Raw genomic sequence first — 53,934 nt, 5'->3', positions numbered from 1 at the left:
GCAACAGCTCAAGGGCCGCTTTTTGTTTACAGCCCGCCGCGCCTTTGCGCGTTGCGGGCCAGTTCCATGACTTTGAGAATGGCCGTCAGAGCGTCCTGACCGTCCGCGCAGATGCGCGCCAATTCTTCGGCGGTCACCGTACCGTCGTCCAGGGAGCGCGCCACCTGGGCCGCGAAGTCCCCAAACTCTCTGATGCAGGCCACCAGTCCGCGCGTCACCTCATGGCCGGAGACGGAGACCGGCGGCATCTCCACAAACACCCCGCCCAACTCCCGCGCCATCTCGTGCAGAGGCGCGCGGCCTTCGGTGGCTTTCATCAGGGCCATCATTCTTTCCGCGCCCAGCTTGTGGCCGGGCTGCGCCGAAAGCTCGCTCATCATCGTGGCGTAAGGGCAGCCAAGGACATCGGCCACCTGCTCGGCGGAAAGGCCGTTGGGCGCGTTCTTGACCATTGCGTGACAAATGGCGGTGAGTGCGGACATGCGAAAATTTCCTGCTGGTTTGCGTGACGGCTGATCCTGAGACGTGCTAATTTTTCACAACCAGAAAAAATTTTTACGCATGGCTTGCGTCCTGTGCCGCCAAACCGGGGAAAATCGGCATTGAGCGAGGGCGCCCCATTGGCCCGGCAAAGGGCGTCGGCAGAAGTTCTTCGGGCAGTCCAAGAGTTACAAGTTGCTTGTGCCTTTTCGCGGGAATGGTTTCACGTCGGAGCATCACGCTTACGAAGGCGCGTGATACCCCCATCGCATCGGACAGGGCCTGTAAGGTGATCCTCTGCTCTTCCAGCCAGAGAGTGAGGGCCGCTTGCCGTTCCTCGTTTGACATGGGCGATTTCTCCTGTAAGAAATGGTTAACAAAAATGGTTATGTGTTGGGGAATATTTATCAATATAATTGGTAAATGTAAACAAGATTTTTTATTTTATCAAAAAAATATGATGCAGCTATACGAACGAGTCAAGGCAGTCGCCAAAAAATATTGCGGCTCCGACAAGTCACTGTCAGAGCTATTGAGGCTCCGCCAAAACACATTCAGCTATTACCTGTCGCCTAAAAGCCAGAACAATTTGTGGCCTCTCTTACCAAAAATTTTGGAAATTTTTCCAGAGGTAAATAGAAATTGGCTTTATTTTGGAGAAGGTGAAATGTGCGGGATGGGCAGTGCAGCGAAACCAACCGCTTCTCCTTCCGGTGAGATTTGGAAACGTCCCAAGCGTATTGCATCAGAAGTCTCATATCCTGATGACGCTCTCGGCCGTATCGCCCAGATGACCAATGTGCGTACAAGCAGCGCGTTAGAGCTGCAAAGCGTGTTCGGAGCGGACTTCAAGGAAATCAAAAAATTTCTCTCGCGTTACTTCCAGGCGCGGGACGCCCGAGAAGAATGGCTTGTTTCCGGCGGCAAGGAAGAAGAGATACCACCTCCGCTTGAACCAATCCCGGACGAGTGGCTGCACTATTTCTGGACGCATTTTGGGCCCAATCCCGGATGGGTTCAGAATGGCGAACGCGATTCCTCCCATTCCCCACCGCTACGCGAATGGCCGCGTGATGCGGAACTGGAGCGTTTATACAAAGCTCTTCGATTGGCACGGCAGGAATGCACGGAATTGCGTGAAATTCTGGAGAAAAAGGGCGTTGATATGGAAGAGTATGAATTGGGGAAAGAAATGACAAAAAATGCCGGCTCGCCGACGTCTGTCCGTGGCGAGCTGCCGAACGAAAATTAGGGCCGATGCAATAGGAGGCGTCATGCTGAAAACTCCACTGCTGTTTCTTGTAGTGCTGGCCGCCCTGCTGCTGACGGGCTGCCATCACGGTGGTTGGTGTTAGCCGTCCTGGTGACCAATACTAATTTCATGAGAGAGGGATGGCATGAGGATAGTTCTGAAAATATTTCTGCCCGTTCTCTGCGCGGCATTGCTGCTACCGCTCTCCCCCGCCTTGGGGGAAACGCATGATCCGCAACCCTACAACTATTGTTACTCCAGCACCTTCAAACGAAATACCGGACTCAAAGTGGTTATCACGACCACGAAACGCGACATGAGCAAAATGACCCGCCGCCAGCTTGCCGAAACCGCCCTCTCTGCGGCCAGGCACTACGGCGGCAACCATGCTGTGGTAAATGTTTTGCTTTCGAGCAGTTGCACCGGGGGAGGCAGTATGCTGGCCAGGGCTCAAACCGAATGGGGCAAGGTGACTGTGCTGGATGCTATGGACAAAGGCCACGGCCCTGGCGCGATGGCTTTGAAAGTAAGCGACGAAGTGGGGGGCATGACCCAAGGGCTGCGCACGACCACCGATAACGATTATGCTGCGGCCGGGCAAGTTTTAGGTATTAGCGCCAGTAAAGCCAAAAAGCTTCACATGGGACTGATCACTTCATTGGAGCCCTGCCCCCAAGCTGACGGCACCCCGGCGATGCCGCCGAGTCGGTAATCATAAGACAAACAAGCATATTGTCGGGATGGAAGTGGAACTAGCCGAAGAACGCCGCCTGAATCGGCGGCTTACTCAGCGGTTGCTAGATAGTAGGGACGAGGCAAGAACGCAGAATGATAGCGGCAAAACCTAAAGCATAAGCGGAGATATCCGCTTGCCACTGACGGGGGCTGAACGTGGCAAAAGATTTTGACGATCTTGGCATATTGGGCCGGGCGGTCGTTATTTTTGCGATTCTGGCGGCATGGGGAACAGTCTATAACGCTGTCAGCGAAGCCAGCGCGATACAGACTTTTCTCCTTGTTGCCCTTTTTTTTGCTATTGCCGCTTACATCCTTTACATCTGGACACGTCCGCCTACCAAGCCGTGGAAAGGCAAAGCCCACTACCCCATAGAGGGGAAACGCATTTCTGTGCCGAGCGAAACGCAGGAAGGCATCAGCTATATTATCTCACCCCCCAGCGTGACCTGCTCCTGCCCGGATTTCCAGAAAGAACGGGCCAGAGCCCCACAAGACAGCCCTTGTCGCGTCTGTAAGCATTTGATGCACTATTACGTGCAACATCCCGATGACATCCCTAGCTCTTTGACTCCTTTTGCTGATATATTCGTCCATTTTGATGCCAAGGATGCCCGTATTCCATATGCTGAACCGGGTATCTGGTCCGGCGTTATCGGAGAAGCCGGAACACTTATCACTTCATGGAAGGAGTCTCTCCCTTGGGTCAATATTTACGTTGGCGATAAGAAATATGGCTATAATATAGAGGAAAAGCGCTGGTCGTATGGGGAACAACCGTGCAATGCAGATGAAATTTTGCCGTTGCTTCATGCTGTTTTGATATAATAATCTTCCATATGTCTTTAGTACACTCGCATTCGCGACATAAGCAAAGGATGGTCATCATGACAAGTGAAAATATTTTTCATTTTATAAAAAAATATAGCATAATACCAGAAAATAATCTTAACACTTATACAATAAATGGAACGAATGTTCCATTCGACTCTAATATTATTTGCAGATATCCTGAAGGTGCTCGGCACAAATGCTTTGTTAGCGTAGGCGCAGCACAACTTACAATATACAAAAAATCTGGATTACTTTCAGCAGATAGAAAAATTATTGAGAATATATCAAAAAAATTAAATACATTAAAAGAAATCCCGTTAACATCGAGTGAAATAGACAGCATCCTGGCAACAACTCAAATTGAATCAATTTTGCGATGTTTACGTTTTTTTGAGAATTTTCCTTTACCAGAAGAAACATTTGCCTTTCTCATTAAGCATATAAAGGAAATGGAAAAATGGTCAGCGCAAACATATGAAAATCAAGGAATCTGTTTTGGCATTGGCATTACCCCAGAGCATGAAGGTACAGACATTCATATTGATGCACTTTATGCTGATGACATGCTCAAGGTTCTAACATCTGGAGTGGAGACCCTTATTGTCTGCGATACTAATGGGAAAATTGTTTCCTACGACAAACTGCCTGCCCCCGAGCAGAGGGACAGGCTCCCCCAGCCAGAAGGAGAAAGAACAAACGGGAGCATTCACGCTTTCCGTAGGATTGCTGACTGGTCTCGAAAGAAGTTAGCTGTTCTTCTGACTCAGCGAGGCGATATCCTCCTGTTCGCAAATGGTGTCCTGGAATTTGCAAAGCGTCGTTCCAATTGGCATATTGTTCGTGTCTCACCTCTTCTCCATATGATGAATTCAACCTGCGGTTTTGACTCCAGATTGAAGGCAGCCATTGCTGAAACATGCCTTGATGCTTCATTCAGGCGCACTGGAGCTTGTATTGGTATAATCGACGACGAAGCCATTCCGTATGTTCTTCAGAATGATGATATCATACGCATGGCTTCGAAGGCACGTACAAAATTTTTCGAACACATTGTTGGGCAACAACATTTTCAAGATATTCCTCGCGAAGTGCGTCAAGAAATGGTTGCTATTGATGGAGCTACCGTCCTCAAAAAAAATGGCGATATTGTCGCTATTGGAGCTATTCTAAAAATCAACAATACTCCTGTTCATAATCGCACAATGGGAGGGCGAAGTGTAGCGGCTCAACAGCTCGCTTGTCGAGGTTTCGGGATAAAAGTATCTGCTGACGGGGGGATCACAGGCTGGCGCAATCAGCATCCTCGACTTGACCGATGCCCTCGTGAACAAGGCAATGATGATTCAGAGTGTCCTTCCGGGTGCCAGATTGAAAAATACTTTGAATTATTTTAGAGGACGCATTTTACGCTCGAATACTGTTGAGCGGCGGCCGGGCAAGTTTTAGGCATTAGCGCCAGTAAAGCCAAAAAGCTTCACATGGGACTGATCACTTCACTGGAGCCCTGCCCCCAAGCTGCCGGCACCCCGGCGATGCCTCCGAGCCGATAATCACAAAGCAGATGCATTGCCGAGATGGAAGCGATGCGCGCGGCTGGCAAAAAGGCAAGCCCCGGTATACTCTGCCACGGAGAGCGCCTGTGGCTCAGGCATTTGCTCTTGGCAAAGCGGAAAACTCCGACAAAAAACGGAGTTTTTTATCTACTTCTTCAAGAATGTCTCCATAAAATAGAATATGTGGCGTAGAGAGATTGCTTACTTTTTTTCTATAAATCATATCTACATTTAAACCTATAATTGTAGTCGTCATATCTTTTTCATGCGTTGCAATATTAAGTCTATCTTTTCGATTCAGTTGCATCCAATGAACTAAAAAATAAAAACTAATATGACAATCATATTCCTCTTCACATTCTTGTCCAAATATATATTTTCCACGATTTAACTTGTATATATGCTCAAGATTTTTATTTAACTTAATTAAATTGTCTTCAATATCCTTTTGGGCATTTTTGAAATATCCATCAGTTAAAGAGAATATAGCAATGTATGCCAGAAAAATTTCTTCAAACGATGACCCCGCATAAGTCCGCACAAATACGGAAAAAAGCTCTGCACGCTGCGCCAACGTTCTGAGCGACTTGTCAGCAAACAAAAGGGCTTCCGAAGAAAGTATCCCCGCCAAGGAGTATAAAATATAGCCTTCCTTTTTGAACCGTTCTGTCAATGTGCCCAGCATGGGGATTCTGTCAAGCAGAGAGCGTACAAAGATTCTTTTATCAACTTGCGGCAGGGTATAAAAGACGTCAAAAAATTTCCCCAGATAGTCCATGCGGCAGTCGCAAACAGCAGTTTCATCTTCTATGACCCGTTTAAGCCCGAAGGTGTGTTCCACTTGCTGCAAAAGCTGGGAGGAATCCACGGCCAGCAAAAACACCACATGGGGCACATTGAAGAGGTGTTTTATGCGCTCCAGCAGATCAATGGCATAGGAAGGGCGGCAGCGGTCAAGCTCATCAACCATGATGAAGAGCGGGAAGCCGCCTGCCATGCCGGCAGTGGCTGCGGCCAGTTTTGTAAGCTCGGCATTGAACTGCCGCACTGTGGAGTAATACCCGGAAATTCTGTCCGTGAGGCTCCTCAGCCCTTCCGCACCGGCATTAGCCGCCGTTGCCGCTGGGTTGCCGGTAACGCCTAAGCCGAAGGCGGCCCCTTTCATCAGTTGCACGGCAAAGCCAGCCAGCTTTAGTACGGCATCGCGCATGGCGTGAAGCATCTGCGGACAGCTTGTTTGCTGCGCCTGATGGTGGATGGCGGCCATCAGGTTGACGAGCGGATCGCCAGACGCATCCTGCTCCCAGGCATTGAAATAGATGCAGGGTTTCGAGTCAGCCAAAAGCTGCCGACGCCATGCCTGGAGGAAAAAGGTTTTGCCGCTGCCCCAGGGAGAGGCCAGACCAATGACATACGGGCCTAGCGTGTTATGGACGAGCGTCGTCAGCCGATCCGCATACTGCTTACGGCCAAAGAGGTCGTTATCCCAGGTCATGGCCGCGTGGTCGTTGATTTGCAGTCTGGTCAGGCCAAGATCGCCAGGCATGTTAAAACTCCTGCAGGACTGTGTGGATGCGAGGTTTACGCTCGATACTGCTGGGCCGCGGCGGCCAGAAAGCCGCTGCGGGTCATACCCGCAAGTTTGGCCTTGGCGTCAATGCGTTCCAAAACGGTTTCCGGAAAGGATACATTAACGCGCACAAGTTTTGTGTTGGGCACTTCGCATGGAACCATCTGGAACAGCGTGCCTTCAGGCAGATGCATATCCGCTTCCTCGCACCATCGGGCGATATGAGCGCGCGCCTGGACCATATCAGAGGCTTCCGGCAGGGGGTCACCGTCTTCCAGCATACATTTCACGCGCCCGCGCAGGGCCTCCTGGGCGGCGGCAAAGGCTTCTTCAAGCGTGTCCCCCTGCGTGGACAGCTCAAAATCAGTAAACAGGACGGCCCACTGGCCGCCTGACGGGATGAATGCTGCAAAATAAGTTTTCATTTCGTTCTCCTCAATTTCAGGCCGGATTGGCGCTCAATGCTTTTGATGACAAAAATGTTTAGGTCTTTTTTGGGATGCTGGACGGTAGTCTTACCGGGCTTGGTGGGATGTTTGAAGTGCCAATGATCTCCCTCGGTGGAGACATGATACCAGCCATCGTCCTGCAAAATTTTTATGACTTCCCTGCTGTTCATAATTTATATATACACACTTTTTACACATTTTGTCAAGAGAATAACCAAACTACCATGCTCCGTTGTGGAAGAGCCGCTCCGGCTCGCGCTCCAAGGCCTCGGCAAAGGCCCGGTTGCGCCGCGCGGCCATGTCGTCGCCTTCGGTGACATAACGGGCGCGAATGGCATGGGCCAGCGCCGCGAAGCTGTGCGGGGCGCGGGCGGGCAGGAGCCAGGCGTACAGGTTCAGAGCGTTTTGCTGCATCTCGGCCAGGGTCGGTTCCCACCGGCTCGCGCCGGTAATGGGGTTGGGTTCAGTCCAGGGCATGGGGCGCCTCCGGGGCGGTTGTCCGGTGGGCGGCAACGGCCTCAACTTCGTGGATCAGGCGAAAAAGATTCGCGGCCTCCGATACCATAAGACGCTGGCACTCTCGGCCACAGCAGTGCTCCAGAACAACACCGGATCGCTCATAAAGGCGAAAAATGCGTTTGCCGACATCCAGCAGAATGCTGCCGTCCTCGGTGATATGGCGGTGGATATGAAGCGTGAGCGTTGTACCGTGCATGATGGTGGTCCTTTTTTGAGTGTGCGCCCCCGGCCATGTGGCACTGACCGGGGGCCGGAGAATCAGATGATGCCGATGATGTAATCTGGCTCCAGGCCCATGATGTCCGCGAAAATCTCTTCCGGGTCGTCGCCGTTCTCCAGGGCTTCCATGACGGCCTCGCGGGCGTCGCGGATGGTTTCCAGAGCTTCTTCGCGGCTCAGTCCGTCGCGGCGCATGAGGATGGTCAGCAGTTCATTCATTTTCCGGCTCCTTTTTGGCTGGTATGAGGTATGGGCCCCCGGCCCGTGGCATGGCCGGGGGCCTTTCGGCTTAGTGATTCAGAATCCAGTGGGAGAAATCGACCACTGACCGGCAACCTTTGGGCAGGCCGTACTTGAGAGTGTCCTTGTGGATGATCCATCCGGAGTAGCGCCCGCAGTCGCCGCCCAGGTAGTACCCCCCGCCACCGGTGTAGTTTTCGCGGTGCTCCACTCCTCCGGAGCCCGCGAGATGAGCGGTTTGGGGAAAGGTGGCCGCGAACTTGCGCATCTCGGCAAAGTTGTTGCGGTCGGATGTGGAAAAGCCGAGCAACACCCGCTCCGTCACGTCGTAGGCGAAATAGTCAGTCTGCGTATCGGACTTGTCCTCATGGTATTCCGCGATGAGGTAGCCCTTGGCCCATTCGGGCGTGAACTGTTGCCAAAGCTGTTCGCAGCGAGCTTGTTCGATGAGGCGCTCTTCATCGGCCCTGCGGCATTCTTCCAGGCGCTGCTGCTCGGCCGCCGTGGCGGCTTGGTACAACGCTTCGCATTTGGCCGGATCTTCGCGGTACTCCGTTTGGCAATCCCAATGGAGTATTGTGCAATTCGGAGCGGCGACGTGCGCCGCTTCGATCCAGCGGCCTTCGGGGCGGCCGTCATAGCCCTCCTCGCGGGCGATATACAGTCGGGCCGCGCCGGGGATGGCCGTGCCGTCCAGAAAACGGGTGGTCTGCGTGGATGACTCCACACGGACCACGGTATATTCCATGTTGTAGCTGCGCACGAGACGGCCCAGATAGTTGTTGATGTCCTGCGGGGCGTTCTGCCCCTGCCCGGCGCCGATGAGGAGGATGGGTCCGGAAACGGTGACGTTTTGCATGATGGTGGTCCTTTTGGTTGAGGTTATGGCCCCCGGTGGCACGGGGGCCTGGACGGCTTAGAAAGCGTTTTGGTTTCCGACTTCGATGAGCAGTTCAAAGGCGGGAATCAAGTCCTCGCGGTCATATTCCATTTCGAGGTCGGTCATGATGTGGCAAAATTCCGGAAACCTGTCGTTCACATCGTCGCCGCACTGGCCGTTCACCCACCGATCCCCGACTTCCACCACGAAGTCGGATTCGATGTGGTTGTCTTCGGCCCGATTCAGAATGACGTTGGCGAGGCGGATGGCGTTGTAAGCGTTTTTCATGGTTTGTTCCTTTTGTGTAAGTTGTTGATTTTGCATAACTTATTCATACCATAGGGGCGCTTGGCGTCAACAAAAAATCAAACAAAATCGCATAATTATTCAAAAAAAAGCCCCGCCGGAGCGGGGTTTTCGTACCTATACAGCCAGAGGCAGGCCATACTGATCGGCGTATTTGCTGCGGGCTCTGTTCTCCTTCTCGCGGGCCTTGTAGTCGTCAGGGAGCCAGTTCTTGCCCTGAGCGGCGACCATGTTGAACCGCTCCCACAGCGCGTTGTCGTTGAACTTAAAGTGGCAGGTTCCCTTTTTATAGGGACGCATCTCGAAGTAATCACTGACGGTCAGCACCCCGGAAGCCTCACTTCTATAGAGTTGGAAGGTGTTTCGCAGCGCGGCGCTGATAGTCACAGACACATCCTCCAGCCGTTTGCCCTCCAGAAAGGCCATAGCCCGATCCAAATCTCTCAGCCGTTCCTCGGCGTTGTAATTGATATGCCATTCAGGCCACTCGGAATCCACAATATAGGGCAATACAAAACGCTCATTGACCTTCCATGCGTCGTTAGTTTTCCACCCCCCAACAGCCAGGCGGTTTTCTTTATGGTAGCGAGTGAGTTCGTCGAACGCTTCCACCACGCACTGGCGCAAGATGTTGTGCCGGTTGGCGAACAGCGTGTCGAGCAGGGAAAGAATATTCGGCTCGCTGAACGCCATGCACTCGTGTTCCTGGCGAAGCTGGCAGAACTCGCGGCGTACCCCGGCGGACATGAGTTCGCCAGCTTTGGTCAGCCGGAACACCTCATCCCACGCGCATTTTTTCAGGCCGCGCACATAGTTATTATAGGCATGTTCCTGCGTCGCGCGCGAGATGTTGCCCCGCATCAGATCTTTTACAGCCTCGGCCAGAATGTCCGCCGTTTTGCCGTTCGGAGACAGGCTCCCGGCATAGTGGCTTAACTCCTGCACTTTGGAAGCCGCTTCGAGAAAAAGCGAGCGGACCTTGTTGAAGGAGAGCACTAAATTGCTCACAGTATTTCGGGTGGCGATTTCGCCGTCAAAACGATGTTCGTCATCGAACTCCGGCGCGGCGTCTCTCTCCATGCCGGAATTAAGAAAGTCGAACTGCGGTTCCGGAATTTCTTTGTGCAGATGCACCAGGCTAACGCGCACAGATGTGCTACGCTCGGCCCCCTCGAAGCAGGAGCCGAAGTGTTCCACCTCGCCGTGCTCCTTGATGATGACGGCGAGACGTTGCCGGGCCGCCGTGCAGGGGTTGAGGAGGCACTGCTCGTTGAGCAGGCAAAGGATGTCGCCGTGCTCCAAAATTTCCCAGGCGTGCAGAAGGTGTTTTTCCGCCACGCTGAACGGCGGATTCATCAGAATACAGTCGTATATCTCGTCCGGCCAGAAGGACAGAAAGTCGGCGGCAAGCAGCTTGTACCCCTTGCCGCGCAGGGCGGCTTGCAGCTCCGGATGAATTTCACAGCAGTGAATAGCGGAGCGGTATCTATCCCCCCGACTGTGGTAGCCATACTGCCGGGTATCTTGCAGCATGGCGTTTACGGCGGCGTCGGCCAGATCCCCCTTGCCCGCGCTCGGTTCCAGAATGGAGGCTGTGCGCAGGCGTTTCGGCTCCAGATGGGCCAGCATCCGGGCGGCCACGGAGGCCGGGGTGGGATAAAAACTTTCGTTATACATGATGGCGGTCCTTGGGTTGAGGTTAAAGGGGCCGCCCCGGACGTGTGGCACCGTCCGGGGCGGGTTGAGGTTCAGCAGTCCATGAAGGTGCTGTAGACGCGGTTCAGAAGGCGGTCGATTTCCACCGGCTCCAGGCTGCTGTCGTCGAGCACGCTTTCGATGGGGGCGATAAGGTCTTCATACTGCGGAGCCGGAAATTCGGCTCCCTCGCCCCGGTTGCGGACCTTGAGAAGCAGAATGATGATGTCCGCGCTCTCTTCATGCCCTTCCAGCAGGTCCATGACCTCGCTGGCGACTTCGTTCATGTGTTGTACGCCCATACCGTGCTTCTTTTGTGTAAGTTGTTGATTTTGCATAACTTATTCATACCATAGGGGCGCTTGGCGTCAACAAAAAATCAAATAAAATTGCATAATTATTCAAAAAAAAGCCCCGCCGAAGCGGAGCCCTTTTAAAGAGTACGATGTGCCAAGTGGTGTGGCGAAGGATACTACGCTCAAGAACAGCAATCGCTGCCGCCATCCGTAGATCCAGGGACAACGGCTGCCGCTCCAGCGCGGCTAGTCAGGGTCCATATTTTTGTCCAGTCCCAACGACGGAGCGGCATTGATCGCCTTGCGACGCGCGCGGGGATTGGTGTGCCGGTAGAAGCGAACGATCATTTTTTCATTGGCGTGCCCCATAATCTCAGCAACGCACTTGAGTTCAGCTCCATGATCCAGAGATCGGCTGGCAAAGGCATGGCGCAAGTCATAAGGGCGGATGCGGCGGCTGATCCCCGCTCGGCGCAGGGTATTATGCCAAGCCCGGCTGATACTGCGCACAGGCCGCCCCTTGTAGTGGATGACCCACGGGCAACCCAGGGCCGCGTCCTCTTTCTCCCACTGCCGCAGCATGCGCAACAGATCGCTGCGTAACGGCACCTCGCGCGCCTCCAAAGGAGCGCCCTTTGACGCATTGGGCATGCGTAATACCGCCACGCGCGTGTCCACGTCCGTCCAGCGCAGACGAAAAAGCTCTGACGGCCCTATGCGCGCCCCGGTGGCCATGCCGATGGCGATCACCCGTTGCAGATGCGGCGCGGCTGTCGCAAAGAGCATCCGAGCCTCACGGGCTGTGGGCGGGTCCGGCGTCTGCGGCGTCGGGCTGGACAACTGTAGTCCGGCCAGAGGATTGACGGACAGCAGGCCCCAGCGAACGGCCCAAGTATAGGCCGTTCTGACTATGCCCACTCTCCGGCAGGCCGTGCTTTTGCCTACGCCGCGCTTTGCCTGCAGTTCCAAAAAAGCCGCTACATCTTCCATGCTGATGCAGTGTGCCTTGCGGTGTCCGTAGATGCTTAAAAAAAGCCGCAAATGATAGTCGTTGGCCGCCCGCGTGGATGGATTGGACAGAGTATCCATATAGCGCTGCAACAGATCATCCACAGTGATGCCCGCCGGGGCCTGCGCGGCGCGACGGCGCTTTGCCCGGCGAATGATCTCACGCTCCCGTTCGTAGAGATCCGCTTGGGCGCGCTCAAAGGCCCGGGCTTTTTCTTCCTCGTCCTTGCCGAAACTTTTTACGCGGGGCTTGTTGGTCCAGGGTTCACGATACTTCACAATCCACGGTTTCCGTTTATAGGCCAGATAAAATACAGGCATGATGCCCTCCTCTATCCGGCTATATCGGCAATTTTCTTAGCAATAAAAAATTCTATTCACTTGCCCCGACAATGCCTCCGAGGGTATGGCAAGGGGATGTGTCGTTTGTTTGATCCCCTGGCAAAGCTGACCGGGCTGGGCGCGTATGCCCATATGGATATTGGCCCCGATGGACGAAGGACCATCCGTCTGACGTATGCGCGCATGGTGCGCGCCAATGAAGCGCGCAAGGCGCAAACCATCCGGGCGCGCTATGAGCGCTTGCTCCTGCTGCAACTGGACGTGCCCCCAGGGGACCGGCCCAGAACCGTGCAGCAGCTCGTGGCGAGCGGTAAAATCCGCGTGGTGGGTGGCAAGTACAAACGCATGGAATGAGGCTCCGGCAGGGCTCAATAAACCACGCCGGAGCAGTCATACACAGGGCGATACGGCACACCGCCATCAGACGGCATAGCTGATCGCCACGTCGGCCAGGGCGGCGGGAGATTTCGCCGCGACCACGGCGGCCAGCAGCTCGTCGCGGCGGGCCGTATGCAGGGCCAGCAGGGTGTCCGGTCCGTCCGGGTCGATACTGGCCAGCGAGGCAGCGGCCACGGCGACCTCGGCGGAGGACGGCGCGGACGTGGGCATGGTCAGGCTGGCCACAATGGCCGCGTCGCAGGCCGCCTTGACCTCACGCTCTTTTTCGGCCTTCAGCACGGCCAGCGGCTTGGCCGGGCGCTCCGTCACGGCCCCTTTGGGCAGCGGCCCGAGAATCTCCATATAGCGGGGCTGGCTGGTGTAGTCGTCGCCCATAGCGGGCTGCCAGAAGGGCGTGCCGCCGGTTTTGGTGCCTTTGGAATCCATATGCTGGCGGTGATCCTCCACTACCTCCCAGGCGCTGCCCGTCCAGCGGGCCGCGTGTCTGGTCGGGATGTCTGCGGGCGGGGCCACGGGCGTGGCCCCAGCGCAGACGGTCAACTCCTTACCGCCCACAACCTGGGCGGGCCGGGAGCCGGTAAGCGCGCCGGTACGCAAATCGAACGTGTGCATAGTGGTGCTCATAGTATCTCCTTGGATGGTTGAGGGTTATTGTTTCGCACTTCGCCTTTCCGAGCTTGGGTGCTCGGGGCCGATGGGGCGGCGGGAACTTGGGGCCGGGACGAGATTCGGAATATCATGGGTTCGGCGAAGCCTTTTGTTATGGATGCGTTTGAGCCACCAGTATCCGGGGCAATGTCAGTAACACGTATTGCCAACTCTACACAGTCAGGTGACTCGCGTCCCACGTTTGTACTGAATTTTAATGCCTCCAACTTCGTCCCGACCGGCCCGCAGAACGTGCCTCAACACATCTGGCAACCGATCATCCTCTACTTGGGCCGCCCGAGGTAAAGGATCACGGGGACTATGGTGTTTTCTGGGCGGGTGTTGCTTGCAATGCGCGGCGTACCGTGTGCGCCGTCAGATACATATGCCTGTTTCTGGGCGTTGGTCATGCTGACAGTACTGTTGTTATCTATCGGCACGACTGAAAGCATGGTGGGCACGTTTACATAATTCTGGCGTTCTGACGCACCTCCGTATCCGTGTACATGCCCCTGTAACGCGTCTTCTTGCCAGCTCCCGGCCTCCCGATCTGTCCCCAGCACCCAAGCTCGGAAAAACTGGCCGCCATGCAAAGGCAGATATAATCCCGTGGGGTTAGCGGAGTCCGGACGGAATTTGCCGAGGTTGGCCGCCTGGGTCGTTGAATCGGCATTCCAGGGCATGACCAGCCCGGCGAAAGCGCCGGATTTGTACTTTTTATAGAATTCCGGCCACAGATCGAATTCTATAAAGGAGCCGTCCGGCCATGCGTGATTCGGAGGCAGCGTGGTGGAGCAATGGAACTTCGGCGCTCCGATACTGAGCACACGAAGAACTTCAAGTTCTTCAATGGCGCTCTGTACAGTTTCTAGGGCTTCATTTGCCAGACTTTTCCAGAAATTTTCACTGCCGGACGCGCCGGGCTCTTTGACCCCGGCATCGGTGCCAAGGCCGTTTACCGCCAGCCACTTATATGCGGCGCCGTTGTGCAGTACGAGGATGGGCAGCAAGTAGCAGCCCTCCCTACTCCATGTGAGATTCTGATCCAGATAACCATCGGGATTCACGCTCAGCCCTGTGCGCGGCATGACGCCGCCCAGGGACGAAGGCGTGGCCGGAATGGATGTGCCTTCCGGACCGGGTTCGCCCCGCAGATCCACGGGATCGCCCCAAGTGCCGTCCGGGTTCTTGAGTTTAAGGCTGGTACCGGACCACATATAGTCGATGGACGGCCCCTGTAGGTTGACCCAATCCGTCCACGTGCCATCAGTTTTCTTCACGCGCAGACGGGGACCGTTCCATTCGAGATCCGGGGAAGGCCCGGCCGGGCCGGAGCTGTACGGCAGTTCGCTCCACGGCGTGCCCACATCACCCTCGGTCCTGATGCCGAACTTCATGAGTACCAGCCCGTCCGGCGTATACTCCACGCCCATTTCGCGGTACTTGAGCCTGTCGTCGGAGGCCGCCCACTGCGCCGTGGTGCCGCCGAAGACCTTGTAACCACTCGCCACGGGGGTAACTGTCTGGCTCATGTTACTTTCCTCCCTCCGGGGAAGGTTCCCCGGCATCAATATACTGTATGATTGTGCGCCCCGGTTCGCCCGCATCCAGGTAGCCGATAAGAGCGGTTCCCGTGGGCCCTGCCTCGCCTTTGTTCCCGATAGCTCCCTTGGGCAGCCCCAAGGTGATCCGTCCTGTGGCCGGGTCATAATCGGCGCTGGCCTCGGCGTCCGGCGCGAGAGTGGTGGCCGTGACGGTGACGCTTTTTACCTGGTCCAGCAGAGCGGCGGCCTCGTCCACATTGGCCTGCATACGGGCGGCCAGGACGGTGAAGCGCGCGTTGGCCTGCTCCACCACCTGTTCCGCGATGCGGCTGTGGCGCTCGTCTATGTCCGCCACCAGCTTGCGCAGGGTAGGCGTTTCCTTGCCTCCGAGAACCACGGTCTGCAATTCCGTGCCGTGCAGAAAGGTGTGCCAGATCCGGGCGTCAGCCGTGATTTCGTGCACAGCGGCGAGCAGATCTTCAATGCCCTCACAGGCCGTAACCATAAGCAATCTCCTTTTGGCGGCAGGCATGTTGCCAGTAATACGGCAACTCCGAATTCGGGAAGGTGCCGACACAGGCCGCCAGAGCGTCATGCAGACGAAAGATGTCCGGCGGCCCCATTTCGGTCAGCAAGCCGGTGAGTTGCGGGCACATGCGATTGCGCGACTTGAGCCGCAGTTCCATTGTGACGGTGATGTGGCAGCCGTGCAGCTTCCCGAAATGGGGCCGCGAAGCAAAACAGGCCTCGTGCTCCGACACCTGGCCGCTCAAAAGTAAAGGCAGTGAGAACCAGCCTGATCCCTGGGCCAGGATGTCGTGCTCGAAGCTCTCGAAAAAAGCGCATTCCAAGGGAGAAAGCATGACCGAGCACTGCACGACGGTTTCGTCGGTGGCATACTCCGGCCTACGGATCTGCGCGACTTCCGTGTCGGTGGTGACGCGCCGGTCTTCCGGGTCATAGGAATAATCGTCCTTGCGGGGGATCGGCATCCACGCCGGATATACGGGCAATGCATCCCTGGCCATCAGCTCCCTCCCCCGGCCCGTTCTTCCCCGTCGCTCTCCACAGCGGTAGACACATGCAGAACGCCGCTGAAACGCAGGGCCTGCATGTCTCCGGCCAGGTCATAAAAAACGTCGCGCGCGGCAATGCGGAAATAATAGGTTGTACCCGGCGACAAGCCGCTCCAGGTGAACGGCAGGGCATCGACGCTGCGCATCTCGGCCACCTGGGCCGCGGTAAAATCCGGCGACAGGCCGCGCAGGATGATGTATCCCGTCAGATCTTCCGGACCATCGGAAGCGTCGCCGCTTTCAGCGGGCAGGGTTACGGCGTTGAGCGTCACGCTGTCCGTTGTCACGGTCACATCCGCGTCGATGGGCGCGGGCGGCGCAGGGTCATTCGCCGCCACTGTTGCGGCGGCGGACACGCCGGACGCATTGCGCGCGACCACTGCGCACCACAGGCGGCGGTATGGCCCTCCGCGCTTGCGCTGGGCCTCCACGCCCCAGGTCCAGGAAGTCCCGGAAACGGTGGTGACCGCCAGGGCTTCGCCCCCCTCGTTCAATGCCACTGACACCAGATAATCCTTTGCCACTTCGGCGGAGGGCCAGGAAACGGCCAGCGACGCGCCGCTGTACGGCGTGGCCAGCACGGGCGTAACGGACTGCGGGGGTTGGGCATCCGTATCCCCGCTCCAGTGGGCCCAGGGGGATTGCAGGGAATCGGTTGCGGCGCGCACGCGTATCCGTACCGGCCCGCGCGCAACGGATACAGGGGCCTCAGTCATGTTGAAGCGGCCCCGGTTCGACCACTCCCCTTTCCCGCAAGCCACATGCAGCTCATACCACAGGGCTCCGGGCACAGCCGCCCAGCTCACCGCGAGAAGGGGTCCGGCCTGGTCCGTCACCCAGGCCGCAAGGCCCGCAGGAGCCTCAAGACTTTCGGTCTCGGGGAGCTGCCCCCGTCCCTGCCACGGCGGCGTGGGCAGATTGTACTGCCAGACCTGCGGCGCGTCGTTGCAGAGCTTGAGAGCGGAATGCCAAGAATCCTGCGGCGTCACGCCCAACACGATCATGCGGCGCTCGAACAAACGCGTGCGGTGCAGTGCCCAGGTGGTGGGAATGGAATCACCGCCCCGCGTCAGCCACTGGAAAGGATTTTCCATGCCCTGTGAAAGAACATGGATATAGTCGGGCAGATCCAGGGTCGCGACATAGGCGTCGCTTTTTTCCGCAAGACCTTTCAGCAGAACAGGCCCCCAAGCCGTGCCGTCCGGACGTGTCAGGGAAAGATACAGCTCCGGCGCGTCCTCGCGCCATTCGGGCAGGCCGCGCGCCATATCGCAAACGAGCGTGAGCGTCAGACCCTTTTCATCCCAGTTTTCCAGCACGCCGGAAGCTGTTTCCTTAAAACGCGGGTGTGCCACGGAAACAATATCGCCCTGGTTCAGCAGATGCCCCACGCCCTCCACCGTGCAGTCCACAAGGATGCGCCGCCAGCGATTGCGCGCCGACATCCCCTCTGCCACGGCATAGGCATGGTCGCGGTTCACAATGCCGATCATGGTCAGATTATAGGGCTCCCTGCTCTCGCTCTCCGGCAGCTTGGCCCGCACGTCGCGGGTCTGGAAGCCCGCATCCGCGTCTTTATAGGAAAGGACCACGTCATCGGGCGTGTCGTCGCTCCATGTGCCGTAGGTCACCTTGAAGGAATCACGCACAATATGCCTGGGCGTCAGCTTATAGCGCACCGGTCTGTCCGGGCCGTCCTCCATGAAAGACAGGATGGTCCCGGTCAGGCGCGGGATAACCAACATGGCGCGGCAAATTTCGGCAATCAGCTCCCAGACCAGATATGGGCCGTCGATATAGGCGTCGTAAAACCAGCCTTTGGCCGCCAGACGCGCGTCAATCTCCCACAGGGTGTCAAGGTCGATCTGGCTGTCGTCCAGACAACCGCCCCACTCCACCTTGGCAACCCAGCTTACGGCCGCCGCCCAGGAGCGGGTGGTGACGGGATCGCTCCAGGTCTTCGTCGTGAGATCATAGAGCGGCAGTTTGCGCGTGGCCACAACCGCGAATCTGTTGCTGGCGTTTTGGCTCAGCGAATTTGTTCCCCGGACGCGAAAAGAAAGCACTGATTGCTTGTATGTAAGAGTGCCGGGCAGCATGCCGCGCAAGGCCGCCCACTGCGTCATATCCAGAGAGCGCCCGTCCCCGGTGGTGTTGGAAGCGCGCCTGCCCCGCACCTGGTAGCGTCCCGGCGTCACATCGCAGACATGGGTCAGACGCTGGGCCGTGCGCGTGCCGCGCGCGTCGGAATAGGATTTGAGCGTAACCCACTCACTGACCGGTTTGCCCGCGTCATCTATGGCCTGATACTCGAATTCCCAGGCGATGCCGAAAGATTCTATGCCGCCTTGGTCGGTAAAATGGCCCCAGCCCTGCTGCATAACCATATCCAGCAGGATTCGGTAAACCTGCGTGCCGGGCGGGTTGACGGCATAAGGCCCAATCCAGCCTTCATAGGACTCGTCGTTGGGCGCGAACAGCGTCTGGCCGGAAACTTCCGAAGACGTGACCACGTTGTCCGGGAATTTGGTGACGGGATGACCCGGCTCCACCAGCTCAATGTCGCGCACGTCATAACCCGTGCCTTCCACCATCTCGCCGTTACGCCAGAACACGGTCTCCCCGAACTGGAGGCTTTCAAGCTCGTACAGGCCTCGTCCCAGGGACACGACATAGTAGCCCCATTGCTCGTTATCCACATACTGCATCCACGGCTTGGTCACGTAGTCATTGGTGATCTTCATGCGGCCAAAGCCTTCCGGCTCCACGTCCCACAGGCGGGCCTGATTGCCGCTGCTGTTGACGTTGTAAGTGGGCGAGGCCTGGGCCGCGTCCAGTGCTCCTCCCAGGCCGGAGGGCATGCGCTGCTGCCCCGCGATCTGTCCCATGAGAAGCATACTGCCCATGAATACGGCAAGGCCCGCCGCCGCGCCGGCCACGCTGCCGTAGCCCAGAGCTGAAATGCCGAGGAAAGCCCCTGTCCCGCCGACGTACCAGGTGGCGGCGGCAGCCACCAGAATGACGGCCACCTGGAGGATGGTGCTCAGAGGATTGGAACCGCCTCCGCCCCCTCCGCTTCGTGGAAGTTCGTTGAAGCAGACCACGTCCCCGCTGCCCAGCGCCATATCCCACTCATCACGCAGGCGCACCTTCCCGTTGATGATGGCGATAGTCGGCGCCGGGAAGTTGCCCGCGTCGGGGAACAGGGCCAGCATGGCCTGCCTGGGGGTGAGGCCTTCGGCTATCTCAAAGCTGTCCACCACTTTGCCAAGGCGCAGATAAAAGACGTCAGCCACGGGCCGCCTCCTTCGCGCGGCGAGCCGCTGCGGCGTCCAACCCAGGATGACGGTACCAGAGTACGCGGTAAAAATGGGCGCGCAGCTCGACCAGGGGGCTCAGGATCACCCCGGCCTGCTGCTGACAGTGCAACACCCAAAGGCCGTTCGCGGTGCGCACGGCAATGCCGCAATGGTCGCGCAGACGAGCCTTGACGAAAAAGAGCACATCCATCTCGCGCGGGGACAGCCCCGGGGCGAGCGGCTGCAAACCATATCGCTCCGGGCGCATGGCCTTGACGCAGGCCTTGAGGTCGCCCGCGTCAGCCACGGGGATGGGCGGACTGTCGATGCCGAAAAAATCCCGGTGCACGGCGCGCACGAGTTCGCCGCAGGTATAGCTTTGCGGCGGCTGCGGAACGGCCGCCCACGGTCTGCCCAGATAGGCTTCGTGCCAGCGGGGAGGAAGGATGCGCATTATTTGTCCACCAGTCCCGGATAGTCCTCGGGCGTATATTTGCGTCCGTACTTGCGGTTGATCCAGTTCAGCACGGCTCCGGTGGCCGTCATATTGTCCGCGCCGTCGCTGCTCGGCCCGTTCAGGGTGATACCCGGCCAGACTTCCGCCGGTCCTTTCAATTCCTCGCCGTGGATAAAGCTGCGATAAATGCAGGCGATGGCCGAGCCGCCCAGGGCAGCCGCCTCCAGGTCGTCGTCCAGCTCGTAGCCGATGCCGCTGACCCGCAGGGAAATTTCGCCCGGCGTGGTTTCGGATTTTTCCGGCGGGACCAGATCAAAGGGCAGACCGATAAACTCGACTGTTTCTCCCGGATTGTAGGGAGCATTATCCTCCAGACGGCAGCGAAACACCTCGGCTTCCGGCCCCACGCCGGACCAGCGCGCCACGCGCGCGGGCTGGCTGAAGGTTTTATGGTTGATTTCCAGCGTGTGCAGGATAAGCACATCCTGCGGGGCGCTGGCGTAGGCCTCTGCAATGGCCTGCTGCAGCTTTGGATCAAGAAGCATGAAGACCTCAATAGAGCGAGCGGCTGCGGGAAAGGCCGCGCGTCTTGTCCATCTGGTTACCGAAAATACTGCGCCCGGAGGCGTCGCGCCTGGCCAGGGCCGTGTCCACCTGGGTCACCAGAATTTCGATGTCAAAACCGCCCTTGCCGTCATAGGACGCTGAGGCTTTAGCCGTCATGGGCGTGCCTGTCTCATTGATGAGCACGGGCCGGACATTGAGCACCACATCCCCGCCCGAGCCGCCGGCCCCGGCCATGCTCGCCCCGGCGTGGAAAGCCCGCGTTTCCGCCGGATTCAGCACGCGCTCTCCGCGTTTCAGGATGGCCGGATATTCGTCGCTGGCGAACAGGCCGCCGCCGTTATGAAAACGCGGGGCCAGGGCAAAGGCCGCAGCGGGCACGCTGCGCGTGGTCGCCGGGGAAACGCCCGCCACTCCCCCGCTGTGGAACAGGCTTACCCCGTCAAAAATGCCGCCCATGAGTTTGCCCACCAGCACATTGGCCATCGCCTGCGAGGCCATAGAGACCAGAGAGGTAAAAAATTTCTGCGCGGAGAACTCGCCGGTCATGAAGGCGTCGGAAAGCGTGGCGGCAATGGTGCTGCCAATGCCGTGGGTCAGGTTTTCCACCTGTTTTGCCACGTCGCCGTATTCGTCGGCGAAGCGCAGGGCCCCCCGCTTGGCTCCGTCAAAGAGGTCACGGGAGTTCTGGAGTTTTTGCAGCTCTGCCCACTTGGCGATCAGTTCGTCCGAGACGCCCACGCTCTGGCGCAGATTTTCAGCCTGCAATTCAATGAGCTGGTTGGTGTATTCCTGTGCGGCACCGAAGTCGCCGGCGGCCTCGGCCAGCTCCTTGTAAAACTGCGCCGCAGCCTGGGCGTCCTTGATGCGGGTGGATTTTTGCGATGCCTCGGTGAGTTGCTCAATCTTTTCGCGGGCCACATCGGCGGGCACTTTGAGGTCGGAAAATTTCTTTTCCCAATCCGCAATGGTATCCTGGAGTTCCAGGCGCTTTACGGTCTCGCTGTCGCCCGCCAGGCGCGCGATGGTCAGATCCATCTCGCGTAGAGCGTCCGAGGCTTTCCAGGCCTGCTCGGCGGCTTTTTCAGCCTCGCTTTTGCCGCTCTTTTTCTTTCCGCCGGTACTGACGGGCTTGAAGCCGGACTGGAGTTCGGGAAGATTCGGGCCGCTCTTTCCGCCGGAGGCATTAGGAATATGGGCGGACAGCTCTTTGGCGAAGTCCCGGCCCATGTCCAGTACCGGATGCTCCAGGGTCAGCGTGGGCTTTTCCAGTGTAAAAGACCCGGCGGACGGCAGATCGGAGGCCGTAAGCGACGAGGAAGGCAGCACGCCCTGAATGAGCCCGCGCAGAGCCGTGGCCTGGGTTTGCGCTGCGGAGGCGAGCTGGGCCGGAGGGGTTACATCGTATAATTGACGTTGATCAAGATATCCCGCTACCCGCACGGCGGATGTGGCCACATCTTTGATTTCGCCGCTTTCATCCCGCCAGTTTCGACTTTTCAGCAGGCCTTTCAGCTCCGCCCGGTTGGATGTGGCCCACTCGCCAAAACTGATGGTTCCATCGGAAAAAGCCTTGATGCCCTGCTCCACGGTATGCAGGGTGTCGGCCACCTCGATCATCAGCCCCAACAGCAGGCCTTTTTTGCCGAAGAGAAGCCTCCCTATCAATCCGTATTCCAGGCTGTCGGGCACCTGTTGCCAGAGATCCACCACGCCGCCCACGGCTTTGGTGACGCTGGTCAGGCTTTCGGCCGCGCTACGGCCCCAACCGGCCACCTTGCCGGTGTTGGCCTCCAAAAAACTATTGAGATCGGTCAGGCCTTCCTTGACGACGGGCAGAAAGCCTTCACCGAATGCGACAGCCAGATTCGAGAATGTGGCCCTGCCCTGGTCTTCCACGCCCCGGAAGGTTTCAAGGAAATTTTTAAAACTCTCGTCCGTGCGTCCGGATTTAAGGCCAACCTGTTCAAGAATATCCGCATAATTTTTAAATCCATTGGCTGCGAGAGCGCTGATGCCGGTTAACGCTTCCACGCTGCCGACGAATTTGCCCAACTGCTGACCGCTGGCTTTAGCAGCCTGTTCAATGAGGGACAATGCGCCCATCAAACCATTTTTACGGATCAGCGCAACGCCCGACTTTTCTCCCAACGAATTGATGAGCTTGAGCATCTGCTCATTGGGCTTGAGCAGCTCCATAATCATGGAGCGGTACTGGGTTCCGGCCTGTGCCGGGCTGCCCGCCGTCTGGGTGAGCAGGGAAAGCGCGGCGGCCATTTCCTTATACTGCACCGAAGCGAGCTGGCTCACGCCCGCGAGATCGCCGATGATGGGCACCAGCGTGCGCACCGAGGCCTGGCCGAACTCCTCGATGTCCAGCAGCAGGTCCGCGGCCTGGGCCGTGGATTTCAATTCGCCGCGATAACCGGCCATCATCTTGGTCAGGGCCTGGATGGATTCAGCCTGGCTGACTCCGGCGACCTTGGCGAGCTTGGAAGCGGTGGTCAGAGTTTCCTGGGACTTGACCACATCGGAGATGCCCGCTGAAAGCACCTGGTAATAGCCGGTAGTCAGTTCCGTCACGCTGCCCAGCGAGGACGGCAGGGAAAGCATCTGCCGCCTGATATCCTCGGTGCTGCGGCTGGTGACCTTGGTGGTTTCATACAGGGCGGACTCGAAATCAGCGGCCTGACCGATGACCGAGGAAAAGGCCAGCCCGCCGCCCAGCGCGCCCAGGGCTCCGGCTCCCATGCCGGACAGCAGGCCGCCGAAGCCGCCGCGCAAGCCGGAGAGGCGTTTTTTCAGGGAGTCCGCTTCACGGCCCATGCCCCGAAAAACCTGGCTTGCGCGGTCAACAGCGCTGATTTCGACTTTGACGTGTTTGTCAGCCACGGCTTACTTCCGCTTTTCCCACTCTTCCCGTTGTTCTTCCAAGGTGTCGTATTCGAGCGTTTGCAGGCCCCGGAACAGCTCCGGGCTCATGCCCATGCCGTGCAGTTCCGCCACCGCGAATACCGCCGGGTAATCCAAGCCAACAAGGCTCCAGCCCACTCGCCATTGCGTCTGGACAAGCAGCCATAGGCGCCAAACCGGCTCATTGGCGGCCAGTAGCGGCACGGGTTCATTTTCGCAATCTTCGCAGGGCGGTTCTTTTCGCCTGCGTTCGTAATAGGTCAGGCATTGCCCGCAATGTTCGGCTCTGCCGCCGCTGCGGCTCCGGCGGCAGGCGCGGAGTTTCCCGCCAGTATCTCGCCGTCGCTCATGGCCTTGATCACGGCTTCGATCTCCTGGACCTCAGCCAGGGAAAGCGCGGGCTGCAAGGAGGGCCAGTCCTTGACGCAGGCGGCAAGGGGTTTTTCCCGCCAGGTCTGCTGGAAGTCGGTGAGGGCAAGCGTGCGCTCGACCTGGCCCATCTTCTCGCTGTCCTTTTCCACCTTTTGGGCGGCGGCCAGACGCTCCTTCTGCAAGGTCCAGAATTCCTTCCAGCCGAAGGGACGGATTTCCACCTTCCTGCCGTTTTTCAGAGTATGCTGCTTGTACATGAGCTCTCCTTTAAGCGTAGCTGGCGACGCGGTTGACGAGGGTATACTTGCTTGACGTATCTGCCAGATCCACGAAACTGATGGCCTTTACCTCGGTGGTCAGGCCGCCTTTACCGGAAATCTGCGGAGATCCCCCGGTGTCCAGCTCGACTTCGGGGAGACGGAACCACAATTCCTCGCCGTTGGCTCCGCTCAAGGACAGGGCCACGGGCACAGTGGCCGCCATGTCCGCAAGCTGCTGGTATTCGTCGTGCTCCAGAAAGACGGTCAGCGTGAGCGTGCCGGTAGGGTCACCCTCGGGCTGGCGGCTGCGCTTGCCCATATCGCCCACGGCCACCTGCCCTTCGATACCGTAAGTCAGGCTGAGGTTACCCTTCTGCACGTCGCCCACACGGCGTCCGTCGATCCAGACGGCGGATTCCTTGTCCCAGAACGGGATGCCGGGCAACACGAGGGGAGAAGCCGCGCTGACCGGCCTGGCGACGTTGCCCATGCTGCCCACGGAACAATCCAGGCTGATCTTGACTTCGGTCTCGCCGCCGAAGGGGAAACTGATGCCGTTGAGCTTGTTGCTCAGAATTACAGTGTACGGATTGGCGCTGGCCCCGGCCTCATAGTCGAACTCTTTCTGGAGGCAGAACGTGGGCTGGTTGCGCGGAAGGGAAAATTCATGACGGTAAAAGGCCGGAATGGCCGTGGGCGTGCCGTTGAAACTTTCAGCCGCGTAGGCCGCTTCAATCACCAGAGAACGCGTGTTCGTGCCTTTTTGCAGCACATGCTCCCCGTCATAATCGCTGGTGCCGGAAACAGTGACGCTTTCGCCCTCGTGCAGGGCTACGCCGAAGCCGCCCACGGGCAGAGCCACCTTGCCCTCGCCCAGGTCTTCGGCAGCGCCGTCCAGAAAAGCGCCCCGCCCACGGTGCGCTCTGGCCCCGGCCGGAATGGTTTCAGCCCGGTACAGCGCCTTGATGACCAGCATGTTTTTTGACGTGCCGTATTCCAGGCGGTACGCGCCGTCATAATTGGCCGTGCCCGTGATGGTCACCACCGTATCCTGCACGAAAGTATGCGCGGCCACGGGCAAACCCACGTAACCGAGCCCCTCATCCGTGACGGCTTCTTCCGCCAGCTCCACTGATGCCTCGGCCGTGGTGACCGGAGCGCCGCACAAGGAGCGCAGGATGTGCCCCATCTGCGGCGCATAGGGCGGCACTTCAAGGCCGCCGGTGTAATTGGGGGTGCCCGGCACGGGCTTGCCCTGGCCGCGCGCGTTGGTAATGACCGCGCTGCCCTGCTTGTTGGCGTCCATGCCCATGCTTTCGCTGTAAAACGCCAGCACCACGCCCGGATCGGCGGGGTCGGGCACGCCGGGCCTGCTCTCGCGGTACAATACCAGTCGGCAGTTGCCGCCTGAAACCTGACGAAATTTCTGCATCATAGCCTCCTGCCCCCAACGGGGGTATTCACTTCCACGGCAAGCCCCGCATGCAGGAGCAGCATGGGGGCGTATTCCTGATTCACGGCCACGGAGGGTTCAAGCAGGGACGCCGTGGGTTCCATGCCGGGCAAGGCGTCCTGAAGGGCTGCCCAGACTCGTGGCCAGGCCTGCTCGTCCAGTACGGCAAGGCCGTGCAACACAAAAACCCCTTCCTCTTCATCCACGCGCTTGTCGTTCACCGCCAGGGTGAGCGAAATGGCATACTCGCGCTTGAAGGCCGCCCCGTCCGACTGCCAGGGGGCGATAACCGCACAGGGAGCTTTCTGCTCCCAATCCGTGCGGCGCCCGTCAAAACCGATAAGGACTTGCCAGGGACGAACGTATTCCTCCTGTGCCACGGCCTGGAACAACGCGTCCTTTTTGAGCACCGCCGCGATGATCCGGCACAGGCGCATGGACGGCAGCATCAGGCCGCCCCCTTGCGAAAGAGCTGCCTGACCTGATTGGCGAGCTGGCTGCGAAAGTCATCCTGCCCGTAGACGGCAAGGCGTTCTCCGGCTTCATCCGAACTCAGAGCCTGGATGGGGGATGGTCCGAACAGCGGGTGCATGTAGCCTCGCCAGCGCTTGCGCATCCACTCCCGGCCCTTTTTCTCCACAAGGTGGGAGTAAAGATGCATGTTTTTGACCCACTTTCGGGCCGGGGCCTTGGAGGCCCTGTCGCGGTACCAGACGTTCATGAATCCCTTCCACGGCCCGAAAAAAGACTTTTCCCCGCCTGGCGCGGCCACGACGGAAAACGGGCCGCCTTTCAAAATACGGACCTGCACGCCTTCGGCGGGCTGCCTCTTGCGCGGATCAACGCCTTTCCAGTTGGGCATGCTTCTGGGCCTGGTCTCAAACTCGGAAATGGGAATGCCCACCTTGCCCGAAAAATCCACATAGCCTTCAATGACCTTGGCCGTGGCCCGTTTGATGCGAGCGGCGGCGCGCACGGCCCTGGCCTTGGCGGTATATTTTTCACGCGCCATGCGTGTGCCCTCGGCGCGAACGGCATTGAGGGCGTGATTCATGGCGTTGCGCGCGGCATTTTCCAGCCCCTGCGGGGCGAAAAGGAATTGGCGCTTCACGTCCTCCAGCATGTCGAGGCCGTTCACCTTGACATCAAGAGCGCCCCACTGGCCGTCCGTCACCATCCCGCAGATCCTCCCTGCTCAAGGCTCAGCTCGAAGGTCACCATGCCGAAACATGCCCGGCGGGAGTCAATGACCCAATCCGCGCCGTTGAAATCCACGCTTATGCCCTGTTCCCATTCTTGCGGCGCGTCGGACTCCGCTACATGAATACGTATATGGTTTCGTCCGAGCAGCGGATTCTGGCTCTGCGGATATTCACCGGGTTCCCAAATGACTTGGGCCATGACTTCCCTCCCGGCCAGGGTCACGAGTTCGGCAAATTCCTCGGCATTGAGAAAGACGCGCTGCGCGTCGATGGCGATTTGTTCCTTGAAGCCCATTGTTCATTCCCCAAATTTTCGACAGCCTTCAATGCGCGACAGCCTCGTATTGAACTCGTCCATCTGGGCGTCCACTTCGTCCATGTGCTGACGGATGGCTCTCATGTCGGTGCGGCATTCGTCCTTGTGGACAAGGCGCGCCAGGCGTGCCAGCAGTTCCTGGAGTTGTGGGCCGATCTCGGACACATCTTTTTTGAGCAGCATGAAGATGAAAGCCAGAAGGCCGAACAACGTCGTCACCAAAAAGGCAATGACCCCCACGGCCCAGCCCAGCAAAGTTTCCATCTGTACGGCATCTATCGGCATGTGGACTCCGCGTGCTCTATCCAGAGCATCAGGTCACCGGCTTCGGCGGCGGGCAGATGCACCCACTGGCCATCCACCGCTACCAGCGCCCCGCTCTGCGTATAGCTCCACGCATCAGTCACGATGGCCCTCGGCGTCGCCGGGGCCGGAGGAAGAGCGTTTGTCAGTGCCGCCGAACTTGCGCATCCACTCAGAGCCAGGGTCAGCGCGCACAGCATCCACGCGATTTCGAGCTTTACGCTCACGCCACCACTCCAACAGAGCCACGGCCAACCGGATAAGCGCCTGAGCCCAGGAGGGCATGACACGCCTACGGCTTCGCCGCTTTGGCAGCGGCGTCGTCGGCATTTTTGGCTTTGCCCGCGTTGAAGCCCAGGGCGTTGACCACCATATACAGCAGGCGCAACACGGGATTGGCGGTTTCCGCCGGGCGTGGCCAGACTGCGGAAACGGCGGCGCAGACGGTCACGACGAACGTCACCCATCCCTCCCAATTTTCCGGCAGCCAGCCGAGAATCGTCGCGGCCATGTCGACGCCCTCGGGCGGATTGACCGCATCGCCAGCCAGAGCGAGGCTGGGAAGGATGACGGCGGCGAACAGGGCCAACACGAGAAAAAAAGACGTTTTTTTCATGGAAATCTCCGTTAGTGGGATTCAGCGGGGCAATAGGTGCGGGTCAGCCAGCCGTCCATGAACTTGCGATTGTCGAAGTTTTTGGCGCCCAGGCCGACGTAATGCGCGAGCTGGAGTCCGTTGAGCGCGTGGACGAAAACCGCCGCGGTGACGCGCCCGGCAAGCAGGGTCGCCATCGCGGCGAGGGACTTCGGGCCGAGGCAGCCGTCTTCGGTGAGGTCCGCGAAAATCCGCTCCTCGCCGCGCGGCCCCTTGCGCCAGTTGAAGCTGTTGCACAGGCGTTGCACGTAGCGCCCGGAGCCGCCCCGACCCAGGTTCACGGCCTGCTCGAACAGCTCATCGGCGACGATCTGGGGGAACTGGCCGAGCTGCATCCGGTCCCACCACTCGACGCGGTACCAATCCGTCACCATGTCGGCGAGGCCGGGAAGCGTGGCGAGGTGGGCGGAAAAGGCGCGAGAACCGGCCCGGAAACTGCTGTGCTGTTTGGCCGCGTCGATGACCGTCCAACCGGACCAGCTCGAAAAAAAGTTTCTGGCGATGCCCGCATATGTCTCGCCGCCCGCGTCGCCTTTGACGTTGCACCAGCCGCCCTCGAAGGCTTTGAGCGGCGCGTAGGAAATAAGGAAGTCAGCCATGACGCTCCTCCTACAGAACCTTGGCGCAGAGGAACGCGCCGGGGCGCTTGGCCCAAGGCATGGGCCGGGATTCCACCAGCAGCCAGGTGGCCGAGGGATCTTCCTCATCATACGTTTTGGCGAAGAAAGATGTTGCGCCCTTGCACTTGCGGTCCAGCGGCAGGCCGTATTCAATGACGGATTCGGTGTCGCGCGCGCCGAGCAGGATGCTGTCCGGGTCCAACAGGTATTCCGTTTTACCGCCGTATCCGGTGACGTTGCCGGTGTAGACCCATACGTTCAGGCCGTTCCACACGCCCTTGAACATTTTGCAGACCTTGGGCTGGAGGCCGCCCATTTCGATGCGCCGGTTGTCGAGGTAGGTCTTCACATCCGCATGGCGGAAAAAATGCCCCCACACGTTCTTGCCGAGCACCAGCTCGGAAGGGGCGGAGCCGCATTCATCCTGAATCATGGTGGACCACTCTTCCACGAGTTCCATAATCTTGGAGCCGTCGGCGGACCATTTTTTCTCGGCGTCCAAAGTGAGCTTATGGCTGGCAGGCATCCGATTATCCACCGTGTAAATGGGCTTGAGCTTGCCTTCGATTTTGTCGCTGACCGTGAACGCGCCCTTGGTAGCAATCTGCGCGGCCATCCATTCGATGGTCAGGTCCACGTCTTCGCGCAGATAGTCCAGGTCTTCGACGATGGCGCGTTCCACGGGGTCGGCGGCGATTTCATACGGGTTGTAGCCCGCCGGATTTTTCAGCACTTCGACGGCCTGATACGGTGTCTTCACCCGGATGCGCGGGGCCTTCACAATCACAACTTCGGCGCTGCCGCTTTTGATGACCTTGCCGGGTTCCTCTTCGCGGACGAAGGGCAGCAGGTTCCGGCCTCGGCTCTTGATGTGCAGTTCGAGCTTGTCCGTGGGCTGCGGAGGGCGCGGCTTGAAAAACAGATCGGTGATCAGGCTGTACTTCGGCGGGCGTTTGTTGATGACGCCCGTGAGGATGCGATGGTCAAAATAGTCAAAGGGCATGGGTTTACTCCACGTAGACGCCCAGGCCACGCAGGGCGGCGATGGCGGTTGCTTGGGTTTCGGCGGATATGCCGTCCGCCCAGATGAGTTCTTCGGCCAGCGCCGCGCAGTGGACATAACAGACGCCCCAGGCGTCGCCCGTGGCCGGGACGGTCACGTCGCCATGGAGGATGCCCACCGGCGTCATGTCTGAACTGGCCCCGAACAGGAGATGCTTTCCGGCTTCCATGACGACGGGGGCCTCGCCGCCCTCCGGCGCTTCGCCTTTCACCTCCGAGGTGGTGCCGATGACTGAACCGGCCAACAGCGTTTCCTCCTTGCCCGTGGAATGCAGAAGCACGCGCTGCGTGATGACGGGGTGCTCCCGCAAAAAGGCGCGGGAACTGGTTTGGGCAATGGTTTCCATGTCATGCCTCCATGCGGCTCATGCGGTCCACCGCCGCGCGGCCTTCACTTTTGTCCGTCGTCTTCCCCCCCGCGTCGGGCAGAGGGGGAGGCGTCGCGGCGGTGAGCGCGGCAAGTAGGGCCGCGCGGGTGGACGCTTCCGTGTTCGAGGATTGTCCTTTGTCCGGTTGCGCGGTGTTCTGCGCGGCGAACAGCGGAGCCAGGGCCGCGAGCTGGTCCGGATTGACCCCGGCCTTGAGCACGCTTTCGATTTTGGCTTCGGCGTCTTCTCCGACCAGAGTTCTGACCAGGGCCAGAGTGTCGGCCTGGGCCTTGGCCACTGCCTGCTGTTGAAGAGCCGCCGCCTCTTTGGCTGCGGACTCTTTCGCCTCCGCCTCGATCTGCGCCAGCAGTTCGGGGTGTTGGGCGGCGAGCGTTTTTTTATCCATGTGCGTCTCCTGTGCGAGAATATGGATTGCCTCTTCCATGCCGGTCACAATGGCCGACACGAGGCCGAGGCGTTGGGCCTCCTGGGCGAGAAAAATCTGACCGTCCCCCCAGGCGCAGGCGTCGGCGGACGGGTCCAGCCCCATGTTGCGGGCCACGTCGGCCCGGAAGATGGAATGCAGGGCGTTGACGCGTTGCTGGAGATAGGCGCGGGATTCGGGACTAAGCGGAGCGTTTTTATTACCCACGGCTTTCCATTCGCCGCCGGTGATGTAACTGTAGGAGACGCCCATTTTTTCGTTCAGGTGGGAAAAGTCGGCATGAATCATCACCACGCCGATGGAGCCCACCTGCGCCGTGACCGGGGCGAACACTCGGCCCGTGGCCGAGGCCAGCCAGTACGCGGCGGACGCGCACAGGCCGTCGGCATAGGCGGCCACCGGTTTGCGCGCGGCCACGGCGGCGATGGCGTCGGCCAGTTCCTTACAGCCGCCCACCGCGCCGCCCGGCGAGTCCAGAGCCAGGAGCAGCGCCGTGGCCGACGGATCGGCTGCTGCGGTTTCCATGGCGCTACGGATGTCCCCGTATCCGGTGGACAACCGTTTACCGGTCCACCCTGAAACGGCGGTTTCCCGGTCCAAGGGGCCGCGCACCCGGACCACGGCCACATTCCCCGCCAGGGCATAGGCGGCGTCGGAGGTCAGGGCGCCGCCTATGCCCGCGCGTTCAAACGCAGCGCCGTTGTGTTCGGCACTCCACGCGCTGAACAGGGCCGGGATGGCTTCATGGGCCACAGCCCATAAATTTTCAAACGGGGGCATGGCCGTCCTCCTTGTTATCCGTCTTTGGCTGCGACGGGGCGTCGGTCGCGGAGGATTCGTCTTCCGTCGAGCGTTGTTCAGAGACGGAAGACGGGGCTTGTCCGCCCATCAGCTTGTTGTATTCGGCCATGCGGGCGGCCTCTTCTTCCAGGTCGTCCATGACCTCCTCGAAGTCCAACCCCTGCTCGGCGAGAATTTCCTTGCGCGTCTTGAGTCCGGCGGCGTTGGCGTCGATGTTGGCCTTTGTCTCCTTGGTTGGGTCCACATAGCCGCGAGCCGGACCGATCCATGTGGCGTTGGTCCACAGGGCCAGGGCGTCATACCAGTCCGGCGCTCCGGCGGGCAGCGTCAGATAGCCGCGCAGAAAGGCTTCCTCCATCACCATTTCATAGACGGGCTGGCAGTAGCCGCGCGCGAACCAGGAGCGATACATGAGGTACACGCGCCATGCCTCCAGCAGCGCGGCGCGGGCCGAGGAGTAATTGGTCTTGGAAAAGTCCTTCATCACCGCTTCGTAGGGCATGTCCGCCGAAGCGGAGAGGGCGCGGAGAACCAGCTCGCAGAAGGCCAGGAAATTCGGAGAAGGACGCGAGGACTCCACGGCCTTGAGATGCTCGTTCTTGTTCAGATAGAGCAGCGTCCCGGCATCCACGTTTTCGTAGTAGACCTTCTCCTCGCCGCCGCCCTCCGTGGGGCGGGTTTCCTCCATCGCCCACGAAGGCAGCGTCACGTTTTCCGTTCCGGTTTCCACCACCATCGGCATGCTGGCGTTGGCGACCTGGCCGAACAGCTCGTGGGTGATGGCGTCCGCGAGATGTCGGAACAGTTTGATCCCCGGCGACAGAATGGAAACACCCCGGACCTGCTCTTCATCCTCGTTGAAAAAGAGGTGGAAGATGCCGGGACGGTAGCCGATGCGGGCGGGAATGCGCGTGAAGTCCGCCGAAGTCAGGGCGGACATATCCATCGGGGTGATGGAGGGGCGCGGCGTGGCGAGCCAGTAGCCTTCCCGGCTGCCTGCCACGGACAGTTCCACGCCGTCGCGGATGCGCAGATCTGTGGCCTTGTCCACGGGAGTGCAAAGACGGCTGGGGGAAACGTCCTGAATGGCGAGCCCGAAACGTCGAGTCGGGGTCAGAGGCAGCATTACCGGAACGTGGACCATCTCACCGGCGCGCAGTACTGAACGGAAACCCGACAGTTGCAGGTCGCCGAACTGCATTGTTCCCTTGGTATGGCAGTGAAGGCACCATTCAGCCCATAGCCATTCCATAGTGGATTCCAGTTCGCGGGCTTGGTGTTTGGTGATGCCGAGGCGCCGCCAGGGAAGCCGGGCCTGCGGCATAAGGCCCGTGCCCACCGCGTTGGTGGAGATGGTGTTGACTACCGAGCGGGCCGCCCAATCGTTGACATAAAGATCGGCGGCGCGGCCTTGAGTCAGCCTGCGTTCCGCCGTTTCCCCGGCTTGGCTGTAGACGCGGGGCACGCGCCAGGTAGCGATGGTGCCGCGATGGGAACCGGCGTCACGAGAGACAACAGGGGGACGCCTGCCGAGAAAAATCTGTTTGAGGGCGGGAAAGAAGTTCATCGCCGCACCCTCATGACAATACGCTTGGGGCCGCGCGTACCGTCGAGAGCGGCAAGTTCATTTTCCAGGTAGGTCAGTTGCTGGCGAATTTCAGGCAGCTCATAGCGGGTGAGCGCGCGTCCGTCGATAGTGTAAGATTTGCCGGTGGAGGCCGCCCGGTAGGCGGCCTTCCAGTCGGCAAGCAGGGAGAGGAGTTCTTCGCGTGTCCAGATGGAGGCCATGCCTCGCAATTAGCATGGCCCGAATTGCATGGCACGGAACATACGAACTATACGGACTATACGAACTAAAAATTGGATTGCGGCTCATTTTTTTTCGTTCGTCTCGTCCGGGCCAGTCTCGGCGATGGGCTTGACCAGAGCACGGCAGTCTGCCTCCCACACCCACATGCCGCGCTTACCCTCGCCGGAGCGGTAGGCGGTGAGCTGCCCGGAATTGACCAAATCATAAAAGTGAGTTTTGCCGCATCCAAGGATACGGCTTGCCTGTTTCCAGTTGAGCTTGCGCCCCTTGTCTTCCACAGACACGGCTATCTCCTTATGTGGGCCAGACGCTCGGCGATGGACGCGCCACCGGGCCTAGGCTGCGGGCGTCGGGGAGGTTTTGCGTTGTCGTCCGGCCTTGGGCGGTGGCGGATATTGAGAATGAAGGCCAGGGCCAGAGTCATGGTTTCGCAGTCCCAAAAGTGGTTGTCTTTGTCATGGGGGTTTTCCCACGCCTGTTTTTCATCGTCCCAGACTTCGGCGCACATCTCGCGGGCATACTGTTCCAACATGCCGTCGATGTTCGAGTGTAGGTGGAACGCGCCGGGATCGTCCGGGGCAATGCTCAGTTTATGGGACAGATCGGACTTGAAAAACGTGGTGTCGCAACGCCACAGGTTCAGGCCGCCGGGGATTTTCACCTTATTGCCCTTGGCGTCCGGGAAATATTCCTGCGGGGCGGGGGTGTACGGCTGCGAAAGCGAGCGCACCCCCTGCCAGGGAAATACCCGCCCCCGGTGCCGGATGGCCCAGGAGTAAACTTCTTTGGTGCGCCCGCCCATCGCGTCGATCATGCAGGCCCGGACCTTATATTTCAGCCCTTCGGGCGTCTCGTATTCGGAGCCCCACAGAATATCGTTGAGGGCCGAGAACGACGGCGCGACGCCGCACTGAATGAGCCAGCTTTCTTCTGTGTCGCCATAACCGAAGGCGCGGATGATATAGCGGAAGTGGCTTTTCTGCGTATCCACTCCGGCCAGCAGACAGGCGACACGTTCCTGACCAGCCACTGGCCCAGGCACGGCGCCGCGCGGACGGTCATCGCAGAGGGCCAGGATGGCATCCTCGGAGCGGACGACGTGTTCCTCCCGCCACGGTTCGGCTTTGTACTGGTTTTGGAGGTTCTTCAAGTCGTCCAGCTTGCCGGACTGCTTATATTTGAGGGCTGCGGAGGCTACTTCCGACAGGCTGACGAAATAAGAAAGCCAGGCCGGGATATGGAAGCCGACCTTCACGGGCCGGTGCGCGGCGAGGTGGGCGGCAAGGTCCAGGCCGCTGGAACGCTCGCGCCACTCGCCCTTGCGCACTGCGCGGTCCCGGTCGCCGTCATCCCATACCGCGCCGCAGTGCTCACACGGATAATAGGCCGCTCGCCGGGTAAGCACGTCCTCCGCCGACGGCTCCTTGTCCGTGTCCTTACCCGGCCAGTCAATGCGGTCGAACTGCATGAGCTGGGCAATGCCGCAATGGGGACAGCGTACCCAAAAATCAAAACGCGCCCCGGCTTCCTGCATGAGAGCCGTCCAGATGGGGCCGTCCTCCGTGGTGGGCGTGCTGATTTTGAGGATGTGGCGACGGGTGCGCCAGGTGGTTGTGCGCTTTTCGGCCAGTACCTCGGACGTGGCCTCGTTTTTGGGGTTCTTGTACTTGTCCAATTCGTCGAGGATAAGCGTACGGATGGGCTTGTTGCCCAGGCGTGAGACGGAACCGGACCAGCCGAGATAGATGGGCATGTGCGCGAGGTTGACGCGCAGGCTGCTGGCGTCGTCGCCAACGCCCGTCATATATTCACGCAGACGTGAAGAGCCGGTAATCATGGGGATGATGCGGTCTTTAGCGTTTTCCCTGGCCGTGATTTCGTCCGGGAAGACGTACATCACCGGGCCGGGGCTGCGGTCGATGCACCAGCCCACAAGGTTGTGTCCTGCCTCGGAGCCGCCGGTCTGCGGGCTTTTGCAGATGATGACCGTTTCCACGCCTGGCGTACCGGCGGCGTCCATGATGCCCACGAGATACGGAGTGAACAGATTTTTCCACTTGCCGGGGATGCTGGACATCTCCACGATGCGGTGGCGTTCGGCCCACTGGCTCACGGGGATCGGCTTACGGCGGCGCATGATTTTGCGTTCGCCCTTGGAAAAACGAAAATGAATAGCCGGGCCGCCCGCCGCCGCATGGGCCGCGACCTCGGCGGCGACCACGGGCGAGAGCCAGCGCGGCACGGACGTTTGGAGCGTCACGCGCCGCACCGGCTCGGACTTGGGCACATGGCACAGTTCAAGCTGGCCGGTTTGGGTCATCTATCCTCCCCCATGCGTCATTCATCCTCAGGCTTGGGAATAAGACAAAAATCAGCCGCCCAGACATAGGGGTTGACGCTCCATGCATGGGGGCCACTATCATACAGTTGTTGCCAGATATGCTTGAATCCCAAAATGTATGTGCTTGAAGAGCAGTGCGCTCCGTTGATGAAATCAGCCGCGTCCATATCAAATTCCGGCATACTGCCCTCGGCCTTGGCCTCCGCCTCGGAAATGTCCTGAACTCTAACCATCTTCACATCAGTCACACGCCCGAACAGGCGAGCGTATTTTCTGGGCATGTGAATGGAAGCTCGCCAGTGGGGTATGTCACCCTTGTCCGCCATTTCTCCCGAAAATCCGTCTCCGTCACAAAACTCCACGTTACTGTTCGCACGGTATGCAATGACAGTCCCGTCATAGTTCCACCGCTTGTTCCCTTTTTTATCCTTATAGAAAGTGGGCGGCTCAATAAGCTGCTCTCCTGGACCTACAGGCATGGGGTCGTCGGTAGACGGGGACACTGCCAGAAGCTCTACCCATGTCTCTCTCGCCCAGAGGACATCACCAGGGCGCACCGGAGCATGAAATACCGCGCCTGTCGCGTCCTCCCACGCATATTCGCCCTGATATGTGATCTCCCCGACCGGTTGTTTACGAAGAGGCCAACGGGTAGCTGTTTTTCTACCGTCCAGCAGGGCGCGAATCATGTCCGCGGTAAAAAGCCTGGGATACCATTTGAAACAGCTTCTTTTTTGTGTGCTCACTGTTCCTCCCCCTGTTCCTCTTCGGCTGCGGCATCAAACGTCACTTCAAATTCCATTTCCCGGCTATATTCATTGAAGGCTTCGTCAAAGATGCCTTCCAGGGCTTCGATCAGCGCCGCCCCTTTCCGGGGATTGCCGTCCACCGTGGCCACAAGGTCGAGATTTCGCGCCTCAAAGGCCGTCTTAATATTCGAGGCCAGGGCCACGGCGCGCGCCGCCAGTTCCAGATGGACCTGTTCCTTGGGCACGAATTTGCCTTTCTTCACCGCCAGGTCGAACTCTTCCCGCTCCGCAGCCGCCACGGCCTTGCGGATGTCCGCCTCTTCCTTGCGGCGCTGGCGGTCGGCGGCTTTTTCCGCCACGGCGTCGGGCGTGCCGGACATCGGCAGGCTGGCCATGTAGCGGTCCACGTCCCGTTGTTTGAACGTGCCGTCGGGCTGTTTTTTCAGGCGGCCCAGGCCGATGTCGCTGTACAACTTTGTTTTGCCGAGCTTGCGCCCGTTTTCGTTCACATAGGCCAGTACGGCCCGCCAGTCCTTGAGATTCGTTGTTGCCTGCATTGCGCTCTCCAGCATTCTGGAGGCGCGGTCCAACGCGGCAAGGTTCGCCTGTGAAGGATCGTCCAGGGCTGCGCGCTTGGCGTTTTCCTTGGCGGTCAAGAGCACCTGCACGTCCGTGCTGGCGCTTTTGGCAAGCAATTCCTCCACGTTTTTCTCCGGCATGTTCTCTCCGGCAAACCCGCGTCCGTCGTTGGAACGCGGGGTTCAATCCCGGCCACGGCTCTCGCTCATGGCTCCCTCCGTTGATTTTCAAAAACGGAGGGGATAGGCTCACAAATGGCGCTTGGTGGGCCTCATCCCCTCCAAGTCCAGGAGGTGACAGACCCCCCAGTCTGTCGCCTCCACCCGTTTTTAGAGCAGCGACGCCTGTTCAGGCTTGGCAATACTCCATTCGGGTACGTCCCAACCCAATTCCTCCTTGATGAATGCCGCCAACACTCGGCGGTGACATTCATCCGGGTTCTGTTCAAAGCAGCACAGTATGGGGTCGGGCGTCTCTGCCTCAATTTTTTTCAAGTACACATGCAAAGCCGTGGCGTTGGGAAAACGAGAATTCAAATCCCGGCGGTACGCTTCCGCCCAATTGTCAGCCTTGGGATTCGTCGGCGCGAGCATGGGCGCGCGCGGCCCCTGCCAGTAGCGCGGAGGCCATTTGGCGATGCTCACCTTACGGTCGCGCGGGGCCTTGCTGCTGAAAAAGGATGTCTGAATCATTTCATTCTCCTCAGAATGGCACTTCGTCCACTTCGGTTTGCTTCGCGGATGTCTCATCTCCCATATGCTCCGCAAGAAGCTGTTCATAAAAGCGTTCCTCGACAGGGCCGCGCGGGGTGTAGGCCAGCAGGAAATCCACGAGGTCCGACGTGCTCTCGAAACCGTACCGCTCGGACACGATGTCCAACGGGCTGATGTTCGGATCGTGCGTCAGCAAGTTCGGCATACGCTGATTGATTTCCCTGATGGTTTCCTTGCCGTGGTCATACAGCGCCGAGTCGATTTTGATCCGGTCCCACCAGATGTCGTCATAGAGCTTGTAGTGTTCGCGGGTCATTTCACGGGCCATTTCCCGGCACTCCTTTTTGATGGCGCGTAGCGTCTTTTTGTCGATGTCCACGGCTGGCTCCTTGACTTTTGGGGTCTGCGGAGCCAACCTTCCTTTTGCATGATGGTGGTCGGTTAGCTCCGCCGCTGTCTTTTTTCCTTTGGGGGGCGGCAAGTGGCATTGCCGCCCTTCTTTATTTGTCCGACATGCCGGGCAGCAAAAACTGCCCCTTGCTGCCAGCCTGCCTGATGTCGGACAGACCCGGCAGCACGAACTGATTGCCGAGCCCCTTGTGCCAGAGCGTGCGGGGTCGGCTGTCCCGCCAGATGAGACGCAGTGCGATGGCGAAGTACAGCTTCACGCTGCCGCCGAACTTTGCGGCGCCCTGCCGGGCCAACGCCCAGGCGTCGTTCATGATGCGAGCCAGAAAGGTACGGCGAGAGGTTTTCATGGCGGTTCTCTTTCTTGATGTAAGTTGTTGATTTCGCATAAGAAAACAATACCATAAAAACCTCCCGCGTACAGTAAAAAATGCTGTAAAAACGCCTAGTTATGAAATTTTTTCAGCCATGCGGCATAGCCGTCCGCAAGGCTCCATAGCCCTAACTCACCGTAATAATTGAGACGGTAGCCGCCTGAATCCGGGTCTTCCAGTCGTTTGTGCAGCTTGTAGACGCCTCGGTACTTCATGCTCACGGGATGGTGGGAAAAGGCCGTGGTCACGGCGTAGCGGACATCATCCTTGAACGTGGCGTCGATGAGCTGCTTGACCTCATGGCTCTGGCACAGCATGAGCACCAGCTTGGCAAGGCGCGGCTCCACACTCGGCACAGCCAGGTCCGACCGCTGGTAAATCTGATGGCCGGGCTCCGGCAGCGCCCAGGCGTATTTGGTCAGGTTGAAGTCGAGCTTGCCGATAATTTTTTTGTCCAGGCAGAGGGCCAGGGACAGGGCCACGTCGGCGAGAAAGTAATCGACGCGTGCGGACATGAAGAGTTCGTTCATCCGCACGGTCTGCTTTTTGTCCATGAGGATGATACCGGGCGTTTCCCGGCCGGTGAGAAACCGGTCGCCCGGGAAGATGGGGCCTGGACTGCGGGAGGTCAGATAGCCACGTGTGACCACGCGCCGCTTGCTGTGACCGGCATAGGCGTAAGTGATGCTCTTGCGCCCCTTGTGGACCACGGCCACAGGCTCGCCGAGGAGCTTTTCGACCTCCGGCAAGGGGCGCTCCATGATGATCATCCACTCGCGGAAAGACGTGATTTGCTGGTAGATGGGCACGTCTTTGAAGCTGATTTCCGTGTACTCTGGAGTGGACCACTGTGCCGAAGCCGCCAGCACCCGCTCCTGATTGATATAGTCGCGGGAGCCGAAGGTCGGCGGCACGATGAAGACAGCATGGTCCGGGTCGTGCTCGCTCAAAAAGGCGGCGGCGTCCTGGGGGACGTAGGCGAAGCCATCGCCCCGGTTCAGGTGAGCGCGGTACGCTTCCAGCTTCGCCAGCGTCTTTTCCATGAGCTGCGGCCAGTTGCGCCGGTAGTTCGCCAGCATTCGCCGATGCCAGACATTCTGATTTTTCCAGATCTGCCGCAGGTCCAGCATGATGGATACCGAGGCCGCGAGATGCGCGGGGTCCGAGAAGTCCAGCAAGCCGCGCAGATGCTCCGGACAATCCTCGCGCTCGGCGACCGGGAGCGTGTTTCCGGCCAGATATGCGCCCAGGGCCGACGTGTAGAGCGTGATGTCGCAGCCGGAGATCCGGCCCTGATAGCCGCCGGAGCGGAGCGCCGCGCCCACGGTAAAATTGCCCGCACAGGGCAGCAGCACCGGCACGCTGATTTCATCGGCATACGCGGCCAACACCTTGCGCAACGGCCCGGCTATGGAACCGAGAAAACTCATTGCGCGGCCTCCTTCGGCGTTTCGGCGGCCTGCTTTTCGAGATAGTCCGCGGCAATCTCCATCAGGCGGGTCATAGCCAAGGAGCTGTCGCGGATTTTTTCGGCGTTCTTCACATCCGCGATAATCCGGGTAAAAGCCTCATACTGCTCTGCCGGGCAGACGTGGACCGCCGAGGCCCGCTTGGCGGCATCGGCCAAGAGGTCGAGAATTTCCGAAAGCTGGTCGCGTTCGCCGTCGGTGAACATGAACGTGACCATGTGCGCCGGCACCTGGGGCGTGGAGAAGTTGACCAGCTCCACATCGCCGAGTTCTTTGATTTCCTCACTGTCCAGGCCGCTGTACAGCTTGTCCTGTACGGACTCGATTTGCGCCCACAAGTTGGCCAGAATGCTCTGGTCATCCTCGCCCACCAGAGCGTTGTGGGAGAGCTGAATGGCGATGCGTCGGCTCTTGTCCAGTTCCTCGGTGATGGCCAGCACAAGGATGTGCGGGATGCCCGCCTCAATGCTGGCCTTGACCCTGTGGTTGCCGGAGAGCACTTCCAGTCTGCCGTCGTCGTGGCGGTAGCACAGGGGCACGCTGGACAGGCGTTTGTCCGCCGCGATGTTGTCCCGGAGCTGGCGGAACGTCTCGCGTTTGAAGAAGCGGGCGTTGTCTTTCAGGAGTGTCAGGGACGCCGGGGCCACCACCATGAGGCACATCCCCTCACCAAACATTTCCCGGCTGAGGGCCGCCAATTCTTCGTTGCGTTGTAAAAAAATGTCTTCGCTCATTCGTTACCCCAGATGTGCAAAAGGTTTTCAGAGGTGATTTTCATCTCCGCATGGTCGGACATCCACTGCCAGAGCACAGACGAAGTGTTTTGGAACCGCCAGAACACCTCAAAGCGCTCGGCGTTTTTGCGGCACCATGTGTAATCGCGGTCCCACGAAAAACCTGTGCTGTCGCCGTGTTCGTCGCGGAATTTGGTGAAGGTGACGGGTGCGCCCCGCCACAGCAGATAGGCGCGGGCCACGTCCACCGGCACAAGGTCAAGAGGCAGACAGGACGGCAACGCGGCCCGCAGCCTGCACAGTTCGTCTGCTGTGAAAGCGTCTTCCGTGGCCCAGGCCCAGGCCGGAGGGGGCGTGCCCATTGCCTCCCTGGCACGCATCTGCGCAGAAAGGCCCGCAGGGCCGCTTCCTTTTTCGGGAGAAGCCGTTTTGGGCTCCGCCCCGCCCCCCACATCCAACGGACCAGACGGCAAAGTGTCCAATTGTCCATTTTCTCCATTATCTTGCGTGGATATACAACAGTGTGATATGCTGCCTCCGCAGAGTGCCGTCTCCGGAATGGCGATGGTTGACGGCAGGGCCGCAGCCACCCATTCGCGGATGTCCACGCCCATGCCGTAGGCCTCGCCGGGGTCTTTCCCCTCCGGGGTGGGCCAGCGCAGGGAAGCGGGATAGGTCCGCTCCCAAAAATCCACACCGTCGGCGCCGGGTTCGTCGTAGTCTAGGGCGATGCAGACGCGCACAGCCTCGCGGAGCCGGGCATGGGAGGCCATGTCCGGCTTGCCGCGGTTGGTGCGTACAGCCATCGCGCCGATGACGCCGCCCGTGGCGTGGTGGATGAGCATGGCGTCCAGCTCGGCCTCGGTCACAAAGTAGGCGGACATCGGGGCGGGCCGCGAGGAGCGCAGGAACAGCGGCGCTTTGCAGGAGCCTTCCAGTTCCATGTACTTCGCAGCGCGTGGAGCCAGGTCTTCCTTGTGCCGCCGGAAGCGCAGGTTCAGCACGCGCCCATTGGCGGCGACGGTCGGGATGACGATGCCGCGCGGGATGAAGAGCTTAGTGTGCTCTCTGCCGTCGTCGTCGGTACGGGGGGCCAGCCCCAGGGCGGAGCGGGCGCGGTAGCGTCCGGGATATCGCGTGCCCTCGGCGGGCAGATAGCCGATGCGGTAGGCCCGGACGGCCTCCTCGTCGATGCCGCGCGCCGCCAGCCAGTTCAAGGCGGCGGGCTGTTTCCAAATTCGTTCTTCCGCCTCGGACAGCAGCTTGGCTGCGTAGGCGCACCACACGTCCGAAGGCTCCGGCCATTCGCGCGGAGTCCATGCCGAAGCGGCGTCAACACGGTGAGGCTCCGCCGGGGCCCGACGGCGGCGATGAACGGGGCGTCCCCCCTCGATGCCGAGTTCCGCCAGCGCGGCCTTGAAGTCGAGTCCGTCGATTTTCATGAGGTACGCTATGGTGTCGCCGCTGGCACCGCATCGGCGGCAAGACCAGATGCCCGTGATGTTGTGAGATGCGCAGGTTTCGCCCAGGCTTTCAGAGCGATCCGGCCAGACCATGAAACGGTCGGACTTGCCCGGCTCCCCGCCGCACAGCGGGCAGGGGCCGTTCCAGCCGTTGCCCTGGCGCTTCACTGCCGCGCCAAAACGGGATTGATAGAGGTCGAGAAGCTGCATCTGTCCGCACCTGTCCGTTCTTTGTTTTTCTTATCTCTTTATTTTATTAGTATTTTTATGAATATGGACAGGTGGACAGGTACGCGATATAGGCCATGCGCACCTGTGCGCCTGTACGGGTGATGTGGAGAAATACCCTTGTCATCTGTCCATCTGTCCATTTGCAATCTTGCCTTGTGATTTCATATGGTTATGGCTCTCATATGGCGGACGGTTGCGGACAGATCATTTCTCGGCCCGGTAGTCGGCCAGGGCATTTTCACCCTCGGCGTTCAGGCGGATGCCCAAGCGCCAAGACCCATTGCTGCGTTTGTACGGGATGTCTTTTTTATTCAGCATTTCCGCGAACTTCTTGGCGGAAATGCTGAACCGTTTATCCCGGTTCCGCGCGTACCAGATACAGAAGGCTTCGTGCAGATCCGTCGATGAAATGCGGGTTGCGTAGGCGTCGGGGTTATCCTGATGGGATTCCTGTTCGCACCAGTCGGTTATGAACAAGCCCACATCATCCCAAGAGGCGCGTTGCTCACGAGTCCAGTTCTTCACCTTGTCGGGGATTTTCAGGCCGTCGCGCAGGTACTCCATGCAGCCCCGGACCATGCGGGCCAGCACGCCCTTGGCCTCTGCGCAGATTTTCTCATTGAGGTCTTTATCCGCCGGGCGCTCATAGGGCTGCTGTGGTTCCTCGACAAAGGAGAGCGGCCACTTCACCAGTACGGCGCGAGCCCAGAACGCGGCGTCGTCGGCCTTGGCCTTGGGCAACTCGTTGGTGGTCATGATGGGCAGATGGGTCTGGAGCCACGTCGTTTGCTGCTTGTCTTGCAGGCCCCGCGCCGTGACGTAGCCGCCGCCGGTGAGCTTTTTGAGCTTGGCCAGGGCAAAGCGTTGGCCCTCTTCGGCTTCGTTGATCCATGCCAAGCACATGCCGCGCAGGGCCAGCACGTCGGGCGAGGGGGCCGAACTGTTGCGGGTCTGCTGCATCTGGAGGAACATTTCGACGGGCACGTCGCCGGAAAGGGTTTGGCCCAGGACGTGCGTCACCAGTTTGATGAGGGTATCCTTGCCGTTGCGCCCATGCTCGCCCCAGAAAATCGTGAAGATGTGGTCGCGGCGCTCGGTAACGAGGCCATAGCCGAGCAGCCTCCAAATAAAATCGACAAGCTCCTGATCGCCATCCATCGACGACAGCAAAAATTTGTTCGTTTCCGGGCAGGGGTCATCCTGCTCCAAGAGCGCCGGGTCGTACTCGGTAACGATGGCGTTGAGGATGTATTCCTCAGGTCGTCCGGGCCGAAGCTCGCCGGTGCGCAGATCAATCACGCCATTGGGACAGGCTTTGACGTAGTGGCGTTGGTCGATGTGCTTGGGCAAAACCACCAGCGGATCGCGGATGCGGCGCACCATAAGCATCAGTTTTTCCTGTCCGTTGGTGTCCCGGAGCAGGTTGACGCGCCGCAAGGCGGCATCAACGAGGCTCTGAATTTTGGGCTTGTCTTCCTTGTCGGCTTCGTCAGCCTCCGTTTGTTTGTGCTCCGCAAGGCGCAGATACAGCTCGCATACCTCTTCGATACGCTGGAAAGCGGCCTCATAATCGTCCTCAATCCAATGATGCCCGCCCCATATCAAAAATCGCTCCCAGTATTTGACATAGATGACCGTATCACGATGCAGTCGGCAGTAGAGCTTGGCGTCACCGACACGATTCTCGTTGAGGTAGCCCAACAGGTGTTCGTCGGAGATTTCGAGCTGCTTCACGGCCACGGGCTTTACTTTTGCGTCCCGCTTTTTTGTTTCCGCATCACGCCGTTGCTCGACCTTGAGCCTGATGTCGTCTTTTTTCTTTACCATTACCATAACCAACTTATTTATATTGATAAAAATAAGAAAAGAGCAGACAAACGACATTCCGTTTTTCCGCTCTTTCCATTCCGCATATCGCGACCAAAGTCTGAGGTGCACGCCGCGTTGCTAACCTGCACATGGGGGAAGGACCCGCAGACATGAGTCAAGCACGGGTTAAAATGAGGACTCGGGCTGCGCCACAGTTGATTACTCTGGTGCGGCCGAGTTTTAGTGTGGGGGGTCTGGGGGGCGTTTCTCTGCGCTATTGCGCTGAGGGAAATGGAAGGATGGGCACCATATGGGCACCAAGAATCCCATAAGGCGTTAAAAATGACATCAGGACGCTTCGTGTTTCTGCACGTAACGTCCTGATATAAATATGGTGCGCCCGGCAGGAATCGAACCTGCGACCTACAGCTTAGGAGGCTATCGCTCTATCCAACTGAGCTACGAGCGCGTCGCCCCACTTGTAGGGGCTCTTTTTACGCATGTCAAGAACAGGGCTGCTGGAGGCCAAGGCAGACGCATCTAATTTCAGCTTTTGCTGACCTCTTATTTGACGGGATTATCCGTCAAAACCAGCCTTTTTGGCGCTGGCGACGTCATCTGGGGCTTTTTGCTGCTCATGTACTTGAGTACATTCCGCGCAAAAAGCGCCATTTTCCTTGCCAGCGCCGAAAAATCTTAGTTTTTAGGATTCTCCCGGCACCAGCCATCCGCCTGCGCTTCGCTCCGGCGGAGCAAAGGTGGCTTTGCCTAACTCCGTAGCGTGGTCAGATAATTCTATTAACTATTTTAAATAATTAAATTATAAACACGCTGGCCGCGTTTTTTTAGATGCGTCTGCCCTGTGCTGGAGGCTCGGTCTTGTCCATCCGTATCGGACAAAACGGGCTATGCAACACTGGGAAAACGGTATCCCGAGCCCTCAGGGCAGGCTTTTCTGTCCGGCCCAGATCAGCAAGGCCAAGGCTCCCAGGCTGCAGGCCAACACCATGTACGCGCGTCGGGTTCGCAACGAAAGTACCGCGCCCATCAGGGCCGCTCCGTACAGCATGGGCCAGCTCAGTACCGACAGTTGCGGCAGGGCCTGGCGCGCCGACAGCACGGCGATCAGGCAAAATAACAGGGCGTAACATACGACGTACAGCATGAACTGCCAGAAGGCCCGAAGCAAAACAACATGCAGAACAGCTTGACCGGGCGTAAAGGCAAAACAATCACCGGCGCACCAAGCTTCTACCCTATCCACTAAATAATTTTCATGGATGCGCAGGCTGCGCTCCATAAAACCGCCCAAATAGGCGGCCAGAATGACCAGTATCAGGGGCAACAAAAGAGGACCCGGCCGGTTCAGCCCGAAATGCGAGGCCAGAGGAAAAAGCAGCAGAAAGCTCAGGCTGCCGAAGGGGGGCACTACGCTGCCCAACTCCAACACATCCAGCCAGAGCAATTCAAGAATGATGCCGAGTGAGAGCGCCAGAGCCCAATCGGAGGTGTAAAAGCCCGTGATCAGCGCGAGGCATACGGGCCTGTCCAGCAGGCCGATGATGCATGAGGAACGAGCCGCCCCAGCCAGGACAAAAAAAAAGCGTACGGAAGCCCCGTGTATATCAGCTCAGAAAAGTTGATCATAAGAGCCTCGTACGTTTTCAGTGGGAACGCAGCGGAAGTCCAGTTGCACAAGGTGCTGCTGAATAATGCGTAAATCTTCCCTGTCCTGTGCTGAAAGCGCCACATGGGGCAGTAATTGCAATTTGTCCGGCCCGTAGTGCAGATTGCCCATATTGAGCACCGGCATTTCAATGCCCTCATCACAGGCCCGGCGGGCATCCTGGCAGTTGGCGAAAAGCACGAAGCTGTCGTCTCCGCAGGCATCCAGTGTGGCAGCAAGTTCGCGCACCGGGATAAAATGAGTGATTACGCGCTGGGGTATGGCCAGCTCCACAATCTGCCGGCGTAATAGATCCGTAGCCAGTTCGTCATTGGCCACTACCAGATGTTTGGCGCCGGTATACGGCAGCCATGCCTCGATCACCTGCCCGTGTACCAGGCGATTGTCCACGCGAAACCACATTGCTCAGTCGCCCGTTTTGTCACGGGCCTTGTTCCGCAACATGCTGCCGGCCACCACAATACCTTTGGCCCCGGCTTCACCGGCGATGCGGGCCAGTTCGTTCAGCTCTTTGTCGCGGGACGTGAACACCTTCAGAAGCATGGGCAGATTGACGCCGGTCACCACTTCCACCTTATGGCTGCCCAACAGGGAAAGGGCCAGGTTGGTGGGGGTGCCGCCGAACATATCCGTAAGAATAATAACGCCCGCGCCCTTATCCAGGCGTTGGGCCGCGTCGTCCAAACGGCGCACTGTTTCAGAAACTTCATGCGCCACGTCAACGCTGATGGAACTGCAATCGCTCAGCGGTCCCAAAATAAATTCGGCCGTACGCAGCATGGCAGAACCGTAGTCCGCATGGGAGACCACAATGATCCCGACTTGTGTCGTCTTGCTTTCATCCGTCATGGCATTCCTCACGGTTCACAATCTGCCAGCTTTTTCAGCCAAGTTCAAGGTGCCGGTGCTCCAGAGAGGTCGGGTAGTCCGCCTGGCGAAGCGCCTGTGACAATTCTTCGGCCATGGCCACCGAGCGGTGCCGCCCGCCGGTGCAGCCCACGGCGATGGTAATCCGGTAGCGGCCTTCGGCCTCCATCAGGGGCAACATGAAAAAAAGCAGGTCCAGCAGTTTCTTGCGGAATTCCACCGCGCTGGACGAGGCGAAAACATAATCGGCCACGGGCTTGTCCTTGCCGCAAAGGGGGCGCAGCTCTTCCACAAAATACGGGTTGGGCAGAAAGCGCAGATCAAAAACCGTGTCGGCTTCTCGGGGCACGCCGTACTTGAAGCCAAAGGAAATCACATTGACGCGGATAGCGCGCAATTTGTCCTTGTTGCCGCTCCAACGCTTTTGAATGGAACGCCGCAGGTCATGGATGGAAAAACGCGAAGTGTCGATAACCAAGTCGGCCATTTCCCGCAAAGGGCGCAGGCGGTTGCGTTCGGCGGCCAGGGCGGCTTCAAGGCCCATGCCCTCCCGCTCCAGCGGATGCGGGCGGCGGGTGGTGGCGTAGCGGCGCATGAGCTCCTGCGCGTCAGCCTCCAGAAACAGCAGAAGCGGACGGATACCCTTGGCGGCCATAACGCTCAGGGCGTCGTTGATTTCATCCGGGAAATTGCTCTGACGCATGTCCATGCCCAAGGCAATGCCCATGAAATGACTCATGGAAGGGCGTTCCATCATAGCGGCCATTTCCGGGGCCAGACTTGCGGGCAGACCGTCCACGGCGAAATAGCGCAGATCTTCAAAAACCTGCACGGCCGTACTTTTGCCCGCGCCGGAAAGACCGGTGACAATACAGACCTGCACAGGGCGGTCATGGGCGACTTTGGGCGTGTCAGCAGATGAATCCGGATCGGACGGGCTGCGGCAGGGGGGCTGCTGTGACGTGCTCATACGTATACTTCACTGGGAGCCACCGGGCCGATCTTCGTGCGAAGACAGGCCCGGCGGAAAAAGTATGGCGGAACGGCTACAACACGGGATCAATCAGGGCGTAGCCTGTAGTGCGCCGACGGTAAACCACATTGACGCGATTGCTTTCGGCATTGAGAAAGACCAGAAATTCGCTGCCGATGGAATCCAGTTGCATCAGCGCCTCATCCAGGTGCAGCGGCTTTGGCGCGAAGCGGTCCGTGCCCACCACGGTCTGACTTTCCTCGGGCTGGGCTTCCAGATTGTAGGTAAAGACGTCCACATCGGCATTGCGGGCCTTACGGCGTTGTTCCTTGACGCGGGACACCTGACGCTTGATCTGGGCTTCCACCTTGTCGGTCACAAGGTCGATAGCCGCGTACATATCGGAGGTCTGCTCGGTGGCGTTGATATGCAGGCCCTCGCCGGAAACGGTCACTTCGCAACGATGGCGGAATTTATCCACCGTCAGCACGACGCTTACTTCCAGACCCGCGGACTTGCCATAAAACCGCCCCAACTTTTCCATGCGGCGGCGGGCATACTTCTTCAAATGATCGGAGGCCTCAAAATTCTTGAAGGCGAAAGAGATATTCATGCGTTCCTCCTTGGGATTGCAAAGCACCGCTGTGAGATCAGAAGTGCTCCTTACGCCGTGACGACGAGGGAATGTCCAGCGCCGTGCGGTACTTGGCCACCGTACGCCGGGCAATATTCACTTTCAGGCGCTCCTTGAGCATTTCTCCGATGCGTTCGTCACTCAAGGGGGCCTTGGAGTCTTCATCGGCTATGAACTTCTTGATCAGCGCCTTAACGCTTTCCGAGCCGACCTGACTGCCGTCGTCCAGCTCAAGGCCGCTGTTAAAGAAGAACTTCAGCTCAAAAATCCCGTGGGGCGTCGCCACGTATTTGTTGGTAGTGATCCGGCTTACGGTTGATTCGTGCATGCTGATATCATCGGCAATGTCTTTCAGAATCAGCGGAGCCAGTTTGGTGACGCCGTTTTCAAAAAACGGCTGCTGGTGGCGCACAATGCTCTCCACCACCTTGTACAGCGTACGCTGGCGTTGATACAGGCTCTTGATCAGCCAGGAGGCCGAGCGCATTTTTTCCGTACAGTATTCCTTTTCCTTATCCGAGGAAGATCCCATATTCATCTGGCAGAGCGAGGAAAGCTGCAACTGCGGCAAACCGTCTTCATTGAGCAGAATGACGAATTCATCGCCCATCTTGTACACAAAGACATCCGGGCTCACATAGGTGGGTTCGCCGCCGCCGAAACTGGCGCCGGGCAGTGGATCAAGGCTCTGGATGATGTTCAGATATTCCTTGAGTTCCTCCATATCCAGCTTGAACTTGCGCAGCAGAGGCTTGTAGCGCTTGGCCTCCAGATCTTCCAGATGGGACTGGACCAGATCGAGAAGAATGGGATCCCGGTCATAGTTCAGATTTTTCAGCTGGATCAGCAGACACTCGCGCGCGTCGCGCGCGGCCACCCCTATGGGATCAAAAAGCTGCACTCTTTCCAGCACCGCCCGCACCTCGTCGGGCGTGGATGTGGTCATCTCCGCGATTTCTTCCAAGGTGGCCTGCAAATAGCCGGAGGAAGACAGATTGCCGATGATGACCTCGCCGATTTCCTTTTGCGCCTCGGTCAGCATGGAAAGGCGCAGCTGCCAGAGCAGATGCCCTTCCAATGTGGGCTTGGCGGCATAACGGGCTTCCAGAGGAGAAATTTCTTCAGCCGCTTCAAAGTCACGCGGCTGTACTTGGCGCGGAGTGCTGGCGAACTCGCCGAGATAGTCCTCCCACGAGGCATCCTTGGCGAGTTCCTTGTCGTAGACCTCTTCTTCAACGGCCTCCCGGCGCTCTGTCTGGGAGGCCTGATCCGAAGAAGACTCATCACCCGAGAGCTCCTCAAGAAAAGGATTGTCCAGCATCTCCTGCTGCACGGTTTCCAGTAGTTCCACGCGCGAGAGCTGAAGCAGCTTGATGGCCTGCTGTAACTGCGGCGTCATGACCAGTTGCTGAGCCAATTTCAATTGCTGACGAAGTTCCAGTGCCATGTCTGCTCTTTTAGGCTGATAAGCTACAATGTCTGAACGGAGTTCTCATTTACAAAAATTGTGCCATATGCTGAAAAATTATGCAATAGACGGAAGCTGCGAACAAAAAGGGAAAGGCCGCAAGGCTTGCGCCGGGTGGCGGCCCCTACGGAAACCGCAGGGAACCAAGTCTCAGTTACGGCAAAGGGGAGGCCTCAGGCCTCCCCTTTCATACATCACAAGCCAAGCGACAAAACGGCGCTCAGGCTTTGGATTGCTTTTTGGCCGCCTTGATGAATTCGCGGAACAAAGGATGGGCTTCCATGGGGCGGGATTTGAACTCGGGATGGAACTGACAGCCCAGGAACCAAGGATGGTCGGGCAGCTCCATGATTTCCACCAGAGAGTCGTCCGGCGCCGTACCGCTGAAGGCCATGCCCTTCTGGCCCAGAATTTCCTTAAAGGCATTGTTGAACTCATAGCGATGGCGATGCCGTTCGTCCACCATATCCTTTTTGTAGGCTTCGTGGGCCTTGGTGCCGGGCAATACCTTGCAGGGATAGGAACCCAGGCGCATGGTGCCGCCCTTATCGCTGCTGGCGTCGCGTTTTTCCACATTTTTGGTGCGGAAGTCGAACCATTCGGTCATCAAGTAAATAACCTTGTGGTCGGACAGAGGATTGAACTCCTCGGAATTGGCGTCGTCCAGACCGGCCACATGGCGGGCAAATTCAATGACCGCGCATTGCATGCCCAGACAGATACCGAAGAAGGGCACGTGTTTTTCGCGGGCGTAGCGGATAGCCGCGATCTTGCCCTCCACGCCGCGGTAACCGAAGCCGCCGGGCACCAGAATGCCGTCACAGCCCTTGAACACTGAAGCCGCGTTGTGTTCGGTCACATTTTCGGAGTTGACGTAGCGCAACTCCACAGCCACCCGGTTGGCCACGCCGCCGTGGATCAGGGCTTCGTGCAGGCTCTTGTAGGCTTCTTTCAGGTCAACATACTTGCCCACAATGGCAATGGTCACCTTGCCCTGGGGATTGGCGCTGTCGTGAACCAGCTTTTCCCAGGATTCCAGGTGGGCGTTGCGCGCGGGCAGGCGCAGCATGATGGCGACTTTCTGGTCAAAACCTTCCTCATAGAACTTGAGGGGCACTTCATAAATGTTGTCCACGTCCACGGAGGAAAAGACCGCGTCCTGGTCCACATTGCAGAACAGGGCGATCTTTTTGCGCATTTCCTGGGGGATGCTCTGTTCGCAGCGGCAGAGGATGATGTCCGGCTGGATGCCGATGGAAAGCAGCTCCTTGACGCTGTGCTGGGTAGGCTTGGTTTTGTGTTCACCGGCGCAACGCAGATAGGGCACCAGGGTCAGGTGAATGTTCAGGCAGTTGTCGCGCCCCAGTTCCGAACGCAACTGGCGGATCGCCTCCAGGAAAGGAAGGCCCTCAATGTCGCCCACCGTGCCGCCGATTTCTATGATAGCCACGTCCGGCGCGCCCTCGCCCTCGGCCAGGGAAAGCACGGTATGCTTGATCTCGTCGGTGATGTGCGGGATCACCTGCACGGTGGCGCCCAGATAGTCGCCGCGCCGCTCTTTGGCAATGACGTGATTGTAGATGGAGCCCGAGGTGGTGTTGTTTTTGCGCGACATGGGCACGTTGAGGTAGCGCTCGTAGTGGCCCAGATCAAGGTCGGTCTCGGCCCCGTCGTCGGTCACGAAAACTTCGCCGTGCTGGAAGGGGTTCATGGTGCCCGGATCCACATTAATATAAGGATCCAGCTTCTGAATGGTCACCGACAGGCCGCGCGTCTGTAAAAGCGCGCCCAGCGAAGCGGCCGCCAAGCCTTTGCCCAGTGAAGACAAAACCCCGCCCGTCACAAAAATAAATTTGGTTTTCATGGCCTCCCACCTGTTTTGCTTGAATGCACGGTTCCGCGTAACCGCATGCTGATACACCCAATTGATTTTTTTGGCTAGCATTGACTAAGTCTGATAAGGTAAGTAGTGTAATTTTCCCTTTTTCAGCATGCGTCCCGCCGTGTGGTTGGACGCGCGGCCCTACCCCGCTCCGGGCCGGGCGTATTTCAGGCTGCTCCTAAGGAGGCTCCTCCCGCATGGCTACAGTCAATACTCTGGTCATCACCGGCTACGGTACTAATTCCCATCTGGAAACCGCGCATACGGCCCGCTTGGCCGGTTCCGACAGGGCCGACGTGGTGCATTTCTCCGATCTGGTGGCGGGCAACGTATGCCTTGCGGACTACCATTTTCTGATTTTCCCCGGCGGCTTTCTGGACGGCGACGACCTGGGCGCGGCCCAGACCGCGGCCATGCGCTGGCGCTATTTGAAAGACGCCCAAGGCACGCCGCTGCTGCAAAGCCTGCGGGAATTTCTGGACCAGGGCAAGCTGATCCTCGGCATCTGTAACGGCTTCCAGCTGCTGGTCAAGCTGGGCGTGCTGCCCGCGCTGGGCGGCGTCCGCTTCGAGCGCCAGGCATCCTTGGGTCACAATGATTCCGCCCGCTTCGAGGACCGCTGGGTGCATCTGCTGCCCAATTCCGACAGCCCCTGCGTGTTCACCAAAGGCCTGCCCCTGCTGGCCATGCCCGTGCGCCATGGCGAGGGCAAGCTCATTCCCCGTGACGAGGAATGTCTGCGTCGTATTGCGGCCGAACAGCTCATCGCTCTCCAATATGCCGACCCGGAAAGCGGCAAGCCCACGCAGGAGTATCCTTATAACCCCAACGGCTCGCCGCTGGCCATTGCCGGACTCACCGACCCCACAGGACGCGTGCTGGGCCTCATGCCGCATCCCGAAGCCTTTCACCATGTGACCAATCATCCCGCCTGGACCAGGGGCGAACTGGACCCGCCGGGCACCCTGCTGTTCGTCAATGCCGTGCGCTATCTGCGCGGCCAGTAGCTGGCCCGGCCTTGACAAAGCCGACTTATACGGACAGAATATCAAGATTAACCACAACATCGTGCAACAGCCGTGTGGTTCGCTCAGAGCCGCGCGCGTCAGACAAGGTGTGTACACGTTTGCCGCACATTCCCGCTTTCTTTTTTTACGCCGGATGATTTTTTAAGGCGCTTTCTCTGTTCAAGTGCAAGAAAGTGCCTTTTTTATTGAGGGCAATATCAATGCAACTCATTGAAATATTTAGCGCCATTGAAAAAATCGCGCCTCTCGCCGCCGCCCCCCCCTGGGATATCTCGGGCCTGCAGGTAGCAGCGCACAGAAGTGAAGCCGACATGCTGGCCGTCTGCCTGGACCCCACGCCCGCCTCGGTGCGTCAGGCGCTGGAACGGGGGGCGCAGTGCATTTTGAGCCACCACCCCCTGGCGCTCAAGCCCGCCCTGCCCCGGCGTCTGGACGCCTACCATGAAGTTCTGTGCCTGTTGCTCGCTGCGGATGTGCCGCTCTATGCCGCCCACACCTCGCTGGACGTCAACGCCGACGGTCCGGCGGGCTGGCTGGCGCGCGAGCTGGAACTCGGCAACTTGGCGGTGTTGGAAGCCACGGCCCCGCCGCTGGCTGCGGCTCCCCTGCCGCTGGGCTTCGGTTTGGCCGGTGATCTGCCCGCGCCCTTGAGCCTTGCGCAAATCACATCCGCTCTGGCCCGGCACATTGATCTCTCCACGGCCACGGTCTGCGGCCCCGTACCGGAAAGCATCTCGCGCTTGGCTTACTGCACCGGTTCCGGTTCTTCCCTTCTGCGGGAAGCGCGCGCGGCAGGCGCCCAGCTTTTCATTACCGGCGACGTCAAATACCATACGGCGCTGGAGGCTGAAATCTGCCTGCTGGATGTGGGGCACCACAGCCTGGAGGAAGAAATGATGCGCCGCATGAGCGGCTTGCTGGCGCAACGCCTCAGTGGCCTGAACGTCGTTTTCGTGCCTTCGGTTTCACCGTTGCGCCCCGTCCTTTTGCCATGACTCCCAGGAGGAATATATGAGCAGTGCCGTTTACTTGGATCAGATAAAGCAGTTAGTGGAATTGCAGAAGGTGGATGACGCCATCTTCGCTGTCAAGCAGGAGCTGGAAAGCGCGCCCCGCGAGCTTGAGGATCTGGAGCAACGCTTTGAGGCCGCCGAGGCTCAGCGCAATCGCGTCCTGGACAAGCTGGCGCATCTCCAGGAACAGCAGAAACGCCTGTCCCTGGAGATTGACGACGATTCCGCCAGGATCAAAAAGAGCAAAAACAAGCTCATGCAGGTGGGCAATACCCGCGAATATCACGCCATGATGCGTGAAATGGACAGCATGGAGAAAATCAACCGCTCCCGTGAGGAAGAAAAGATGACCCTCATGGAAGAATTGCAGTTGCAGAACGACACGCTGGCCGAAATTGATCGGGATTACTCCGCCCTTAAAGCCGAGCTGGAAGTCAAACGTGAAGGTCTGGAAGAAAAGCTGAAGAAAGCCGGAATCAATCTGGATTCTCTGAACCAGAAGCGTGCTCAGGTCAGCAAGGCCATTCCCCAGCCCGTGTTCATGCGCTATGAGTTCATTCGCGTGCG

General features: G+C 58.8%; 62 protein-coding genes and 1 tRNA gene (1 of these 63 running past the window's edge). 8 read left to right on the top strand and 55 right to left on the bottom strand.

The genetic code is table 11. The annotated features are described in order from the left end of the window. Positions 1-26: 26 nt before the first annotated feature. Both HMPREF0326_RS10005 and HMPREF0326_RS10000 read right to left on the bottom strand, forming a co-directional pair. Positions 27-482 (bottom strand): phage regulatory CII family protein, encoded by a 456-nt coding sequence (locus HMPREF0326_RS10005; protein WP_008684081.1) that lies wholly within the window; start codon positions 480-482, stop codon positions 27-29. A 73-nt stretch (positions 483-555) separates the two neighbouring features. Beyond that, positions 556-828 carry a hypothetical protein gene (locus HMPREF0326_RS10000; RefSeq protein WP_020990489.1) on the bottom strand — a complete coding sequence of 91 codons (273 nt, stop codon included), beginning with the start codon at positions 826-828 and terminating at the stop codon, positions 556-558. Here HMPREF0326_RS10000 and HMPREF0326_RS16800 point away from each other — a divergent pair. The 4 genes from HMPREF0326_RS16800 to HMPREF0326_RS16795 all read left to right on the top strand — a co-directional run bounded on the left by HMPREF0326_RS16800 (position 827) and on the right by HMPREF0326_RS16795 (position 4,695). Beyond that, the gene (locus HMPREF0326_RS16800; RefSeq protein ID WP_008684083.1) at positions 827-1,732 is read left to right on the top strand and encodes a hypothetical protein; all 906 of its coding nucleotides are present in this window, start codon (positions 827-829) and stop codon (positions 1,730-1,732) included. The genes HMPREF0326_RS10000 and HMPREF0326_RS16800 overlap by 2 nt on opposite strands. A gap of 145 nt (positions 1,733-1,877) precedes the next feature. Next, entirely contained in the window at positions 1,878-2,444 is a 567-nt protein-coding gene (locus HMPREF0326_RS09990) for a hypothetical protein (RefSeq protein ID WP_008684085.1), read from the top strand. 179 nt (positions 2,445-2,623) lie between these two features. After that, positions 2,624-3,295: a hypothetical protein gene (locus HMPREF0326_RS09985; protein ID WP_008684086.1), complete on the top strand. Its 672-nt coding sequence runs from the start codon at positions 2,624-2,626 to the stop codon at positions 3,293-3,295. Between the two features lie 59 nt (positions 3,296-3,354). Next, positions 3,355-4,695 carry a hypothetical protein gene (locus HMPREF0326_RS16795; RefSeq protein WP_020990487.1) on the top strand — a complete coding sequence of 447 codons (1,341 nt, stop codon included), beginning with the start codon at positions 3,355-3,357 and terminating at the stop codon, positions 4,693-4,695. A 250-nt stretch (positions 4,696-4,945) separates the two neighbouring features. Here HMPREF0326_RS16795 and HMPREF0326_RS09975 read toward each other — a convergent pair whose 3' ends face one another. From HMPREF0326_RS09975 to HMPREF0326_RS09930, 11 genes are all read right to left on the bottom strand, one after another. Then, complete coding sequence (locus tag HMPREF0326_RS09975; protein WP_008684089.1) at positions 4,946-6,400, bottom strand: KAP family P-loop NTPase fold protein; 1,455 nt, start codon at positions 6,398-6,400, stop codon at positions 4,946-4,948. 35 nt (positions 6,401-6,435) lie between these two features. Continuing rightward, entirely contained in the window at positions 6,436-6,849 is a 414-nt protein-coding gene (locus tag HMPREF0326_RS09970; RefSeq protein ID WP_008684093.1) for a type II toxin-antitoxin system HicB family antitoxin, read from the bottom strand. Further along, the gene (locus tag HMPREF0326_RS16145; protein WP_008684094.1) at positions 6,846-7,043 is read right to left on the bottom strand and encodes a type II toxin-antitoxin system HicA family toxin; all 198 of its coding nucleotides are present in this window, start codon (positions 7,041-7,043) and stop codon (positions 6,846-6,848) included. The genes HMPREF0326_RS09970 and HMPREF0326_RS16145 overlap by 4 nt, the downstream gene beginning before the upstream one ends. A gap of 49 nt (positions 7,044-7,092) precedes the next feature. After that, positions 7,093-7,350 carry a hypothetical protein gene (locus HMPREF0326_RS09965; RefSeq protein WP_008684095.1) on the bottom strand — a complete coding sequence of 86 codons (258 nt, stop codon included), beginning with the start codon at positions 7,348-7,350 and terminating at the stop codon, positions 7,093-7,095. Then, positions 7,337-7,588, bottom strand: a complete 252-nt coding sequence (locus HMPREF0326_RS09960) for a hypothetical protein (RefSeq protein WP_008684096.1) — start codon at positions 7,586-7,588, stop codon at positions 7,337-7,339. The genes HMPREF0326_RS09965 and HMPREF0326_RS09960 overlap by 14 nt, the downstream gene beginning before the upstream one ends. A 62-nt stretch (positions 7,589-7,650) precedes the next feature. Then, entirely contained in the window at positions 7,651-7,830 is a 180-nt protein-coding gene (locus HMPREF0326_RS09955; RefSeq protein WP_008684097.1) for a hypothetical protein, read from the bottom strand. 70 nt (positions 7,831-7,900) lie between these two features. Next, entirely contained in the window at positions 7,901-8,710 is an 810-nt protein-coding gene (locus HMPREF0326_RS09950; protein WP_008684098.1) for a hypothetical protein, read from the bottom strand. Between the two features lie 57 nt (positions 8,711-8,767). Next, the gene (locus tag HMPREF0326_RS09945; protein ID WP_020990486.1) at positions 8,768-9,019 is read right to left on the bottom strand and encodes a hypothetical protein; all 252 of its coding nucleotides are present in this window, start codon (positions 9,017-9,019) and stop codon (positions 8,768-8,770) included. 135 nt (positions 9,020-9,154) lie between these two features. Beyond that, positions 9,155-10,714, bottom strand: a complete 1,560-nt coding sequence (locus tag HMPREF0326_RS09940) for a DUF4942 domain-containing protein (protein WP_020990485.1) — start codon at positions 10,712-10,714, stop codon at positions 9,155-9,157. Between the two features lie 71 nt (positions 10,715-10,785). Next, a complete protein-coding gene (locus HMPREF0326_RS09935) occupies positions 10,786-11,034 on the bottom strand; it encodes a hypothetical protein (protein WP_020990484.1) in 249 nt (82 codons plus the stop codon). 240 nt (positions 11,035-11,274) lie between these two features. Then, positions 11,275-12,357 (bottom strand): tyrosine-type recombinase/integrase, encoded by a 1,083-nt coding sequence (locus tag HMPREF0326_RS09930; RefSeq protein WP_008684103.1) that lies wholly within the window; start codon positions 12,355-12,357, stop codon positions 11,275-11,277. Between the two features lie 96 nt (positions 12,358-12,453). Here HMPREF0326_RS09930 and HMPREF0326_RS09925 point away from each other — a divergent pair, with 96 nt between their 5' ends. After that, entirely contained in the window at positions 12,454-12,732 is a 279-nt protein-coding gene (locus tag HMPREF0326_RS09925) for a hypothetical protein (RefSeq protein WP_008684104.1), read from the top strand. 66 nt (positions 12,733-12,798) lie between these two features. Here HMPREF0326_RS09925 and HMPREF0326_RS09920 read toward each other — a convergent pair whose 3' ends face one another. From HMPREF0326_RS09920 to HMPREF0326_RS09720, 42 genes are all read right to left on the bottom strand, one after another. Further along, entirely contained in the window at positions 12,799-13,401 is a 603-nt protein-coding gene (locus HMPREF0326_RS09920; RefSeq protein ID WP_008684105.1) for a hypothetical protein, read from the bottom strand. 308 nt (positions 13,402-13,709) lie between these two features. Beyond that, positions 13,710-14,957, bottom strand: coding sequence for a hypothetical protein (locus HMPREF0326_RS17210; protein WP_008684106.1), 1,248 nt, complete (start codon positions 14,955-14,957; stop codon positions 13,710-13,712). Between the two features lies 1 nt (position 14,958). Beyond that, on the bottom strand, positions 14,959-15,474 hold the full coding sequence (locus tag HMPREF0326_RS09910) for a hypothetical protein (protein ID WP_020990483.1): 516 nt from the start codon (positions 15,472-15,474) through the stop codon (positions 14,959-14,961). After that, positions 15,458-15,997 (bottom strand): hypothetical protein, encoded by a 540-nt coding sequence (locus tag HMPREF0326_RS09905; RefSeq protein ID WP_008684108.1) that lies wholly within the window; start codon positions 15,995-15,997, stop codon positions 15,458-15,460. The genes HMPREF0326_RS09910 and HMPREF0326_RS09905 overlap by 17 nt, the downstream gene beginning before the upstream one ends. Beyond that, the gene (locus tag HMPREF0326_RS09900; protein WP_020990482.1) at positions 15,997-19,341 is read right to left on the bottom strand and encodes a host specificity factor TipJ family phage tail protein; all 3,345 of its coding nucleotides are present in this window, start codon (positions 19,339-19,341) and stop codon (positions 15,997-15,999) included. The genes HMPREF0326_RS09905 and HMPREF0326_RS09900 overlap by 1 nt, the downstream gene beginning before the upstream one ends. Further along, positions 19,334-19,798: a hypothetical protein gene (locus HMPREF0326_RS09895; protein WP_008684110.1), complete on the bottom strand. Its 465-nt coding sequence runs from the start codon at positions 19,796-19,798 to the stop codon at positions 19,334-19,336. Before HMPREF0326_RS09895 ends, HMPREF0326_RS09900 begins: the two co-directional genes overlap by 8 nt. Further along, complete coding sequence (locus tag HMPREF0326_RS09890) at positions 19,798-20,346, bottom strand: DUF1833 family protein (protein ID WP_008684112.1); 549 nt, start codon at positions 20,344-20,346, stop codon at positions 19,798-19,800. Before HMPREF0326_RS09890 ends, HMPREF0326_RS09895 begins: the two co-directional genes overlap by 1 nt. 7 nt (positions 20,347-20,353) lie before the next feature. Continuing rightward, on the bottom strand, positions 20,354-23,257 hold the full coding sequence (locus tag HMPREF0326_RS09885; RefSeq protein WP_008684115.1) for a phage tail tape measure protein: 2,904 nt from the start codon (positions 23,255-23,257) through the stop codon (positions 20,354-20,356). 3 nt (positions 23,258-23,260) lie between these two features. Continuing rightward, positions 23,261-23,542: a DUF1799 domain-containing protein gene (locus tag HMPREF0326_RS16135; protein WP_084493630.1), complete on the bottom strand. Its 282-nt coding sequence runs from the start codon at positions 23,540-23,542 to the stop codon at positions 23,261-23,263. Then, on the bottom strand, positions 23,539-23,907 hold the full coding sequence (locus HMPREF0326_RS09880; protein ID WP_008684118.1) for a hypothetical protein: 369 nt from the start codon (positions 23,905-23,907) through the stop codon (positions 23,539-23,541). The genes HMPREF0326_RS16135 and HMPREF0326_RS09880 overlap by 4 nt, the downstream gene beginning before the upstream one ends. Before the next feature lie 10 nt (positions 23,908-23,917). Continuing rightward, positions 23,918-25,342: a phage tail tube protein gene (locus tag HMPREF0326_RS09875; protein WP_020990481.1), complete on the bottom strand. Its 1,425-nt coding sequence runs from the start codon at positions 25,340-25,342 to the stop codon at positions 23,918-23,920. Next, complete coding sequence (locus HMPREF0326_RS09870) at positions 25,342-25,812, bottom strand: hypothetical protein (protein WP_008684121.1); 471 nt, start codon at positions 25,810-25,812, stop codon at positions 25,342-25,344. Before HMPREF0326_RS09870 ends, HMPREF0326_RS09875 begins: the two co-directional genes overlap by 1 nt. Then, on the bottom strand, positions 25,812-26,540 hold the full coding sequence (locus HMPREF0326_RS09865) for a hypothetical protein (RefSeq protein ID WP_008684122.1): 729 nt from the start codon (positions 26,538-26,540) through the stop codon (positions 25,812-25,814). Before HMPREF0326_RS09865 ends, HMPREF0326_RS09870 begins: the two co-directional genes overlap by 1 nt. Then, on the bottom strand, positions 26,534-26,860 hold the full coding sequence (locus HMPREF0326_RS09860; protein WP_008684124.1) for a hypothetical protein: 327 nt from the start codon (positions 26,858-26,860) through the stop codon (positions 26,534-26,536). Before HMPREF0326_RS09860 ends, HMPREF0326_RS09865 begins: the two co-directional genes overlap by 7 nt. Before the next feature lie 3 nt (positions 26,861-26,863). Next, positions 26,864-27,166, bottom strand: a complete 303-nt coding sequence (locus tag HMPREF0326_RS09855) for a hypothetical protein (protein WP_008684127.1) — start codon at positions 27,164-27,166, stop codon at positions 26,864-26,866. Next, positions 27,157-27,288, bottom strand: a complete 132-nt coding sequence (locus HMPREF0326_RS17515) for a hypothetical protein (protein WP_269545650.1) — start codon at positions 27,286-27,288, stop codon at positions 27,157-27,159. Before HMPREF0326_RS17515 ends, HMPREF0326_RS09855 begins: the two co-directional genes overlap by 10 nt. Before the next feature lie 188 nt (positions 27,289-27,476). After that, positions 27,477-27,800 carry a hypothetical protein gene (locus tag HMPREF0326_RS09845; protein WP_008684131.1) on the bottom strand — a complete coding sequence of 108 codons (324 nt, stop codon included), beginning with the start codon at positions 27,798-27,800 and terminating at the stop codon, positions 27,477-27,479. Positions 27,801-27,811: 11 nt separating this feature from the next. After that, positions 27,812-28,438 carry a glycosyl hydrolase 108 family protein gene (locus tag HMPREF0326_RS09840; RefSeq protein WP_008684133.1) on the bottom strand — a complete coding sequence of 209 codons (627 nt, stop codon included), beginning with the start codon at positions 28,436-28,438 and terminating at the stop codon, positions 27,812-27,814. A 10-nt stretch (positions 28,439-28,448) separates the two neighbouring features. Beyond that, complete coding sequence (locus HMPREF0326_RS09835) at positions 28,449-29,462, bottom strand: major capsid protein (protein ID WP_008684134.1); 1,014 nt, start codon at positions 29,460-29,462, stop codon at positions 28,449-28,451. 4 nt (positions 29,463-29,466) lie between these two features. Further along, positions 29,467-29,868 carry a hypothetical protein gene (locus HMPREF0326_RS09830; RefSeq protein ID WP_008684137.1) on the bottom strand — a complete coding sequence of 134 codons (402 nt, stop codon included), beginning with the start codon at positions 29,866-29,868 and terminating at the stop codon, positions 29,467-29,469. Position 29,869: 1 nt separating this feature from the next. Continuing rightward, positions 29,870-31,114, bottom strand: coding sequence for a S49 family peptidase (locus HMPREF0326_RS09825; protein ID WP_020990479.1), 1,245 nt, complete (start codon positions 31,112-31,114; stop codon positions 29,870-29,872). Further along, entirely contained in the window at positions 31,101-32,702 is a 1,602-nt protein-coding gene (locus HMPREF0326_RS09820) for a phage portal protein (protein WP_008684140.1), read from the bottom strand. The genes HMPREF0326_RS09825 and HMPREF0326_RS09820 overlap by 14 nt, the downstream gene beginning before the upstream one ends. Next, positions 32,699-32,923 (bottom strand): DUF6148 family protein, encoded by a 225-nt coding sequence (locus HMPREF0326_RS09815; RefSeq protein WP_008684141.1) that lies wholly within the window; start codon positions 32,921-32,923, stop codon positions 32,699-32,701. The genes HMPREF0326_RS09820 and HMPREF0326_RS09815 overlap by 4 nt, the downstream gene beginning before the upstream one ends. A gap of 84 nt (positions 32,924-33,007) precedes the next feature. After that, positions 33,008-33,229, bottom strand: a complete 222-nt coding sequence (locus HMPREF0326_RS09810; protein ID WP_008684143.1) for a helix-turn-helix domain-containing protein — start codon at positions 33,227-33,229, stop codon at positions 33,008-33,010. Positions 33,230-33,231: 2 nt separating this feature from the next. Beyond that, positions 33,232-35,265, bottom strand: coding sequence for a terminase gpA endonuclease subunit (locus HMPREF0326_RS09805; RefSeq protein WP_008684145.1), 2,034 nt, complete (start codon positions 35,263-35,265; stop codon positions 33,232-33,234). 17 nt (positions 35,266-35,282) lie between these two features. Then, positions 35,283-36,032 carry a hypothetical protein gene (locus HMPREF0326_RS09800; protein ID WP_008684147.1) on the bottom strand — a complete coding sequence of 250 codons (750 nt, stop codon included), beginning with the start codon at positions 36,030-36,032 and terminating at the stop codon, positions 35,283-35,285. Next, positions 36,029-36,754 carry a hypothetical protein gene (locus HMPREF0326_RS09795; protein ID WP_008684149.1) on the bottom strand — a complete coding sequence of 242 codons (726 nt, stop codon included), beginning with the start codon at positions 36,752-36,754 and terminating at the stop codon, positions 36,029-36,031. The genes HMPREF0326_RS09800 and HMPREF0326_RS09795 overlap by 4 nt, the downstream gene beginning before the upstream one ends. Before the next feature lie 189 nt (positions 36,755-36,943). After that, positions 36,944-37,306, bottom strand: coding sequence for a DUF488 family protein, N3 subclade (locus HMPREF0326_RS09790; RefSeq protein ID WP_008684151.1), 363 nt, complete (start codon positions 37,304-37,306; stop codon positions 36,944-36,946). Positions 37,307-37,316: 10 nt separating this feature from the next. Continuing rightward, the gene (locus HMPREF0326_RS09785) at positions 37,317-37,706 is read right to left on the bottom strand and encodes a hypothetical protein (RefSeq protein WP_020990478.1); all 390 of its coding nucleotides are present in this window, start codon (positions 37,704-37,706) and stop codon (positions 37,317-37,319) included. A 121-nt stretch (positions 37,707-37,827) separates the two neighbouring features. Continuing rightward, a complete protein-coding gene (locus HMPREF0326_RS09780) occupies positions 37,828-38,085 on the bottom strand; it encodes an alanyl-tRNA synthetase (RefSeq protein WP_008684153.1) in 258 nt (85 codons plus the stop codon). A gap of 95 nt (positions 38,086-38,180) precedes the next feature. Then, positions 38,181-39,539 (bottom strand): putative antirestriction adenine methyltransferase, encoded by a 1,359-nt coding sequence (locus HMPREF0326_RS09775; protein ID WP_008684155.1) that lies wholly within the window; start codon positions 39,537-39,539, stop codon positions 38,181-38,183. Beyond that, positions 39,536-40,312 carry a ParB N-terminal domain-containing protein gene (locus tag HMPREF0326_RS09770; protein WP_008684156.1) on the bottom strand — a complete coding sequence of 259 codons (777 nt, stop codon included), beginning with the start codon at positions 40,310-40,312 and terminating at the stop codon, positions 39,536-39,538. The genes HMPREF0326_RS09775 and HMPREF0326_RS09770 overlap by 4 nt, the downstream gene beginning before the upstream one ends. Then, a complete protein-coding gene (locus HMPREF0326_RS09765) occupies positions 40,309-41,985 on the bottom strand; it encodes a hypothetical protein (RefSeq protein ID WP_008684157.1) in 1,677 nt (558 codons plus the stop codon). The genes HMPREF0326_RS09770 and HMPREF0326_RS09765 overlap by 4 nt, the downstream gene beginning before the upstream one ends. A gap of 225 nt (positions 41,986-42,210) precedes the next feature. Beyond that, positions 42,211-43,833: a DNA primase family protein gene (locus HMPREF0326_RS09760; RefSeq protein ID WP_008684158.1), complete on the bottom strand. Its 1,623-nt coding sequence runs from the start codon at positions 43,831-43,833 to the stop codon at positions 42,211-42,213. A 374-nt stretch (positions 43,834-44,207) separates the two neighbouring features. Then, positions 44,208-44,284 (bottom strand) — tRNA-Arg (locus tag HMPREF0326_RS09755). A gap of 471 nt (positions 44,285-44,755) precedes the next feature. Beyond that, complete coding sequence (locus HMPREF0326_RS09750; RefSeq protein ID WP_232224927.1) at positions 44,756-45,280, bottom strand: hypothetical protein; 525 nt, start codon at positions 45,278-45,280, stop codon at positions 44,756-44,758. Positions 45,281-45,445: 165 nt separating this feature from the next. Next, on the bottom strand, positions 45,446-45,904 hold the full coding sequence (locus HMPREF0326_RS09745) for a PTS sugar transporter subunit IIB (protein WP_008684160.1): 459 nt from the start codon (positions 45,902-45,904) through the stop codon (positions 45,446-45,448). A gap of 3 nt (positions 45,905-45,907) precedes the next feature. Beyond that, a complete protein-coding gene (locus tag HMPREF0326_RS09740) occupies positions 45,908-46,351 on the bottom strand; it encodes a PTS sugar transporter subunit IIA (RefSeq protein ID WP_008684161.1) in 444 nt (147 codons plus the stop codon). 34 nt (positions 46,352-46,385) lie between these two features. Beyond that, the gene (gene rapZ, locus HMPREF0326_RS09735) at positions 46,386-47,339 is read right to left on the bottom strand and encodes an RNase adapter RapZ (protein ID WP_008684162.1); all 954 of its coding nucleotides are present in this window, start codon (positions 47,337-47,339) and stop codon (positions 46,386-46,388) included. A 76-nt stretch (positions 47,340-47,415) separates the two neighbouring features. After that, positions 47,416-47,955, bottom strand: a complete 540-nt coding sequence (gene hpf / locus HMPREF0326_RS09730; RefSeq protein ID WP_008684163.1) for a ribosome hibernation-promoting factor, HPF/YfiA family — start codon at positions 47,953-47,955, stop codon at positions 47,416-47,418. 37 nt (positions 47,956-47,992) lie between these two features. Then, positions 47,993-49,423, bottom strand: coding sequence for an RNA polymerase factor sigma-54 (gene rpoN / locus HMPREF0326_RS09725; protein ID WP_008684164.1), 1,431 nt, complete (start codon positions 49,421-49,423; stop codon positions 47,993-47,995). A 241-nt stretch (positions 49,424-49,664) separates the two neighbouring features. Beyond that, complete coding sequence (locus HMPREF0326_RS09720) at positions 49,665-51,308, bottom strand: CTP synthase (protein WP_008684165.1); 1,644 nt, start codon at positions 51,306-51,308, stop codon at positions 49,665-49,667. Between the two features lie 215 nt (positions 51,309-51,523). On the opposite strand from HMPREF0326_RS09720, the gene HMPREF0326_RS09715 reads away from it, so the two are divergent. The 3 genes from HMPREF0326_RS09715 to HMPREF0326_RS09705 all read left to right on the top strand — a co-directional run. Further along, complete coding sequence (locus tag HMPREF0326_RS09715; RefSeq protein WP_008684166.1) at positions 51,524-52,333, top strand: phosphoribosylformylglycinamidine synthase subunit PurQ; 810 nt, start codon at positions 51,524-51,526, stop codon at positions 52,331-52,333. 221 nt (positions 52,334-52,554) lie between these two features. Continuing rightward, entirely contained in the window at positions 52,555-53,349 is a 795-nt protein-coding gene (locus HMPREF0326_RS09710) for a Nif3-like dinuclear metal center hexameric protein (protein ID WP_008684167.1), read from the top strand. Positions 53,350-53,365: 16 nt separating this feature from the next. Next, positions 53,366-53,934, top strand: partial view of a zinc ribbon domain-containing protein gene (locus HMPREF0326_RS09705; protein ID WP_008684170.1) — the 5' portion only. 208 nt of this gene lie beyond the right edge of the window; the window shows 569 of its 777 coding nt (coding positions 1-569); it begins with the start codon at positions 53,366-53,368; the stop codon falls past the right edge of the window.

This window comes from Desulfovibrio sp. 3_1_syn3 (genome assembly GCF_000145315.2).
Lineage (GTDB): Bacteria > Desulfobacterota > Desulfovibrionia > Desulfovibrionales > Desulfovibrionaceae > Desulfovibrio > Desulfovibrio fairfieldensis.
The sequence above is the reverse complement of the archived record's forward strand: the minus strand, read 5'-3'. Positions and strand labels throughout refer to the sequence as shown.

Coding starts and splice junctions, on each gene's coding strand:
- HMPREF0326_RS09770 (WP_008684156.1), bottom strand. CDS start 40,312: ATGAGCGAAGACATTTTTTTACAACGCAACGAAGAATTGGCGGCCCTC.
- HMPREF0326_RS09955 (WP_008684097.1), bottom strand. CDS start 7,830: ATGAATGAACTGCTGACCATCCTCATGCGCCGCGACGGACTGAGCCGC.
- HMPREF0326_RS09845 (WP_008684131.1), bottom strand. CDS start 27,800: ATGAAAAAAACGTCTTTTTTTCTCGTGTTGGCCCTGTTCGCCGCCGTC.
- HMPREF0326_RS09970 (WP_008684093.1), bottom strand. CDS start 6,849: ATGAAAACTTATTTTGCAGCATTCATCCCGTCAGGCGGCCAGTGGGCC.
- hpf (WP_008684163.1), bottom strand. CDS start 47,955: ATGAATATCTCTTTCGCCTTCAAGAATTTTGAGGCCTCCGATCATTTG.
- HMPREF0326_RS09910 (WP_020990483.1), bottom strand. CDS start 15,474: ATGGTTACGGCCTGTGAGGGCATTGAAGATCTGCTCGCCGCTGTGCAC.
- HMPREF0326_RS09860 (WP_008684124.1), bottom strand. CDS start 26,860: ATGGGCTTCAAGGAACAAATCGCCATCGACGCGCAGCGCGTCTTTCTC.
- HMPREF0326_RS09945 (WP_020990486.1), bottom strand. CDS start 9,019: ATGAAAAACGCTTACAACGCCATCCGCCTCGCCAACGTCATTCTGAAT.
- HMPREF0326_RS09835 (WP_008684134.1), bottom strand. CDS start 29,462: ATGCCCTTTGACTATTTTGACCATCGCATCCTCACGGGCGTCATCAAC.
- HMPREF0326_RS09815 (WP_008684141.1), bottom strand. CDS start 32,923: ATGGCCTCCATCTGGACACGCGAAGAACTCCTCTCCCTGCTTGCCGAC.
- HMPREF0326_RS09975 (WP_008684089.1), bottom strand. CDS start 6,400: ATGCCTGGCGATCTTGGCCTGACCAGACTGCAAATCAACGACCACGCG.
- HMPREF0326_RS17210 (WP_008684106.1), bottom strand. CDS start 14,957: ATGAGCCAGACAGTTACCCCCGTGGCGAGTGGTTACAAGGTCTTCGGC.
- HMPREF0326_RS09870 (WP_008684121.1), bottom strand. CDS start 25,812: ATGCTGCCGTCCATGCGCCTGTGCCGGATCATCGCGGCGGTGCTCAAA.
- HMPREF0326_RS09745 (WP_008684160.1), bottom strand. CDS start 45,904: ATGTGGTTTCGCGTGGACAATCGCCTGGTACACGGGCAGGTGATCGAG.
- HMPREF0326_RS09740 (WP_008684161.1), bottom strand. CDS start 46,351: ATGACGGATGAAAGCAAGACGACACAAGTCGGGATCATTGTGGTCTCC.
- HMPREF0326_RS09965 (WP_008684095.1), bottom strand. CDS start 7,350: ATGCCCTGGACTGAACCCAACCCCATTACCGGCGCGAGCCGGTGGGAA.
- HMPREF0326_RS09875 (WP_020990481.1), bottom strand. CDS start 25,342: ATGCAGAAATTTCGTCAGGTTTCAGGCGGCAACTGCCGACTGGTATTG.
- HMPREF0326_RS09790 (WP_008684151.1), bottom strand. CDS start 37,306: ATGATTCAGACATCCTTTTTCAGCAGCAAGGCCCCGCGCGACCGTAAG.
- HMPREF0326_RS09830 (WP_008684137.1), bottom strand. CDS start 29,868: ATGGAAACCATTGCCCAAACCAGTTCCCGCGCCTTTTTGCGGGAGCAC.
- HMPREF0326_RS16145 (WP_008684094.1), bottom strand. CDS start 7,043: ATGAACAGCAGGGAAGTCATAAAAATTTTGCAGGACGATGGCTGGTAT.
- HMPREF0326_RS09715 (WP_008684166.1), top strand. CDS start 51,524: ATGGCTACAGTCAATACTCTGGTCATCACCGGCTACGGTACTAATTCC.
- HMPREF0326_RS09720 (WP_008684165.1), bottom strand. CDS start 51,308: ATGAAAACCAAATTTATTTTTGTGACGGGCGGGGTTTTGTCTTCACTG.
- HMPREF0326_RS09865 (WP_008684122.1), bottom strand. CDS start 26,540: ATGGTGACGGACGGCCAGTGGGGCGCTCTTGATGTCAAGGTGAACGGC.
- HMPREF0326_RS09805 (WP_008684145.1), bottom strand. CDS start 35,265: ATGACCCAAACCGGCCAGCTTGAACTGTGCCATGTGCCCAAGTCCGAG.
- HMPREF0326_RS09795 (WP_008684149.1), bottom strand. CDS start 36,754: ATGCCGGAGAAAAACGTGGAGGAATTGCTTGCCAAAAGCGCCAGCACG.
- HMPREF0326_RS09775 (WP_008684155.1), bottom strand. CDS start 39,539: ATGAGTTTTCTCGGTTCCATAGCCGGGCCGTTGCGCAAGGTGTTGGCC.
- HMPREF0326_RS10000 (WP_020990489.1), bottom strand. CDS start 828: ATGTCAAACGAGGAACGGCAAGCGGCCCTCACTCTCTGGCTGGAAGAG.
- HMPREF0326_RS09880 (WP_008684118.1), bottom strand. CDS start 23,907: ATGTACAAGCAGCATACTCTGAAAAACGGCAGGAAGGTGGAAATCCGT.
- HMPREF0326_RS16795 (WP_020990487.1), top strand. CDS start 3,355: ATGACAAGTGAAAATATTTTTCATTTTATAAAAAAATATAGCATAATA.
- HMPREF0326_RS09925 (WP_008684104.1), top strand. CDS start 12,454: ATGTGTCGTTTGTTTGATCCCCTGGCAAAGCTGACCGGGCTGGGCGCG.
- HMPREF0326_RS09890 (WP_008684112.1), bottom strand. CDS start 20,346: ATGCTTCTTGATCCAAAGCTGCAGCAGGCCATTGCAGAGGCCTACGCC.
- HMPREF0326_RS09930 (WP_008684103.1), bottom strand. CDS start 12,357: ATGCCTGTATTTTATCTGGCCTATAAACGGAAACCGTGGATTGTGAAG.
- HMPREF0326_RS09940 (WP_020990485.1), bottom strand. CDS start 10,714: ATGTATAACGAAAGTTTTTATCCCACCCCGGCCTCCGTGGCCGCCCGG.
- HMPREF0326_RS09950 (WP_008684098.1), bottom strand. CDS start 8,710: ATGCAAAACGTCACCGTTTCCGGACCCATCCTCCTCATCGGCGCCGGG.
- HMPREF0326_RS09905 (WP_008684108.1), bottom strand. CDS start 15,997: ATGGCCAGGGATGCATTGCCCGTATATCCGGCGTGGATGCCGATCCCC.
- HMPREF0326_RS09840 (WP_008684133.1), bottom strand. CDS start 28,438: ATGGCTGACTTCCTTATTTCCTACGCGCCGCTCAAAGCCTTCGAGGGC.
- HMPREF0326_RS10005 (WP_008684081.1), bottom strand. CDS start 482: ATGTCCGCACTCACCGCCATTTGTCACGCAATGGTCAAGAACGCGCCC.
- HMPREF0326_RS09765 (WP_008684157.1), bottom strand. CDS start 41,985: ATGCAGCTTCTCGACCTCTATCAATCCCGTTTTGGCGCGGCAGTGAAG.
- HMPREF0326_RS09895 (WP_008684110.1), bottom strand. CDS start 19,798: ATGCGCATCCTTCCTCCCCGCTGGCACGAAGCCTATCTGGGCAGACCG.
- HMPREF0326_RS09825 (WP_020990479.1), bottom strand. CDS start 31,114: ATGCCCCCGTTTGAAAATTTATGGGCTGTGGCCCATGAAGCCATCCCG.
- HMPREF0326_RS09820 (WP_008684140.1), bottom strand. CDS start 32,702: ATGAACTTCTTTCCCGCCCTCAAACAGATTTTTCTCGGCAGGCGTCCC.
- HMPREF0326_RS09760 (WP_008684158.1), bottom strand. CDS start 43,833: ATGGTAAAGAAAAAAGACGACATCAGGCTCAAGGTCGAGCAACGGCGT.
- rpoN (WP_008684164.1), bottom strand. CDS start 49,423: ATGGCACTGGAACTTCGTCAGCAATTGAAATTGGCTCAGCAACTGGTC.
- HMPREF0326_RS09960 (WP_008684096.1), bottom strand. CDS start 7,588: ATGCACGGTACAACGCTCACGCTTCATATCCACCGCCATATCACCGAG.
- HMPREF0326_RS16800 (WP_008684083.1), top strand. CDS start 827: ATGGGCGATTTCTCCTGTAAGAAATGGTTAACAAAAATGGTTATGTGT.
- HMPREF0326_RS09780 (WP_008684153.1), bottom strand. CDS start 38,085: ATGAAAACCTCTCGCCGTACCTTTCTGGCTCGCATCATGAACGACGCC.
- HMPREF0326_RS09920 (WP_008684105.1), bottom strand. CDS start 13,401: ATGAGCACCACTATGCACACGTTCGATTTGCGTACCGGCGCGCTTACC.
- HMPREF0326_RS09710 (WP_008684167.1), top strand. CDS start 52,555: ATGCAACTCATTGAAATATTTAGCGCCATTGAAAAAATCGCGCCTCTC.
- HMPREF0326_RS09855 (WP_008684127.1), bottom strand. CDS start 27,166: ATGCCGATAGATGCCGTACAGATGGAAACTTTGCTGGGCTGGGCCGTG.
- rapZ (WP_008684162.1), bottom strand. CDS start 47,339: ATGAGCACGTCACAGCAGCCCCCCTGCCGCAGCCCGTCCGATCCGGAT.
- HMPREF0326_RS09935 (WP_020990484.1), bottom strand. CDS start 11,034: ATGGGCGTACAACACATGAACGAAGTCGCCAGCGAGGTCATGGACCTG.
- HMPREF0326_RS09990 (WP_008684085.1), top strand. CDS start 1,878: ATGAGGATAGTTCTGAAAATATTTCTGCCCGTTCTCTGCGCGGCATTG.